We start from the raw sequence: 57,096 nt of genomic DNA, 5'->3' as shown, positions 1-57,096 counted from the left end.
CTGCCCGTCCGGCGCGTGGAGCAGAAAGGCAGACGGCCGGCTCAGCCACGACAAGGAAAAATGTACTCTCTGCGGTATATGCGCAGACACCTGTCCTCCGTCTGCGATCGAAATTGCCGGAAGAGAAATGACTCTAGGAGATGTTGTACAGGAAGCACAAAAGGACATTCCATTTTATGATGAATCAGGGGGAGGGGTCACCTTTTCCGGAGGAGAACCCCTCCTTCAGAGCCGTTTTCTTTTCGCCTGCCTCCTGAAGCTGCAGGATGAAGAGATACATACCGCCATAGACACTTCCGGATACTGCGAGGAAAAGAATATCCTCGAAGCGGCGGAAATTGCTGATCTTTTTCTTTTCGATATAAAGCACATTGACCCAAAGAAGCATGAATACTATACTGGCGTAAGTAATCGCATAATTTTGTCTAACCTGGGAAAGCTTGATGAAACCCTTGTCCGGAGAGGCAGGGGCCGAATTAACATCAGGATGCCGCTCATTCCCGGAATTAACGACGACACAGAGAATCTCGAAGCTGTCGCCGAGCTTTCAGCCTCTCTGAAAACTCTTTCCGGGGTCAACATACTCCCGTATCATTCCACAGGCGAAGGAAAATACAGGAACCTGGTAATGGAGTACAAAATGGGGAATTATCTTCCGCCAAGAGAAGACAAAATAGCGGAAGCTCTCGATATATTCCGAAGACAGGGCATTGAAGCGGTAAAAGGAGGGTAACGGCTTGTCATGAACGAGAGAATAGAGTGTCTGCGCAAAGAAAGTTTTGAAACCGCACCGAGCGTTTCCATCGAAAGGGCGGTGCTGACCACCGAGTTTTACCGGGAAAACGAGGGAAAGTATTCCGTTCCTGTTTTGAGGGCGAAAAATTTCTATAATCTCTGCGAGAAAAAAACGATATACATCGGTGACAGGGAGCTTATCGTCGGGGAAAGGGGTCCCCGCCCCAAGGCCGTTTCCACTTTTCCCGAGCTGAACTGCCATACGGCGGAGGATTTCGAGATACTGAACTCCCGGCCCATGACACGGTACACGGTGTCACAGGGGGATATTTCCGCATACAGCGAACACGTCGTTCCCTACTGGAAAGGGAGAACTCTCCGGGATCGGATTTTCTCAAATCTTCCCGCGGAATGGATTGCCCTCTACGAAGCCGGTTGTTTTACCGAATTCATGGAGCAGCGTGCACCGGGACACACAGCCCTCGACGGGACAATTTACCGCACAGGACTTCTTGACCTGAAGAGCAGGATTACCTGTGCAATGAAAAACCTGGACTGGATAAACGATCCTCATGCAACGGAAAAAAATGAGGAGCTGCAGGCGATGGACATTGCCTGCGACGCCGTCATCCTATTCGCGGAAAGGCATGCGGCACTGGCCGAGAGGATGGCGGAAGGAACGGAGGACTCCGAAAGGAGAGCCGAACTTCTCAAAATTGCTGATGTCTGCCGCCATGTTCCCGCCCATGCCCCCAGGGACTTCCACGAAGCGGTCCAGACCTACTGGTTCACCCACCTCGGAACAATCACGGAGCTGAACGGGTGGGATGCCATGTCTCCCGGCCATTTTGACCAGCACCTCGCCCCTTTCTATGAAAAAGAAATCCGGGATGGCACTCTGGACCGGGAAAAAGCAAAGGAGATCCTTTCCTGCTTCTGGATAAAGGTCAACAATACGCCTGCTCCTCCCAAGGTCGGCGTCACGGCTGCCGAAAGCGGGACCTACAATGATTTTACCCAGATCAATCTCGGAGGAGTGACTGAAGACGGCGCCGACGGGGTCAGCGAAGTCTCCTACCTCATGCTCGACGTCCTCGACGAACTTCAGCTTCTTCAGCCCCAGGCGAGCGTCCACATATCATCAAGAACGCCGGAAAGGTTCCTCCGGCATGCATGCCGGATCATGAGGCGCGGCTCGGGGTATCCTTCGGCCTTCAATTCCGATGCAGTGGTCATGGAGCAGCTCGGAATGGGAAAACGGGTTGAGGACGCCCGAACCGGAGGAACAAGCGGATGCGTGGAGACGGGATCCTTCGGGAAAGAAGCCTACATTCTCCACGGGTACCTGAATGTGCCGAAGATCCTTGAGCTTACGCTCAACAACGGCACCGACCCCCTCACCGGACAAAAAATAGGAATTGCTTCGGGAGATCCCCTGGAGTTTCGTGATTTCGACGACCTGTACCGGGCCTTCGAAAAACAGCTCGCCCATGTGGTGAATGTCAAAATCCGGACCGACAACTACATCCAGCGGATGTTCGCCCGCCATGCCCCGGCCCCGTACCTTTCCGTCCTCATCCACGACTGCATCGAGAACGGAAAAGACTACTACGACGGCGGAGCACGGTACAATACGGACTATATCCAGTGCTGCGGCATAGGAACCGTAACGGACAGCCTCTCCGTGCTCAAAAAGCATGTCTTTGAAGAGGGCTCCGTCGCTCTGAATTCTTTGCTGGATGCGCTGAAGGACAACTGGAAAGATCACGAAGAGCTCCGGCAGTTCGTCTGGAACCGGACACCCTTCTTCGGAAACGACGATGAATACGCAGATTCAATCATGCAAAAGGTCTACGGGTCCCTTCTCGATGCCATCGACGGGAAGCGGTCACCAAAGGGATCCACCTATCACGTAAACATGCTGTCCACCACATGCCACATATACTTCGGGAAAAAACTCGGGGCGACGCCGAACGGGCGATTCGCCCATGTTCCGGAATCGGACGGCACGTCTCCCTCCCACGGAGCCGACCGGAGGGGGCCGACGGCAGTGGTGAAATCCCTCAGCAAGATGAACCAGGTCAAATCGGGAGGGACTCTCCTGAACCAGCGGTTTCTTCCGTCTGTTCTGGACGGGGAGGGGGGCCTGGAGAAAATGGCCCGGCTCGTCAGAACCTATTTCAATCTCGGCGGTCATCATATCCAGTTCAATGTCGTTGACACGGAAACACTGAGAAAAGCCCAGAAAAATCCCGATGAATACCGCGGCCTTCTTGTTAGGGTAGCGGGCTACAGCGATTATTTTGTCGACCTGGACGATCACCACCAGGAAGAGATTATCGCCAGAACCGCACAGGAGAGTTTCTGAACACAAGTTCCAGAAAACATCTTTTTAAAGGGGGAATTGAAGGAGAAGCCGGCCTGACAGTGGAGGAAAGAGCGCTTCGGAGAGCAACTCTTGGTGATAGAAAACTGAAAGGAGTGCTGAAATAATGCATAAGAGAACAAAATTCGCCCTTCTTCTTCTCGCGGCTGTTTTTGCTGTATCTCTTGCCGTCCCGGCGATGTCCTCCGCGGCTCCCGAGATGACCCTTCGTTTTGCGGGACAGGTTCCCACTGAGCATACCGCCACAAAGCTCATGCACCAGATTGCCGAAGAAGTCAAGGAAAAGACGAACGGAAGAATCGAAATCGTCGTTTATCCCGCGAACCAGCTGGGCGACTATACCCTTGTCTATGAAGAGCTCATCCGGGGCACCATAGACATGGCGGCCATTTCCGTCCCCAGCCAGTTCGACCCCAGGCTGGAAGTAACCTACATCAACTGCTTCGTCAGGAATTTCGACGAAGCGAAGGAAGTCTTCGCCGCTGACGGATGGCTGTTCAAAAAAATGGACGAACTCAGCTCGCGACTTGGCGTGAAGCTCCTCGGCTTCCAGGTTGAAGGCTTTATCGGCATCGGAAGCACGAAACCGGTAAACGAGCCCCTGAATCCCGACGTGGACAAGGGAATTCTCGTGCGCATCCCCAACATGGACGTGTACAAACTCGGCGCGGAAGCCATGGGCTACAAGACCGTCACCGTTCCCTGGGCGGAAGTTTACACAGCCCTCCAGACAGGAGTCGCCGACGGCGTGGACGGGATGACCCCGACGGCTGCCTACACCATGCTGAAAGACGTTCTGAAGTATTGGTACGACCTGAATTACTCCGTTGAAAACTTCAATTACATGATCAGCCAGAAAACCTGGGATAAGCTCTCTCCTGCAGATCAGAAGGTCATCGCCGATGCATGCGCGAAGGTCACTGAAATGAGCATCGAACTTGCGAAGCAGGACCAGGAAAAACATCTCGAGCTTATGAGACAGGCCGGCATACAGGTATTTACCTATTCACCCGAAGAGCTGAAGCCCATTTTCGTGAAGGTTTCCGCCACATGGGACAAGCTTGCTGACAAGTTCTCCAAGGAACTGATAGAAGAATTCAAGCAGCAGTACGCCCCCAAATAATCTACACGGCAAGCCTGCGGAGCACGGCGGAGGAGTGCTTCCTCCGCCTGCTCCCTTGAGGCAGAAAGGAGAAATGCATGTCAGAACGCGAAGCCATGGGCTGCTTCCCTGAAAACAGGCCGGACAGAAAGTCCCCGATCGATCTTGTCCTTCTGTCCTTTTTCTCCATTGTCACCGTTGCCTGTTCCCTTTTGCTTTCAGTGGTGATATCGGCTGCGGCATTCACTCGCTACATCATCGGCGGCGACTTGTACGGCTTCGAGGAATGGGTGAAACTTTTCGCCTTCTGGCTTTATTTCATGGGAGGTGCTTACGGCGCCTACAATGACACTCATGTTTCCGCCGACGTAGTGGATTCCTATATGAAGGACGGAACTCTCAAGAGAACAGTCATCTTTCTTCGGAATCTCATCACCACCGGGATCAGCATTCTTTTTACGTGGTACGGATACGATTTTTTCATGTTCGGCTTCATGGGACCCCTCGGCACAGGCATCGCGATTCCCAAGACCACTGTCTGGCAGATTCCGCTCTGGACATCCTACCTGGCGGTCTTTCTCGGTCTCATTTTCATGTCCTACTATTTTTTCATGAGAATGCTACGCAGTTTCCGGGCTTTGATTAAAGGAGGAATTTTATGATATACATCGCCGTTCTGATCCTTCTTTTCTGTCTCATGCTCGGCGTCCCGGTTCCCATGAGCTTTATGGCCTCGACCGCGTGGCTGCTCTTCTTCGGCGGTCCGCAGGGCGCAGGGTACCAGACTTCCATGGTTCTTCCCTACGGATTCAGTTCGATGAACAGCATCGCGCTTATCTCCATCGCTCTCTTCATAATGGCGGGAGGCATCATGGAGAGGGGAAGGATCGGTGAAAAGCTGATCAACCTCGTCGACCTTCTCGTCGGAAGAGTTAAAGGCGGTCTCGGCGTTGTGGGGACGATCTCCTGTGCCGTTTTCGGATCCATTACCGGATCGGCATGCGCCACTCTTTCCTGCATCGGTTCCATCATGTTCCCGAGACTCAGGGAAGCAGGCTACCCCAGGGGCGTCGCGGCGGCGGTCATGTCAAACGCCTCCCTTCTCGGAATGCTGATTCCTCCCAATTCGACACTTATCATCTTTGCCTGGATCGGGGGCCAGTCAATTCTTGCCTGCTTCCTGTCGACAGTCATCCCGGGGCTCATTATGACAGCCCTCATCTGCGTAGTTAATTGCTGGCTTGTGCGCAATAATCCCGATGTCAAGGTAAACGAACCTGTCCACGGCAAGGAAAAAATGCGCCTCTTCAAGGAACGGGGGCTCTCGGCCCTTCCCGCCCTCATGCTTCCCGTTATAGTTCTCGGCGGTATCTACGGAGGCATTATGACTCCCACCGAAGCGGCCGCCGTTGCAGTGGTGTACGCAATCCCGACAGGCATGTTCATTTACAGGGGACTCACATGGAGAGGCCTATGGGACTCCCTTGTCGAGTCGGCGGTCACCACTGGTGTTGTCATGGTAATGCTTTATTCAGTCATGATGCTCAGCAGGCTCTATATCATGGAGGACCTCCCCGGGAAGATGCTGGGGCTCTTTCGTTCCGTCTCCGAAAATCGCTGGATCATTCTGTTCATGATCAATATTTTCCTGGTCATCATGGGAATGCTCATGGACGATATCAGCTCAGTCACACTGGGAACCCCCATACTCATGCCCATAATCATCGAACTCGGCTTCAATCCCATCCATTACGCGGCCATCGTGGGCGTCAATACGGGACTGGGATGCATCACACCGCCGGCGGCACCCGTCCTGTACCTTGGGGGTCGATTGGGTAACGCGCCAATAAACGAGATGATGGGGCCGACGCTCTGGATAATAGCCTTTGCATGGGTCCCGACGCTCCTCATAACAACCTATTTTCCCAGGCTTTCTCTGTTTCTGCCCCATTTTCTGCTTGGGACTCCGTGGTAAAAGAGCAGGGGTGAAAGGTTTTGACCTACAGAAATTTTTTTGGGCTTATCTGTCTCTCCTGTTTCGTCATAGGTTTGTGGACGAAATCGCCCTATGCCTATTGGGGAGCCTTGTTCAGCGGAGCCCTGTCCAGGGCGTCTGTCCGCAAAGGATGGGAAACTCCCGAATGGATGCGGAAGCTCTCGTTTTCCCGGATATGGGCGTTTTGTTCCGGGCGGCTTATTGACAAAAGGCCCTGAGGTATGTAGAATTCTTTCCTGTTGGGTGGTTAGTTCAGAGGAAGAACGCTTCCTTGACGCGGAAGAGGTCAGAGGTTCGAGTCCTCTACCACCCACCATTATTGAGGAAAAAAGGGTTCCGGTTTTGCCGGAGCCCTTTTTTTATGGTATAACCTTCGTAAAAATCAAATTTCGTGTGGAGGAAACAACGTGATTGTGGGACTGGGAGTCGATCTCTGCAACGTGGAAAGAATGCGTAAATCCATCCGGTCCGACCATTTCCTGAAGAGGGTCTTCCATCCTGACGAAGTCGCCTACGCCTTTTCAAAGGCTGACCCCGCACGGCATCTTGCCGGAAGCTTTGCCGCAAGGGAAGCCTTTTCAAAGGCTTCTTCGGTTTCCATGTATTCCATTGCCTTCTGCGGAGTCTGGGTGGAACGGACGGAAAGCGGACCGGTTCTCCGTGTGGGGGAATCCGTGGAAGACCTTATTCCGGGCGGAAAAAAAGGATACCCCTTTCTCTCCATTTCTCACGACGGAGAGTATGCCGTTGCCGTAGTCGCCATCGAGGCAAGCCATGAATTACTTCACATCCGCTGAAATCAGAAGATTAGAAAATGAGATTATGGAAAACCTTGCGGTTTCCGAATCTCTCCTCATGGAAAACGCGGGGGCGGCGGCTGCCGGCGTCATTATGAACCGGTTTCCGTTGGGCGAGATTCTCGTTCTCGCAGGCCCCGGGAAAAACGGAGGCGATGGGTACGTCGCGGCAAGGCATCTCGCTGCACAAGGGAGGAAGGTCCGGATTTTCTCAGCGGTTCCTATCGACAGCCTGAAGGGAATCACGGAAGAGAACTGCCGCCTTGCCGTTCAGTGCGGGATTCACGTCTCCTGTTCATCTGTCTCTTCAGACGAGGAGATTGTCTGGAACATCCGAAAGGCAGATATCCTGGTGGATTCACTTCTGGGTATCGGCTCGTCAGGCCCCCTGAGGGGAGAAATTGCCCGGCTTTGCTCCCTTTCAAAAGAGGCGGGAAGAATCGTTGCCCTGGATATCCCGACCGGAATTGATCCGGACTCGGGAGAAGCTGACGGGAATTGTGCAGGAGCCGCCATGACCATCACGATGATCGCTCCCAAAACAGGGATCGCCGCAGGCGACGGGAGAAAGCTTGCAGGGGAAGTCATTGTGGCGGGCATCGGTTTCCCGCTGCCCCGGAACGCCGTTCCCCGCATCCGTTCTTTCTCTCCGGAATACGGGAGGCTGCTCCCTCCCCATTTTCCTGAAGACATCCACAAGGGCATGAGAGGCGGAGCCATGGTGATAGGAGGAAGCGCACTCTACCGGGGAGCGCCTCTTCTTTCCGTCCGGTCTTTTCTGAGAGCGGGGGGCGGGCTTGGTATTCTCTTTTCCGATGAAACATCCTGTGCACCATGTTCCTCCTTCCTTCCCGAAGCGATCCTTGAAAGCGGCCTTTTCTCGAAGAGCGACGGAGAAATTGCCGAAACACTTTCCGCATGGTCGGAGAGGATTGAAACAGTCATTCTGGGACCTGGACTAGGCCGTTCCGATAGGGCTGGAGAACTCTGCCGCCTTGTGCTTTCCGCCTGGCAAGGCAACATCATCCTTGACGGCGACGGATTGTTCTGGCTATCGGAATCGGGAGACAGGTTCGACAGGGAAAGAGTCCTCCTCACACCTCATGAAGGAGAGGCGGCCCGGCTTCTTCGGGTCCGGCCGGAGGATGTCAGGAAAGACCGGATCTCGTCGGCACGACGTGTAGCGGAGGAGTGGGGGCCGGTTCTTCTTAAGGGAGCAGGAACACTCTGCGACGACGGACAGCAAACCTATCTCGTCACGGCAGGGAACAGGAGCCTTGCCGTTCCCGGCTCCGGTGATGTCCTCGCAGGGGTAATCGCCGCCTTTCTGTCCGCCGGGACCCCTCTCCTTGAAAGCGCCGCCCTGGGTGCATGCGTTCATGGAATGGCGGCAGAGTCCCTGGCCGCATCGAAGGGTTTTGACGGAGTCCTTGCAGGGGAAATCGCGGATGAAATCCCCGGAATACTCATGAGAATGAGGAATTGACCATTGTGAGAAGAAAAAGAATAGACTGGGATGAAGAACTGAAAAAGACAGAGAGAATCCGTATAAAAGGATTTCGTTATACGGCCGCAGGTTTTGCCCTGGCGCTCTTCTGGCTCCTTGGAGCACGGCACATGCAAAGAGAAATCTCCTTTGCTCCCATGCTGTTTTCCGTTTTTCTGGTCATTTTCGGTGCCCTTCTTTTTATCTTCATTCTCCGAAGAAAAAAATAGAGGAGTGGTGACCAGATAATGTTTTTTAAGCCGTCACGAACGGCGGTGACTGAATCCGAAGAGGAAACGGCACAGCTCGGTGCGTTGCTTGCGGGGCATATTTCCGGCGGGATTACTATTCTCCTTTCCGGAGATCTGGGAGCAGGAAAAACGACCCTGGTCCGGGGGTTCTGCGAGGCCCTCGGCTTCAGAAAAGTGCGAAGCCCTTCCTTCACTCTCGTCAACCATTACTCTGCCGGGAACAGGAAGATCGTTCATTCAGACCTCTACAGGCTGGAGTCCCGGGATGTCGATGATCTCGACCTCCAGGAAGACGACTCCGGCGAGACGGTTCTTTTCGTAGAATGGGCAGAAAAGGTCCCGTATTTTTCTGGGCGGCCCCTTTGGAAAGTACAAATTTCTTCCCCTGATTTTCTCAGGTTTCCGGAACGCCGCCAATTCGACTTTTTTGCTCTCAACCCCGAAGGGGAGGAACTTCTTTCCCTAATCTGGCAGATCATAGGGGAGGTCATTCCCGAATGAAACACCGAATTTTGTCGATCAACTGCTCCAACGCACGATGGACCGCTCTCGGACTTTCCGAGGGAGGAACCGTCTGCGGAGAAATGAATCTCGATCTAGGAAAAAGGCAATCCTCGTTCCTGCCGTCTCTTGTCGATTTTTTTCTCAGGTGTTTTTCCTTCAAGGTTCAGGATCTCGATTTTATCGCTGTAGTCAATGGTCCCGGCTCCTTCACCGGAATAAAGGTGGGGGTAGCTTTTTCCCAGTTCCTCGCCTGGGCAGCCGGCGAAAAGCCTGTAATTCCACTGTCTTCACTTGAATCGCTCGTCTTCGGAAGGCCCGGCAGTTCACAAAGCCACATCTGTCCTCTTCTCTGGGCCGGCGGAGGGAGGGTGTATTCAGCTCTCTACGCCCCTGCGGCGGCGGGGGAGCACCCGAAAGAGGCAATGCCTCCGAGAGCATACAGCCGTGACGAACTTCAGGCAGCTCTTTTCCCTTCAGAAGACCGAAAAAGAGAGGTTCTCTTTCTTTCGGATGCCCCCGAAAAATGCGCCGGTTTTTTTTCCGGCAGCATTCCCGGTCCTTTCGAACCTGCAGCCCCACGGGGTTCTGCAGATGTCCTTCTTGCGGGACTGTACAAAGAGAGGGCTATTCCGCCCCAGGCTGTCACGGCACAATATTTCCGTGAACCCGATATAGGCTGATTGGTTTTTATCTTTTTTATCTCATTATATAGACCTAGATAAAAAAGATAAATATGTTTTCACAGTTGAAGTCCCATCAGCTTAAAGATATTCTTTCACATATAAGATGAGATAGCTGGAAGATTTTACCAGTGCTGTTTTTGAACCCGTTTGGACAATCCCGTAGGAGGTGACTTTGTTGCCCAAAAAGTTCGAAGTCCAGGTGAACAATTCGTGGTGTAAGGGCTGTTCCTTGTGTATCCACATTTGCCCGAAAAAAGTGCTCGAGCTCGACGAAGTACGCGGAAAGTCTGTCCCGGCCCGTCAGGATGACTGCATAGGCTGCAGACAGTGCGAGAACATCTGCCCTGATATGGCAATTACCGTGAAAGAGAAGGAGGAAGAGAAGGATGCCTGATGTCGCCTTCTGGCAGGGAAACGAGGCAATCGCTTACGGTTCTCTCGCCGCCGGTTGCCGTTTTTTCGGAGGATATCCCATCACTCCTTCGTCGGAAATTGCCGAAATCATGGCTGAAGAGCTCCCGAAGCTGAACGGAAGATTTATCCAGATGGAGGACGAGATTGCCGGAATAGCCGCCACGATAGGGGGCTCCATCGCCGGGATGAAATCCCTGACTGCAACCTCCGGACCCGGATTCTCCCTCAAGCAGGAAAACCTCGGCCTCGCATACATGGCTGAGATCCCCATAGTTGTGGTGGATGTCATGCGCGGCGGTCCCTCCACAGGACTTCCCACGAAAACCGCTCAGCAGGATGTCATGCAGGCCCGCTGGGGAACCCACGGAGACCACGGTACCATCTGCTATGCTCCCGCTTCCGTCCAGGAATGCTATGAAATAGCCATTAAGGCGTTCAACGCAGCAGAAAGATACCGTCAGCCGGTTCTGATCATGAGCGATGAAATCATCGGCCACATGCGCGAAAAAGTCCTCGTGCCGAAAATTGACCCTTCCAAGCTCGTAGACCGGAAGCGCCCCACAGACATTCCTGAAAAGTTCGTTCCATACCGCCCGGATCCGAAAGACGACCTTCCCTGCATGGCATCCTTCGGTGACGGCTACACGTGGCATATTACCGGCCTGACCCACAACGACTGGGGATTTCCCACGAACAGCGCCGATGAAATCGAGAAAAAAATGAAACGCCTCATGAGAAAAATCGACCGCTTCCGCGACGACATCGTCGAATACGAAACAGTATACGCCGACGATGCCGAAGTGATTGTTCTTGCCTACGGAAGCGTGGCCCGGTCAAGCCTGAGGGCAGTTCACGAGGCGAGGAACCGGGGCATCAAGGCCGGGTTTTTCAGACCCATCACCCTCTGGCCTTTCCCCGACAAGGAACTTGAAAAGCTCGCACGGAAGGTGAAAACCATTATCGTCCCCGAGCTGAACTGCGGCCAGATGGTCCTCGAAGTCGAGCGGGCCGTCCACGGGAAGGCCAAGGTTGTGGCTCACAACCTTGTCAACGGCGAACTTTTCAAGCCTGAAGAAATTCTCGCTGTCATTGAGGAGGTGGCCTGATTATGCCTAATCAGGAAGTGTTCAGCTGGCTGCGCACACGGTTTTTCCCCCATATCTGGTGTCCGGGATGCGGGCACGGCATAATCATGCATGCTCTCCTCAGGGCTCTGGTTACCCTCAAGAAAAAGAAAAGCCAGACGGTCATAGCATCCGGCATCGGCTGTTCGAGCCGTATGGCAGGTTATATCGATGCATGCACGGTCCACACCACCCACGGAAGATCCCTCGGCTTCGCCACGGGCATCAAGCTCGCAAAGCCGGAACTTACCGTTATTGACGTCATGGGTGACGGAGACTGCACCGCCATCGGGGGCAACCACTTCATTCACGCCTGCAGGCGGAACATTGATATAACGGCCATCGTAATGAACAACAATATCTACGGAATGACCGGCGGTCAGGCTTCTCCCACCACGCCGGCGGGAAGCATGGCAACCACCACCCCCTACGGCGTCATCGATCCTTCCTTCGACATCTGCAAGCTTGCTGAGGGAGCAGGGGCAGCCTACGTCGCCCGTTCCACCATCGCCAACCCCAAGCAGACCGAACAGTTCATCCTGAACGGAATCCAGAAGAAGGGATTCTCCGTGGTGGAAATACTGACCCACTGCCATACCACGTTCGGAAGGAAAAACAACCGGAGGACCCCCATTGACAACGTTAACTACTTCAAGAACAACTCCGTTCCCCTCGCAAAGGCGAAAGATATGTCCCCGGAGGAGCTTGCCGGAAAGATCGTCACCGGAGAATTCGTCAACAAGGATGTCCCCGAATATACGGACCAGTACCTCGCCTTGATCGAAAACGTAAGGGGGAAGTGAAATGGCAGGAAGATATGAAATCCGATTTGCGGGTTCCGGCGGCCAGGGCGTAATCCTTGCCGCAGTCATTGCCGGAGAGGCAGCGTCCGTTTTCGAGGACGGCCTCCATGTGGTTCAGTCCCAGTCCTACGGGCCGGAAGCCCGGGGCGGGAAGTCCAAGGCCGAGGTGATCATCTCCACCGAGCCCATAGACTATCCCAAGGCGATCAAGCCGAATCTGCAGGTCATCCTGACCCAGCAGGCCGCGGAGGAATACGCCGGAGAAACACTTCCGGGAGGCAGAATCATCTACGATGATTTCTTCGTTACCAGCTTCCCCCAGGTGGACGCCAACGTATATTACCTTCCCATCGTGCGGACCGCCCGTGAAAAAATCGGCAAAGAACTCGTCACGAACATGGTTGCCCTCGGAGCGGTCGCCAGGGTTCTCGAACTTGAGAAGATCGCAAAGCCCGAATCGATCAAGAAGGCGATTCTCGGCAAAGTGCCTGAAGGAACGAAACAGCTCAACTCCCAGGCCTTCGATGAAGGGTACCTTCTTTTCAAAAACAGCGTTCACCTGTAAAATTCACAGGAACATCTTCCGTTAACAAGGAAGGCAGAGGTCATAAAAATGACCTTTGCCTTCTGTTTTTTGGCACACGGGATTGGGGGGCATGGCAGTGAAGCAGGGAGAAAGGGTTGTGCTGCGCACTGAAAAGATCAGCAGCGACGGAAGCTGTATCGCACGCACTTCCGAAGGGCTTGTGGTGTTTGTTCCCGGGGCTCTCCCCGGAGAAGAAATCAGGGGAAGGATCATCAGAAAAAAAAGAGAGTACGCCATAGCGGAACCGGAAGAAATACTTCTTCCTCACCCGGGCAGGAGCACTCCTTTCTGTCCTCTCTATGAACGGTGCGGAGGATGCCAGCTCCAGCACGCAGAGTATTCCCTCCAGTGCAGTTTGAAGAGGGATATTGTCAGGGATGCCTTTGAAAGGATTTACCGGGGGACTTTTCCCGATATCCCCTCCTGTGAGCCGAGTCCCAGGGAGCAAAATTATCGCAACAAAGGCTCTCTTCCCATAGGAAACGCAGGTGGGAAAACGGCAGCGGGGTATTATGCGAGAAGAAGCCATGACATTGTTCCTGTCACTTCGTGCCCCATACTCGCGAAGGAAATAGGAGATCTGCCGGGAACGGTTTCCGGAATTCTTTCAAGCCTTGGCTTTCCTCCCTACGACGAAAAGAGCGGAAAGGGGCTGTTCCGCCATCTTATTCTGAGATGCGGCACCGGTACAGGCAACGTCCTCATCTCGCTCGTCGCAGCCCGGAGGCTCTCTAAAGCCGAACATGAACGTGCCGAACACCGGCTCGTTCCCCTTCTGAGGTCCCAATGCCCGAACCTTCGGACCGTGACGTTGAACTACAATTTTTCCAGGAGCAACGTCATCGTCGGCGAATCAACAGAAACACTTTTCGGTGACGGACTGATCGAGGAAGAACTCTCCCCCTTCAGGTTCAGGTTCGATTCTACCGCCTTTTTTCAGGTCAATTCCGAGCAGGCCGCCAGGCTCTACGAAACTGCAGCGCAGATGGCCGGAGCCGGAGGTTCGGGGAAAGTGCTCGAACTCTACAGCGGTATCGGCACCCTTACCTGCTTCCTTGCGAGGGACGCCTCTTCGGTGACGGCTGTGGAGGAGTGGCTGCCGTCAGTGGAGAGAATGAAGGAAAACGTGGAAGCCAACGGCATGTCAGGAAAGATTAAGATCCTTCCGGGACCGGTTGAAGACAACATCCGTTCCCTTTCGGGGGATTTCGATACGGTAGTTGTCGATCCCCCCAGGACAGGGTGCAGCCGTGAGGCGGTCCGTTCCATTCTGGACATGGCACCCCGAGACATCGTCTACATTTCCTGCAACCCGGCGACCCTCGCCCGGGACGCCTCCATTTTCCGCCAGGAAGGATACAGCCCGGTGGAAATCAAGTGTTTCGACATGTTTCCCCATACGGTTCACGTGGAAACGGCGGTTCGCTTTTCCCCCGGAGGGGTGTCCGCCGGGGCTGGAAAGGGCGAAAATTGGGTTCACAGGCGATAGGGGGATAAAAAAAGATTCCATCAGTCTTGCCAAAAGAAAAAGTGGCAGATATAATATCCTTCGTCTGACACAAGGGCGGACATAGCTCAGCTGGTAGAGCATTAGCTTCCCAAGCTAAGGGTCGCGGGTTCGAATCCCGTTGTCCGCTCCATTTTTTTCTGCCCTTTATTTTCCCCACTTTGTTCCGCCTAATAGAACAAATATTTTTCGACAATTCCCCTATGCTCTGGACATATTGTTAAGTTTGACACGAATTTTATGTAGTAATAAAATACTCTATGTTTTTATGTTGAGACATTGTCCATGGAACAAACTTTTTTTCGGAAGGAGGTGGCACGTATGGCAGTGAATCTGGCTGAGGAGATCAAGGAAGTCGAAGCCCGTTCCAGGGAAACCGTCAAGGAAGCAAAGAACGGGGCAGCCCGCATGGTCAACGAAGTGAAAACCGAAGCCGAACGCAGGGTAAAAGAAGCCAAGCAGAAGGCTTTCCGCCAGTATAAGGAAAAAATAGCCTCGGTGGAAAAAGAAGCTGAAGAAAAAGCACAAAAAACCGTTGAAGCCGGAAGAAAAAACGCGGAAACCCTCGCTCAGCAGTTCGGAAAAGAAGTCCCGAGCACGGCGAAATGGATTGCGGAAGAGGTGATTTCTCGATATGGCCGTGGCTAAAATTGTAAAAGCCGAGTTTTACATCCACAAATCCGACGTGGATGGGGTTTTGTCTGCCCTTCAAAATACCGGATCGTTCGAGGTAATTCCCTTCAGCTCGGAAGATGGATCGGAAGGACCGGTCATTACCCATCCAGATTTTTCCAGGGTGGATTTTCTTCTTGGAGAAACACGGTTTCTTCTCCGCTTTCTGGAACCCCATTTCATTGATCCAGTGTCCGGAATGGCCCGCGCTATGGGGGAGAAAGAGGAGTTTTCGCTCCGGCAGACCAGGGAGCTGGATTCCCGGACAGATCTTCCTTCCCTTGCCGAAGAGATCCGCGGACTCGAGCGGAGGCTCATGGAAATCCGTTCCGAGTCTTCACAGCTGGATTCAACAGAATCGCTCCTTCTCTCCCTGAAGGATTTCCCATACCCGCTTGAACTTCTCTCCTCAGGCACAGAACACGTCAGGGGTCTCCTCGGGACCATGCCTGCAGATCAGGTGGAACCCTGGAAACGGGGAGCGGAATCCCTTCTCGGCACCATGGGAGAAGTCTATGTCGCTCCGGGGGCGGAGAAAGAAAAAGACCGGATCGTGGCTCTCTTTTTTGACGGAGCATTTTCCCAGAAAGCCATGGAACTCAACGCCCGGCACTCGTTCAACCGAATGGAAATTCCACCTGCGCTTCAATCCGGCGTTTCTGAGGAGCTTGCCCTTATCGGCGACAGAAGAAACGTCCTTGCAGCGGAGGAAAAGGAGATACTGGAGAAGGCCGCAGGGGCAGCTGCCCGATGGGTACCCACAATCCGTGCCCTGAGCGATTATTATTCCGTGCTTCGGGACAGATACGCGGCCCTTGCTTCAGGAAACGCAACAGATCAGGTTGTCATGCTCCGCGGATGGATCCCGGATTCCGATCTTCCTGATGTGAAAAAAGCGATTGCTTCCTTTGATTCCTCCATTGAGCTCGTTATCTCGGAACCGGGTCCGGAGGACAGCGTTCCGTCCCGCATTGTCAACCCGTTTTGGTGTCTCCCTTTCGAAAACCTCACACGGCTCTACGGAGCTCCTAAATACGGAGAAATCGATCCCACTCTGCTTCTCGCTCCCTTTTTCTTTGTTTTCTTCGGGATGTGCCTCGGCGATGCAGGATACGGGCTGATCATGATCGGGTTCTTCACCTGGTTCCTCAGAAAATTCCAGAGAATGCCCACCGGTTTCAGGGAGTTTTTCAAACTTTTCGTTCTTTCCGGTGTTTCCACGGTGGTTGTAGGAGCGCTTACGGGCAGCTGGTTCGGTGACCTGGTGGATGCTTTCGGCATTTTCTCCTTCCTCCGTCCTTTGAAAAATGCCCCGGTCGTCCTCAACCCCATGGAAAACCCCATGGTGTTTCTAGCCCTTTCCCTCGCCCTCGGAATCGTCCAGCTCATGTTCGGCCTTGGGATCGCGTTCTACGACGCGCTCCGCAAGAAAAACTACATGGGTGCTTTCGCGGACACCGGCGGCTGGATAGTCTTTCTTGTCGGCCTGCTTCTCTGGGGAGGAACCGCCGGCGGCTTTCTGTCCGCTGACACCGCGTCCCTCGCAAAGACTCTTGCTATCGCGGGAGCGGTTGTTCTCATAGCAACTCAGGGAAGGGAAAAGACAGGGTTCGTCTCAAAGGCAGTCTCGGGACTGCTGAGCCTCTACGGTGTCACGTCGTACCTCGGCGACGTTCTCAGCTACAGCAGGCTTCTCGCGCTGGGGCTCGCCACATCGGCAGTGGGGGTCATCATCAACATGCTGGCGGGGCTTGCCGGAAACGTTCCGTTTATCGGCTGGGTTCTTGCCCTTCTTCTGATTGTGGGAGGACACATTTTCAGCATCGCGGTGAATGTACTCGGGGCTTTCGTCCACTCCCTGAGGCTTCAGTACGTAGAGTTTTTCAGCAAATTCTACACAGGCGGAGGAAGGATTTTCGCTCCCCTGACGTACAACACCAGTTTCGTTTCCATAAAGAAAGACCCTGTCGAATAATTTCAATAGCTTGAAAGGAGCGTGTCAATACTATGGATCTTCTTGGAATCGCATTGGCAATACTTGGAGCAGCTATGGCCGCAGGGTGGGCAGGAGCCGGATCCGCTATCGGAGTCGGCATCGCCGGAGAATCCGGAGCCGGTGTCATGACTGAAGACCCGGGGAAGTTCGGCCTTGTCCTCCTTCTTCAGGCTCTTCCGGGAACTCAGGGAATTTACGGACTTCTTATCGCTTTCTTCGCAATTCTCAAAGTCGGCCTCCTCGGCGGAGGAGATGAAATCTCCGTCAATGTATGGCAGGGACTCGCCGTCTTTTTTGCCTGTCTCCCTATTGCTGTCGGTGGCTATTATTCTGCTATCGCCCAGGGAAAAACCTCGGCCGCATGCATTCAGATGATCGCAAAACGCCCTGAGGAGACAGGAAAAGCCGTCATTCTCCCTGCAATGGTCGAAACCTACGCCGTTCTTTCTCTCCTGATGAGCATCATTCTCCTCAACGGAATCAAGCTCTAAGCCTGTCAAGGAGGTTAAATCCATGTCCTTGGCGGAAATCAAGAAAAAAATAGACGCGGACGCACAGGAGGAAGCGGGAAAGATTCTCGAAAAAGCCCGCTCCGTAGTGGAGTCTATCAACAAGGAAGCCGACGGCGAGATCAGGAAAATCGAAGAAACCTACGGCGACAGATTCCGGAAAGAACAGCCGGAAATCCTCAGAAGAAGAGAGATTGTGGCAGGACTCGACGTGAAGAAGATCGAACTCGGCGTGAAACAGACGGCCATTTCGGACGCATTTTCACAGGCACTTGCCCAGCTTGCCGCCCTTCCGGGGGAGAAATACCTCGCCCTGGCAGGCCACCTTCTCCTGAAAGCGACGGAAACAGGAGACGAAGCCGTGATCGTATCAGGCAAGGAGAAGCATATCACCCAGGAATGGCTTGCAGGGTTCAATGAAAAACACGGGAAGAAATTCGTTCTGGACGAAGAGAAGCGCCCGATGTCCGGCGGATTCATCCTGAAAAAGGGCCAAATCGAGACGAACTGCTCATGGGATATGCTCACCCGCTGGGTTCGGGACGATATTGAGGCAGACGTTGTCAAACGGCTGTTTTCAGCCTAACCGGAGGTGATGCTCCATGGCTCCGGCAGAGCGGTACGGGTATGCGGTTGCGCGGCTCCGGGCAATGTCCGGACGCCTTCTTGAAGAGGCTCTTCTGCAGCGTATCCTGGAAAGCGAAGACCTCGACTCGGCGCTGAAAGTCCTCGGTGAAACGGTCTATTCAAGCTGGCTGATGGAGCTGAAGGGAAACGGCGAATTTGACAGGGCCATCGAAGCGGAACTTCTCCATGTTTACGGGGAAGTGCAGAAATTCGTTCCGGATCCCGCTCTGGTTCATCTGTGCCGTCTGCCCTATGATTTTCACAATGTAAAAGTTCTTTTGAAAAGCGCTCTTCTGGTCCGTGAAGGAGGAGAACGACGGTTCGACCTTCTGACCTCCCTCGGGAATATTCCCTCGGATGACCTTATCATGGCCATGGAAAGCGAAGATTTCCGCCTGCTGCCCTTCGGTCTTCATTTGCTGGTTCCCCATTGCTTCTCGGTCTGGGAGCAGACGAAAGACATTCTCGAAGTGGAGAAGCTCCTTGACGAAGGCCTTTTCGCAGCCATGAGAAAAACAGCGTCTGCAACAGGTATAGAAGCGGCTTCGCTGTGGGTGAGGGGCAAAATCGACGCGGAAAACGTCCGGAACCTTCTCAGAATGAAAAGAATGGATATGGAAACGGGTTCCGCCGCCGGATTTCTTCACGACGGGGGCCTTATTTCCAGGGAAAAGCTTCTCTCTCTCTACGCCGAACCGGTGGAGGGCTGGGGAAGAATTCTTTCTTTCTCCGATGTGTCGAAGACGTTTTCTCACGTTCAGGACGCCAATGATCTCAATTCTCTTGTCGTCGAGATGGAAAAGGTGCTCGACGAGTATACCGCGGCCATTGTCGAAAGCTCCAAATACCAGGCTTTCGCCCCGGAGAACGTCATTTCCTTCCTGTGGAAGAAGGAACTGGAAGCAAAAAATATACGGATAGCGCTGGTTTCCGTTTCCAACGATACGGACAGGACGCTGGCAAGGGGGTTGTTCCGTCATGTCGGGTAAAAACACAGGACATCCCATGGCAGCAGTCGGAGAATACGAGACGGTTCTTCCTTTCCAGGCGGTGGGGGTTCGTCCCTTTATCATAAAGGACAACACGCCTTCGGCCGTGGAAGAAACCCTCCTCGGACTGGCCCGCGAAAAGTACGCCGTCGTCTTCGTTCAGGAGAGTTGCTATGTAGCATCTTCACAGTTCATAGCCGACCTGAACAGCGACTACGAAACAAGCTTCATCCCCATTCCCGGTCTCAGGGGAAGCCAGGGGATAGGCCTCGAGTCCATACGGAGCAGCGTGGAACGTGCGGTCGGCATGGACATCTTTGCAGTGAAATAATGCAGAATACGGTTCGTCTGGAGGCGATAGACTGTGGCCACTGAAAAAACAATACGGGGGACCATAGAAAAGATTTCCGGACCGCTTGTGGTGGCGAAGGGAATGCTCGGTGCCAGCATGTTTGACGTGGTTCGGATCGGCGACATTGGTCTCGTTGGAGAAATAATCGAACTGAAGGGGGACACGGCCTCCATCCAGGCCTACGAGGAAACATCCGGTCTTATGCCCGGAGAGCCTGTAGTCAGTACGGGCGCACCTCTGAGCGTCGAGCTCGGCCCCGGCCTCATGGAGCAGTTTTACGACGGAGTTCAGCGTCCCCTGAACCTCATCGAAGAAGTGGCGAAAAGCCATTTCATCTCGAGAGGGATTGACGTCCCTGCCATCGACAGGAACACCAAGTGGCAGTTCACGCCGAAGGCCAAGGAAGGCGACTTCGTGGCGGAGGGCGATGTGCTCGGTGTCGTGCAGGAGACAGTCCTTGTAGAGCACAGGGTGATGGTGCCGGTCGGAGTTTCCGGCAAAGTCACAAAAATCAGGGAAGGCAGTTTCACGGTGGAAGAAACCATTGCAGTGGTGGAGAAGGACGGCGAAAAGAAGAACATCGCCATGCTCCAGCGGTGGCCGGTACGGAAAGCTCGCCCTGTTGCAAAGCGGCTGCCCCCCGTCATTCCTCTCACCACCGGACAGAGAGTGGTGGACGCATTCTTCCCCATCGCCATGGGAGGAACCGCCTGCGTACCCGGCCCCTTTGGATCGGGAAAGACGGTTATCCAGCACCAGCTCGCGAAGTGGGCAGAGGCAGAAATAGTGGTGTACGTGGGATGCGGAGAACGGGGAAACGAGATGACCGACGTGCTTCTCGAGTTTCCTGAACTTGAAGATCCGAGATCCGGACAGCCGCTCATGAAGCGGACCGTCCTCATCGCCAATACCTCCAATATGCCCGTGGCAGCGCGGGAAGCCAGCATCTACACGGCCATCACCATGGCGGAGTACTACAGGGACATGGGATACTCCGTCGCCCTCATGGCAGATTCCACAAGCAGGTGGGCTGAGGCTCTCCGCGAAATGTCGGGCCGTCTCGAAGAAATGCCCGGCGAGGAAGGTTATCCGGCCTACCTCGGAACAAGGCTCGCATCCTTCTATGAAAGGGCAGGCCGGGCAGTGGTGTTGGGCAGCCAGGGACGGGAAGGCTCCGTCACGGCCATCGGTGCGGTCTCCCCTCCGGGCGGCGACCTTTCGGAACCTGTCAGCCAGAATACTCTCCGGGTTACCAAGGTTTTCTGGGGCCTTGATGCAAATCTTGCCTACCAGAGGCATTTCCCGGCGATCAACTGGCTGCTGAGCTATTCCCTTTATACGGAAAAACTCGATGAATTCTGGGATGCCAAGTTCGATGACGAGTGGAGCAGCCTCCGTGTAGAAGGAATGACCCTTCTCGAGGAAGAGGACAAGCTCCGGGAAATCGTCCGTCTCGTCGGTATCGATGCTCTCTCCAAGGAAGAGCGCATGGTCCTCGAAACAGCAAAATCCCTGAGGGAAGACTTCCTTCACCAGAACGCCTTCCATGAAGTCGACACCTATGCCTCCATGGAAAAACAGTTCAAGATGCTGAAGACGATTATCAACTTCCACCATCAGGGAATGGAAGCCCTGAAAAAGGGAGCGTCCATGAACGAGGTCTTCAACCTTCCGGTCAGGGAGTCCATCGCCAGAATGCGGTATCTTGAGGAGAAGGACATCGGCAGGATAGACGAACTGGAAGAGACGATCCGGAAGGAAATCAACAGCGTCATTCCCGTGGGAGGTGAAAGCGATGCTGCCTAAGGAATATGGGACCATCAGCGAACTTTCCGGTCCCCTTCTCATGGTGGAAAAAACGCAGAATGTACGGTACGACGAACTTGTCGAAATTGAGCTGGCCTCCGGAGAACGCAGACGGGGCAGGGTTCTGGAAATCACGTCCGACAAGGCACTCGTCCAGGTTTTTGAAGGAACAGACGGCATAGACATCAAGAGCACGAAACTGCTTTTCCTCGGAAAGGTGCTCACCCTTCCCGTCGGCAGGGATATGCTGGGCCGGGTATTCAACGGCCGGGGAGAACCCATAGACGACGGGGCCCCCATCCTTGCCGAGAAGAAGCTCGACATCAACGGAATGCCCATGAATCCCTTCTCCCGGGATTTCCCTTCCGAGTTCATCCAGACGGGCATTTCCACCATCGACGGAATGAACCCCATGGTCCGCGGCCAGAAGCTTCCCATCTTCTCGGGAAGCGGCCTGCCCCACAACAGGATGGCAGCCCAGATTGCCAGGCAGGCGACGGTCATCAGCGGGCACGAGGATTTCGCCGTCGTGTTCGCCGCTATGGGAATCACCTTCGAAGAGGCTTCCTTTTTCATGGAAGACTTCCGTAAAACCGGCGCCATCCAGCGGACCGTCATGTTCGTCAACCTTGCCGACGACCCGGCAATCGAACGGATAACGACCCCCCGTATTGCGCTCACCGCTGCAGAATATCTTGCGTTCGAACATGACATGCACGTCGTGGTCATCCTGACGGACCTCACGAACTACTGTGAAGCCCTCCGGGAAATCTCCGCGGCACGAAAGGAAGTTCCCGGCCGGAGAGGCTACCCCGGCTACCTCTACACAGACCTCGCCACCATGTACGAGAGAGCGGGACGGCTCAAGGGAAAGAACGGCTCCATCACCCAGATTCCCATTCTTACCATGCCTGAGGACGACAAGACTCATCCCATACCGGACCTTACGGGGTACATCACCGAGGGACAGATCATCCTGAGCCGGACGCTTCACAGGAAAGGCATATATCCTCCCGTGGACGTCATGCCCTCTCTTTCACGGCTCAAGGATAAGGGAATAGGGAAAGGCAAGACAAGGGAAGATCACGCCGACCTTATGAACCAGCTTTTCGCCGCCTACGCCAGAGGCAAGGAAGCCAAGGAACTTGCGGTCATTCTCGGTGAGGGAGCTCTCTCTGAGGAGGACAAGGCCTTCGCGAAATTTGCCGATATGTTCGAAGACCAGTACGTCCGCCAGGGTGAATACCAGAACAGGACCTACGAGGAAACCCTTGAGCTCGGCTGGGATCTCCTTACCGTCATCCCGGTGAAGGAACTGAAGCGTGTACGGGATGCCTACATTGAGAAGTACCTCTCGCCGAGGCTGAACAACGGGGAAAGGGCCGAAGCAGTCCCTGGGAAAGTGTAAGGGAGCCGTGTCATGGCCCGGTTGAATGTAAACCCCAACAGGATGGAGCTTTCAAGGCTAAAAAAACGCCTTGTCGTGGCAAAACGGGGTCACAAGCTTCTCAAAGACAAGCAGGACGCCCTTATCAAGGCGTTTCTTGAACGTGCCCGGGAAGGTAAAGTTCTCCGGGAGGAGCTCGAAGGTGAACTTGCGGAGTGCTACAAGAGCTTTCTCCTTGCCCGTGCCCAGACCCTGCCTGCCATGCTCGAACAGGCCCTGATGATCTCCGGCGCGAAATGCAATCTCCAGGTCGGCCGGCAGAATGTCATGAGCGTGCTGGTTCCTGTTTATACGGTGGAGCAGGGGGGATCGCCGGTCAATTACGGTCTCGCCACGTCCCTCGGCAGCCTGGATGTCGCACTTGAGCGGTTCGCCGCTCTCATTCCCCGGCTGATCGCCCTGGCGGCAAAGGAAAAGGCGATCAACCTCATGGCTGTGGAAATTGAAAAGACCCGCCGGAGAGTAAATGCACTGGAGCACGTCCTGATACCGAGTTTCGTGGAAACAATACGCTACATTACGATGAAGCTCGATGAACAGGAACGCTCGACCCTGAGCCGGTTGATGAAAATCAAGGAAATCGTTCGCTCTCACTGACCGGAAAAGCGGGAGGAGGACCTGAAAAAGGTCCTCCTCCCGCTTTTTTTCTTCTCAAACCGGCTTCTGGTAAAGGAACGCTCCTGCCGATTCGAAACCGATCTTCCTGTACTCGAAAATTTGCTCGGTGGACCCCACGAGAAGAAATCCCCCCGGTCTGAGAGCCCTGAAAAATTTGTGATAAAGGGCCGTCTTAGTCTCAGCGGAAAAATAAATGACCACGTTTCTGCAGAGGATAAGGTCCAGATCGTCGGCAAAACTATCCTCTATGAGGTTCAGTCTCTGAAAGGTGACCCTTCCCTTGACTTCCTGCGTCACCGAATAGGTTTCCCCTCCGTCCTGGGTGGAAAAATACCTCGAGACAAGTTCCTGGGGGACGTTGAGGATCTGGCGCTTGAGATAGGTTCCTTTTTTCGCTATGGAAATTGCGCCCTGGTCAATGTCGCTTGCCAGCACCGGAGACTGGGCGGCCAGTTTCGCCTCGAGAGAGAGTATGGCAAGGGAGTAGGGTTCTTCGCCTGTGGCGCATCCCGCGCTCCACAGTTTCAGCTGTTTTTTTCCCCGGGACTGGACCAGCCGGGGTATAATCGTTTCTCGAAGCTCGGTCCACTTGGCAGGGTTGCGGAAAAACTCGGAAACGTTGATCGTGAGGTAGTCGAGAAATTCTCTCAGTTTCTGGTCGTTCTCCCTGATCGTCTTGAAATACAGGCCGTATTCTGCAATGTTCCATCGCTGCATCAGCATGTGGACTCTCCTGTGGATCTGGTTTTTATAAGAGTTCAGGTCGAGTCCCGTGAGTTTTTTGACGTTCGCCTTGAAGATATCGTATTCAGGTGAATCGTAGCTTGTTTTTTCGATCATGGGGGGAATCTCTTCTCCTTTAGATGGTGAAAAATGGTATAGGGGTATTCTATACTAAACTCCCCGTAAGATATACGTCCCGCATCATTTACGGTGGTATAATCTCTGCGGGAGTATTCTAGGTGGCCGCTCCCTTTTGGGAGAGGAAAGTCCGGGCTCCATAGGGCAGGACGCTGGGTAACCCCCAGTTGGTGCAAACCAAAGGAAAGTGCCACAGAAACAAACCGCCCCTTCAGGGCAAGGGTGAAAAGGTGGAGTAAGAGCCCACCGGGTGAAAAGCGATTTTCACGCCAGGCAAACCCCGTCCGGAGCAAGACCGAATAGGGGGGGAAGACGCTGCCCGCCGACCCCCGGGTACGGTCGCGCAAAGGCCGCCGTGAGGCGGTCTTCAGATAAATGGTCACCCTGAGACAGAACCCGGCTTATTGAATGCTCCCTTTTCCCGAATTAAATAGGTCTTTTGGCTCATATTCAGCGTTTTTTTGAGAGCCAAAAGACCTATTTATTTTTCTCTACGAGTGGTAGGGTGGGAGCAAGTGGGGGAAAATGTCGCAAAGTGGGAGGAATTCCCATGCTGGTGGGAACGTACGAACACAAAATCGATTCCAAAGCTCGGATCGTTCTTCCATCGAAGTTCAGGGAAGAGCTTGGCGACAGCGTTGTTTCCACCATCGGCATCGACAGATGCGTTTCCCTCTATTCCCGCTCCAGGTGGGAAAACGTCATGACCAAGCTCCAGGATCTCCCCTTCTCTAAAAGCAAGACCCGCGGACTCCTCAGGGTGATGCTCGCAAGCGCTCATGAACTGCCTGTTGACACGGCAGGAAGGGTTCTCCTTCCTCCTGTTCTTCGTCAGCATGGGGATCTTTCCCAGGATGTCGTTTTTGTCGGAGTGAACGATCATGTGGAGCTTTGGGACCGCGACAGGTGGAACGAATACCGGGAAGAGATGGTCGGGGAACTATCAGAAATAGCCGAGGGAGTTGAAGGATTTTGACGGAACATATCCCCGTTCTCCTTGCTGAAATCCTTTCTTTTTTACAATCCCGCCCGAAGGTCGGGAAAGTACTCGACTGCACTCTTGGGCTCGGAGGATATTCAGAGGCCGTCCTCGAAGCGTTTCCCAAAGTTCAGGTGTGGGGGCTCGACCAGGACGATGAAGCCATACGAATCGCCACTGACAGGCTCGGGGCTTTCGATAACAGGTTTCATCCGATTCACGGAAATTTTGCTGAAGCAGCTGAGTTGGCAGGAAATGCCGCTCCTTTCGACGCAATTCTTTTCGACCTCGGAGTGTCCAATCTCCAGATTACGGAAGGGTACCGGGGATTTTCTTTTCAGGCGGACGGACCTCTCGACATGAGGATGAACAGGAGATCCGCCCTGACGGCTGAATCTATTGTGAACAACTGGACTGAAAAGGAACTTTCCGACATTTTCTGGAAGTACGGCGAGGAACGCTATTCCAGGCAGATTGCCAGGGGGATTCTCCGGTACAGAGAAAACACCGGAAAGATAGAAACCACAGGAAACCTTGTGGCGGTTATCCGGGAAACCCTTCCGGCGCCGGTACAGAGAAAAATGGGTGGACATCCCGCACGGAAAATATTCCAGGCGCTCCGGATCGCCGTCAATGACGAACTCACAGCCCTGGAGCAGGGCCTGTCGGGAGCCTTTGAACTGGTCAGCCCCGGTGCAGCCGTTGCTGTAGTAAGTTATCACTCTCTTGAAGACCGTATTGTAAAACAGTATTTTCGGGAAATGCAAAAAGAAGGCCGTGGAATCATCACGACGAAGCGTCCTCTTATTCCTTCAGACGGGGAAATTGAAAGAAATTACAAGGCCAGAAGCGCAAAACTGCGGCTTTTCGTCGTCACCGAGCCGGGAAAGGAGGCAAAAAAGAAATGGTGAGTCAGAGAGAATGTCAGCCAATGGCGGTTTCTTCCCTGAGAAAATTTTGTCCTTATCTTATTTTTTCAGCCCTCGTCGTTTTCGGGTCTTTCATGGGACTCGGAGTGCTTCGCCTGTACAGCTTTCGCCTGGAATGCAGGCTCAATAACATCAATACCCAGATCGAGTCCTTTCAGGCACAGCAGATATCCCTGAAGCAGAGCCTGTCGGCTCTTCTTTCTCCGGGAAGGGTTTATGGCTATTCAAAAAAACAGCTTGGCATGACCTACGCTTCCAATGTCAGGACTCTGCGCCTGGAAGGCCCTCTTCTTGCGGGTTCCGGGCCCGCCGGAAACATGGGAGGAGAGGCCGCACAGAAGGAATCGGAAGGCTGGTTCTACTTTTTCCTGGAAAAAGCGATGGCGGGAGAATAATCACCTTGTGACACACCTCGGAGGGACTTGGCATGTTAAAACGCTTTGGGGGTTCCCCCTGGTTTCTCGTTTTTCTGTTTTTTGCCGTTCTTTTCTGGAGAGTAGCTTCCCTCCAGCTTTTTCCTGATCCCCGCGTGGAGAAGCAGTCACGGCGGCAATACTGGAGCCGTGTTCCGGTAAGCACCAACAGGGGTTTCATTTATGACGCCAACGGAAATGCCCTTGCCCTCTCAATCCCGTCTTCCAGCTTCTTTCTTGATCCCGCTTTCTGGAATCCCTCGGACGGACCGAAGCTCCGGGGTATTCTTCCTGAAAGTATCGTTGCCACCATCTCATCCCAAATGCCCGGACGATTTTTCTGGCTTGCGAGAAAAATCGACGAGGGAACGGCGGAAAAAATACGCGCACTGGACCTCAAAGGCATATATGAAATCAGCGAGAAGAAGCGTCTGTATCCCAACAAATCCCTTCTCTCCCATGTCCTCGGTTTCTGCGATGTGGACGACAAGGGGCTTGCCGGCATTGAACTGATGTGGGACAAGATCCTTTTCTCCCCTCCGGGCATGAAAGTTCTTGCCAGGGAATCGTCCGGAAGAACTCTGGATATCAGCCGGCACTCAAACGACGGGTTCTCCTCCGGGCCGGGATCGGTCAGTCTGTCAGTGGATTCGAGAATCCAGTTCATCGTGGAAAAGCGACTGGATGAAGGCATTGCCGAACACGGAGCCAAGTGGGGCAGCATCGTCTGCATCGCCCCTGACACCGGAGCCGTCGTTGCAATGGCCAGCTGGCCCTCCTTCGACCCAAACGTAAGGGAAAACCTGACAAACATGAAGAGGATAGCCAACAATTCCACGGGGCGCACCTACGAGCCCGGATCAACATTCAAGCCCATAGTCCTTGGCATTGCCATGGAAAAAGGGTCTGTCGGAGGTTCAGAAACTTTTAACTGCCCTTACAGGATTAAGGTTGCGGACGGACACATTTCGGAAGCAAGCAACAGAAGTTTCGGGCGGCTCTCCGTTCCAGAAATTCTCATAAAGTCTTCGAATACGGGCATGGCGCAGATCGGCATGCGGGTCAAACCCTTCGACATGTACCACGGAGTCCGGGAATGGGGATTCAGCAAACCTCCAGGAATCGAACTGAACGGTGTCGAAGACGGACTTCTCGCCACTCCGGAACAGTGGAGAGGAGTCGTTCCTTCGAATATCTCCATCGGCCAGGGACTTGCAGTCACTCCCCTCCATCTTGCAAATGCCATGGCGGCAATAGCCAACGGCGGATTTCTTCTCCGCCCCTATATTGTCTCCGAGGTCCGCGATGCCTCAGGACAAGTGATCTATAAGGGCGAACGCACGCTTGTCCGGGAAGTGCTCTCTCCGAGAACTGCCTCGTGGCTGTCGTCCGTTATGAAGGAATCGGTGAAAAACGGAACCGGAAAGCTGGCAGGGCTTCCTTACGTTTCCATAGCGGGAAAAACGGGAACAGCCCAGGTGGCAGAAAAAGGAGAATACAAAAAAGGGAAATGGGTTTCCTCATTTGCCGGCTTCTGGCCTGCGGAAAAACCCGACTATGTCATGCTTGTGGTTATCGGTGAACCGTCAAAGGGAAAATACTACGGCGGCGATGTCGCAGCTCCTGTATTCCGCCGGATAGTGGAGGACATGTTCCAGACCGGTCTTTTTGCCAACAACAGGCGGGGAGGGTAGTCATATGCCGTTCTTGACCGAGGTTCTGGATGAATTCGTAAATAAATATGGTTCGTCACCGATTGTCCGGAATTGTCCGAAAAATCCGCCTCTTCTGGAACAGGTCACGGGAGACAGCAGGGAAGTCGCTCCCGGCTCCGCATTCTGCTGCGTCAGGGGTGAAAGGAGGGACGGGCTGGATTTCGCGGCTGCCGCTGTGGAAAAGGGGGCCTGCGTTCTTCTGACGGACAGGGAAATTCCTCTCCCCGTTCCCCAGCTGCTGACGAGCGATGTCCGCCGGGATATGGGCAGGCTCGCGTCCATCGTCTATGGCTGTCCCTCTTTAAAGATGAAAATGTTCGCCGTTACCGGAACCAACGGAAAAAGCACCACCACCTGGATGATCAGGCATATCCTTCAGTCCGCGGGAATACGGACAGGCCTCTTCGGAACCATTGTCTACAATGACGGAGCGGTTGAAAGGGACGCAGGGAGAACGACCCCGGAAAGCTACGAACTCCAGCGCTCCCTGGCATCCATGGTGACGAATGGTTGCGGGGCCTGCGTCATGGAGGCGTCATCCCATGGTCTGTCCCTCGGTCGACTTGAAGGCTGCTCCTTCGACGGTGCCGTCTTTACAAATCTCAGCGAGGAACACCTGGATTACCACAAAACGCTGGAGGAGTATTTTCAGGCAAAAACCCGCCTTTTTTCAATGTATATGAAAGACGGCTGGCGCGGGGCCTCCAACAGGGATGACCCCCACGGCAGAATGCTTCTCTCCGCTTTTCCAGGAAATCTCACTCCTTTCGGCCTTGGAGAGAACGTCGCCGAAGGGGTCATGGGCAGTCTTCTATCCGCATCACCTTCAGGAAATGAATTTTCCGTCCGCCTGCCGGGCAGGAAGGAGGAACTGCAGGTTTTCCTTCCTCTTCCGGGCCGGTTCAATGTGTATAATGCACTGGGTTCTATAGCTCTTCTTCACTCTTTTGTGGAGGATACCAAAAAAATAGCCTCCGCGCTCAAAACCATGCCCCAGGTTCCTGGAAGGCTTGAGCGGTATTATCTTTCCAGCGGGGTTTGCGTGATCATTGACTTCGCCCATACGCCTACAGCCCTGGGGAATGTTCTTTCGGAACTCCGGCACATGTGTTCCGGAAAACTGTGCGCCGTTTTCGGCCACGGGGGAGAGCGATTCCAGCCGAACCGCCATTCTCTCGGCCTCACCGCCGCCCGCTTCTGCGATAAAATCATCGTCACCATGGACAATCCGAGGAGCGAGGACCCGGGCAAAATTGCGGACCAGATTTGCGAAGGCGTCCATGCTTCCGATAGGAGGCCTGAAACGGAAATAGTCCTCGACAGGAAGGCGGCGGTCAGAAAAGCTCTTGACGGTGCACGGGAGGGAGATGTCGTTGCCGTCACAGGAAAGGGGCCGGAGAAATATCTTGTCATCGGAAATCAGACTATCCCCTATTCCGACAGGGAGACTGTCCTTGACTGGGCACAGGAAAGAGGCTTGACATGGAAATGAACACGTTCTCTTTTATCGCTGATCTCGCAGGTTCCGAACTTCGCGGTCCCGACGGCACCTTTTCCGGCAGGCTCCTTGCCGACAGCAGACTGGTCCGGAAAGGGGACGTCTTTGTGGCATTCCGGGGTGAAAACACGGACGGCCACGCTTTTATACATGATGCCATCGCGCACGGGGCATCCCTGATCATTTGTGAGAATGACCGGGACATCCCTTCTTCAGTCCCCTCGGTAAAGGTCAGCGACACGTACAAAGCTCTTCCTGCCATGGCGGAAAAACGTCTTGCCCTTCAGGGAAAAAAACTGCACGTCATAGCAATTACCGGAAGCGTCGGCAAAACAACCACAAGAGACTATCTTGTCAGGTGTCTGAAGACCTCTTTCAGGGTCCATTCGGCGGAACACAGCTACAATACCCTCATCGGGTGCTCCATGACCATTCTTTCCCTTCCGGAGGACGCCGAGGTCCTCGTGCTCGAAATGGGCACCAACCACCCGGGAGAAATAGCGGAAATGGTCCGCTTCTTTCCCCCGACCATTTCTGTGATCACGGAAGTGGCCCCGGCTCACCTTGAGGGTTTCGGATCAGTGGAGGGAGTACTCGAGGCAAAGATGGAGATCGCAGAATCGCCTTCTCTAACGTCCTTTTTCTTCAACGGGGACAATCCCCTCCTGGCAAGGGCAGCATCACGGATCCCGGCAGGAATTGCCAGGCTTTCCGCAGGAACGGGGGAGTGCGACTACCGCATTCTCAGTCCGGATTTCAGCATCGAAAAGGGAGTTCCTGAACTGTCCTTTTCCCTTGCGATCCCCGGGGATGTCATCGCTGTAAGAGCCCGGGCTTTCGGGAAACACGCAGCCTATCCGCTGGCATTTGCCGTGGGGATAAGCACTTTCCTCGGTGTTCCCGGGAAGACGGCCGCTGCTGCCCTCGAAGAGGCCCATTCTCTTGAAGGCAGGGGGCTCATCAGAACCCTCGATTCAGGAGCCTGCCTCATCGACGATTCCTATAATGCAAATCCTGCTTCCATGTCGGCCGTGCTGCGGGCGGCAGGTGAAATCAGAAAGCACCGGAAGTTTGCGGTCGTCGGTGAAATGCTTGAACTCGGGGAGCGAGGCGATGATTTTCACATAAATCTGCTTCCCCTTCTCCGTTCCTTTGACACTGTCTGGCTTGTGGGAAAAACCTGGGAACGGCTTGCACCTTTCGCCGGACATGAAGAAGCCGACCTTGTACTCTGGACCGGCAGTCTCCGTATGCTGGGAGAGCACCTCGTGAAGGTACTGGCGGAAGGCGACACAATCGTAATCAAGGGATCGCATGGCAACCGGCTTGACCGGCTTGTGGAAATTCTTTGCGGAGAGGGCTCATCATGAAGTTTATTTTCATCTTTTCAGTCGTCATGATTCTTGAAATTTTTCTCCAGTCCAGGTGGATTCGTATTCTGAACCGCCGGCAGGTCACCCTCGCCCAGAAGGCGTACGGCATCCAGAGCCACATGGAAACCAAGTCAGCCACCCCTTCCATGGGAGGTATCGTGTTCATCGGCGCAGCCCTTGCATCCATCCCCCTGGCCGGAGGGTTTGCGGACACTCTTCCGGGAGAACTGGCCCTTTTCTGGTTTTTCCCCATTCTTTCCGCTGCGGTGGGATTTGCGGACGACTGGATCAAATTCAGCAAAAAGTCGAGTGAAGGATTTCCGAGCCCGTTCAAGCTTGCCGTCCAGATTCTCATCGTTCTCCCCTGGGTGTTATGGATTGCCCTTTCCAGGGGGATAAATATCTGGCCGGGAATCAGTCTTTCCCCCTGGCTTGCCGTTCCCCTCGCGGCCTTCCTTGCCATAGGGATGCTCAATGCAGTCAATGTGACCGACGGTCTTGACGGCCTTGCAGCCGGAGCATGCGTCATCTCCATGGCGGGAGCGCTTCTCTGGCTTCCGCTCAGAGGATCAGCATTTTACGGCGCCGTCACCGGACTCGCCCTCTGCGCCGCTTTCCTCTGGCACAATGCCTATCCGGCGAAAGTTTTCATGGGGGATGTGGGATCCCACTTCATCGCCGGCCTTATCGTCAGCACGGCCATACACGGCGACTGCCTTGTCGCCCTCATCCCACTCGGATTTCTCTACGGGCTTGAGATCCTCTCTGTCTGCGCGCAGCTGACGGCGATTTACGGATTCAAAAAAAAGATTTTCCTCATGAGCCCCGTGCACCATCATTTTGAACTGCTGGGCTGGAGAGAAAACCATATCGTCACGAGGTTCTGGCTGGTTCACGGATCCGGGCTGGCCATCACGGCGGTCCTTTTTTCGTCATTTTTCGGGAACTGACGTTCCCAGATCTTTCGAGGTGGATAGCCATGGGATCGGCGAATGATCTTCAGGGAAAAAGAATCACCGTCATAGGATCAGGAGTCAGCGGCAAAGGGTTGGCCTCTCTTGCAGCCGGACTGGGGGCGTCGGTTTTCGTCACAGAGAGAAAGCATCTGGATGAAGATGCCCGGGCAATTTTCAGGGAAAAGGGCATCGAATGGGAAGAAAACGGCCATTCAGGCCGGGCCTGTGATGCCGACCTTGTCGTGGCAGGTTCCGGCATTCCTCCTTCAGCTCCCGTGATCGTCGAAGCCAGGAAAAGGGGAATTCCGGTTACGGGAGAACTTGACTTTCTTGCCCCGTTTCTTCGGGGACGGATTATCGGTGTTACGGGAAGCAACGGAAAAAGCACCACCACAGCTCTCCTCGGTCATATGCTCACCAGGAAAGGATATTCGGTTTCCGTCACCGGAAACATCGGGACCTCCCTCGCAGACTCGGCCCTCCGGAACTGGGATTTTCTCGTGGTAGAGCTGAGCAGTTTCCAGCTTTACTGGAATTCCTGCCTGTCCTGCAGTGTGGCGGTCGTGACCAACCTTGCTCCGGACCATATTGACTGGCATGGAAGCTACGAGGAGTATGTCCGGTCAAAGGCCAGGATAATCACCACCCAGGGAGAGGGCGGGGTGGCGGTCATCCAGGAGAGAGACCGGACTGCTCTTGGTTCGGACCTTGCTGATGAACGTTTCGTGTGCTTCTCGTGGAAAAACGGCTTTTCCGGCCGGTGCGAAAAGGCAATCCTTGCCGACGAAAAGAGCCGGTCCGTGTATTTCCGAAACGGGAATGACGAAGAGAGACTTTTCGGGTTTGATGATCTGCCTCTCATCGGAAGGCACAACATCGAAAACGGTTCCATGGCGGCTGGTGTTCTTCACCTCCTCGGAGAGAAAAACGGAATACCTTCCCTTTTCCCTGGATTCGGCGGACTGCCCCACAGATGCGAAAAGGTCGCCGAAATCGACGGCATACTCTACATAGACGACTCCAAGGGAACCAACGTGGCCTCCACCTGCACCGCACTGACCTCCATTGACGGGCCGAAAGCAATCATCCTCGGGGGGCAGGGAAAAGGCGAGGATTACGCCCCCCTGGCTGAAACGGTCCGAAATGAGGCGGTCGCAGCCGTGGTGATGGGTGAGGAGCGGGACAAAATAACGGCGGCGCTCCGGCAGGCCGGGTATGAGCAAATTTTTGAAGCGGAGGGAATGGAAGATGCCGTAAAAACGGCCGCCTCAGCCCTGCCGGGAAAAGGCGTGGTTCTTCTTTCTCCTGCATGCACCAGCTGGGACATGTACCCGAACTACAAAAAAAGAGGAGAACATTTCAAGAGCATCGTTCTTTCCCTGGAGAAACGGCCATGATGGAAGAAACGGCACTTATGAGGAAATCACCTGCAAGGCGCCCGCAGGTGGATCCCTTTCTCTGGATCATCCCCCTGGTCCTGGCCATTTTCGGGATACTGATGATCTTTTCCCTGACATCCCATACGTCCCTGGAAGAGTACGGTTCCCCCTTCACCCTCGGGATGAAGCAGGTGGAATGGCTCCTTGTCGGTATCACAGGCATGCTGGTGATGTACATGATTCCCCTGTCTTTCTGGAAAAAACACAGTGGTGTCATCTGGCTTCTTTCTCTCTTCCTTCTCGTTCTCACCCTCATCCCCGGGATAGGCATCAAGGCCGGCGGCGCAAGGCGATGGATAGGCTTTGCCGGGCTCCGGTTCCAGCCGATTGAATTCCTCAACCTGGCCCTTGCCGTCCATCTTTCGAGGCTCCTGAACACGTCCGAAAAAAGGGGACTGTCGGTGTTTGTCTCAATAACGGTACCGGTTCTCTTTCTTTCGGTTATTCCCCTTCTTTTCCAGCCGAATATGGGCGGAACAATCCTTATCTTCGCCCTTTCCATGGCAATTCATGTCCAGTGCAGAGGATGGAGCTGGCCTTTCATCGCCGGCGCTGCGGGGTTTCCTTTTTTCTTTATGTTCATCATCAGGGAAGGCTACCGCCTCAGAAGGTACATTGCCTTTCTTGATCCCTGGGAACAGCCCATGGACAGTGGTTTCCAGGTTATCCAGGGTCTCGTTGCCTTTTCCAACGGGGGCCTCTTCGGTGTAGGTGTGGGAAAGGGACTGCAGAAATTGAATTACCTTCCCGCCGCACACACTGACTACATTTTCGCCACCGTGGGAGAGGAATTCGGCTTTATCGGCACTTTTTTCATACTTTTCTTCTTCCTGATGTGGACAATGCGGGCCTGTTCCGTCTACAAAAACGCCGAAGGATTCCGGGCAACCCTTATCTGGGCTCTAACGGTCTCTGTACTTATTCCGCTGTTCATCAACCTCGGAGGAGTGCTCAAGCTGATGCCCCTTACGGGGATACCTCTTCCCTTCATCAGCTACGGAGGAAGCTCCCTTCTCTTTATGTGGGTGAAAATAGGCATCCTTATGAGGGTCTGCAGGGAGGTGTCCCTGCCATGACAAAATTATGCCTTGTCGCCGGAGGAACGGGGGGACACATCTTCCCCGCCCTGGCTTTTTCGGAATGGCTCCTGGCCTCCGGGACCGATGTGACTCTTTCCTTCGTCTGCGGGTCCCGGCCCCTGGAAAAGGAAATATACGCATCACGGGGGATCGTTCCGCTGCGCCTCCCTCTTTCAGGTTCTCCCTTCGGCGTCCCGGGCATCGGCTCCCGTATCTTCAGGTGGAAGGAAACCCTTTCATCGTTCTTTGTCTTCAGAGATTTTTTACGAAAGGAGGAATGCGATTGCTGTCTTCTTTTCGGCGGATACATCTCCTTTGTGCCGCTTCTCGCATGCCATCTTGGAGGAATCCCCATCATCATGCATGAGCAGAATGCCGTGGCAGGGAAAGTAACCCGCCTCGCCTTCCGGCTTAAGAAGAGAATTGCCTCCGGCTGGAATGAATGCCTTCCCTTCGCTGCCGGTACTTTCACACCCACGGGAGTTCCCGTACGATCCTTTTCTCCCCGGGATCCGAAGGAATCGTGGTCAAGGCTCGGCACAGGACGGGATTTTCCGGAAAACCAAATAATCGGAGTTCTGGGCGGTTCACTTATGAGCGAACGGCTGATACAATTATTGAGTTGTGTGATAAGAGATGAGGTATTACAAAAATGTACCTTTCTTTTTCTTGGAGCATCGCAGCAGGTTCAATCCGGTCTTTTTTCCGGGGATCACCCGGAAAACGTACTTTTTGTTGAGAAACAGTGGGACATGACCGATTTTTTCTCCGTCATTGACGGAGCCGTAGCTCGGGGAGGGGCATCGACGCTTTCCGAGCTGATGCTTTGGGGAATACCTGCAGTTGTTGTTCCCTGGAAACAGGCTGCCGATAACCACCAGGAAAAAAATGCCGAATGTTTTGAAAGGCTTGCCTCCGGAGAAATCTGGAGAGAAGACGAACCTCTGGAATTCTTGAAAGAAAAGATACTGCACGTCCTTCGAAAGGCACAAAACGTCAGGAAAGAATTTTCGGAGGGAGATGAGTCTGAACGTTTATGGCGGCTGATCTCGTCCAGTATTGGAAGGGAGATTACGAATTTTGGATAATTACATTGCAAGCTTGAAGGGTATACGCCGGATTCATCTTATGGGCATCGGCGGCGCAGGGATGAGCGGACTTGCTCTTCTTCTCGCCGAACTTGGCTACGAGGTGAGCGGCTGCGACATGAGCCACACATCCTATGTCGACAAGGTTCTCAAAGAAGAAATCGCGGTTGTTCTCGGCCACGGAAAGGCCCACATGGATAAATTCCTTCCGGAGCTTCTTGTGTACAGCAGTGCCATCCCCGAGGAAAACGAAGAGATCGCCGCGGCAAAGGAACGAGGAATTGCCGTGGCGAAAAGAGGAGAGGTCCTGAGCTGGATTTTCGATTCCCGGTTCGGCATAGGGGTTGCAGGAACCCACGGCAAGACGACCACCTCCTCCATGATAGCCCTCATCCTGGAACAGGCTGGTCTTCATCCGACTCTCGCCATCGGCGGAGAGCTCTGCGACATCGGCGTAAATGCGAAGCTCGGAGACGGCCCCTACATGGTCGCCGAACTCGACGAGAGCGACGGCTCCTTCGAAAAATTCCATCCCAACATTGCCGTAGTCACCAATGCCGACTGGGACCACGTCAATCATTACCCCACCTTTGAAAGTGTTCTCGAGGCCTTCGGCCGCTTTACATCCAACCCCAAGGACGGCGGGCTTCTTGTACTCTGCGGAGAAGACGCGGGTTTAGGGAAAATCATGGCGTCCGGGCCACTTCCAAGGGAAGCGGTCACCTACGGATGGGGGATGGGATGGACCTGGGGAGCATTCAACGTCAGGCACAACCACGGCGGGGGAGCCAGTTTCTCCATTGCTCACAGGGGTGTTCACATCGACGACATGGAACTCTCCGTTTCGGGAGATCACAATATTCTCAATGCCCTGGCCGCCTGTGCGGTTGCCCACACTCTGGGAATTCCCTTCACTATGATCAGGAAAACCCTGAAGGAATTCAAGGGAGCGAAAAGACGCCTTCAGCATCTGGGACAGATCAACGGCGTTGAAGTGTATGACGATTATGGGCATCATCCAAGGGAAATCGCGGCAACCCTGAGTGCCATCGGCAGAATGTTCCCGGAAAAACGGCTTCTTGTGGCCTTCCAGCCCCACCGGTTTACCAGAACGCAGGCCCTGTACAGGGATTTCGCCTCCGTTCTCTCCACGGCGGACACGGTATTCCTGCTCCCCGTCTACCAGGCGGACGAGGAGCCGATTGAAGGTGTTTCCTCCGCCCTTATCAATACTATTTTGAACGAAAAGGGATACTTGAAGAGCGTTATGTGCGGCTCCCTTGAGGAAGCTGCCTTCGAGCTCGAAAAACAGTGCCTGCCCGGTGACATCATACTGACCATCGGAGCCGGAGATATTTCTAACGTCGGCGAAATGTTCATGGAGAAGGCAAGAGCGGAGGTCGTCCACGCCTGATCGGCATGCAGAGCGCCTCCGGAAGGCTGTCTTTTTCTCCTCTGCCGGGATAGCGATTTCATGGGAAAATTTCTTTTTATCCTTCTTTTGTGTTCCCTGCTCCTCGGCGCAGCCCTCTCCTACGAGGAATATATTCAGTTTCTGAGCCTTGACAGTGTCTCGGTTCAGACAGGAGATACCGAGGCGGAGGTGTTGTTCTGGAAAAATCTGGGGCCCTGGGAACTTCGATACTGGCCGGTGTTTTTCTTCAGATCCGCCGACCTGAAGAAAAAAATCGAATCTGAAGCTCCTCTGGTATTTTCTCTGCGCAGAGAGAATGTATCGGATTTCTTTATCGAAATCGAACCTTTACAGCCCTGGCTCAGGCTCCGGTGGAAGGAGAAAGATTTTTTTCTTACCCGTGACGGGCGCATCTGGGAAACCGGTCATCCCCTGAATAAAAAGTTCTCGGGAATCAGGCCGCCTACCATGCCTCCCTTTCTTCTTTCGGAGGCCCTTCCTTCTCCGGCGGGCATTTCGGGAGAGGGAATCGTGGTGACCTCAACCGTTCTTCCCGTCGCTTTCTTTGCCGAATGGGTCAGCGGTCTTGAAACAAGCGGCTGGATGCCTCATACTCGTGAAGTGGAAATTTCCAGAAGAGAAGGAAACTACCTTCTCCGTCTGAATCTGAATATCAGGGACAGGACCGTGCGGATCCTCATTCGGGGCGACCAGGCACGGTGGAAAGAAATATCCTCCGCCGTCTCGCAGATTCTTCACCAGTTACAATTTTCTGGTGGAGACCTTATAATAGATACCACTTACACTGACAGAATCATTGTCCGTAATGTGGCCGGCGGCGGTCAGGAAGGGAGCGGGAGATAAGTGTACAAAGAGCCGGAAATTCTCGTCGGGCTGGATCTCGGCACGAGCAAAATCGCCGTTGTTGTGGCGGAAAGAGATTCCCGTTTCCAGGAAGCTCAGATAATCGGTGTCGGGTTCGCTCCGTCCCAGGGAATACGAAAAGGCCTGATCATTAACCTGGAGCAGGCGGTCCGCTCTGTACGCCAAGCGGTAAAGGACGCGGAAAACATGGTGGGCTTCGAAATTTCGGAAGCCACAGTCTCGTTCAGCGGCATTGACGTGGCCTCCGTGACATCCCGGGGTATGATCTCCCTGGGCAGAACTCCCCGCCAGGTATCCATATCGGACGTGGAAAGAGTCATCGAAGCCGCCCAGAGCGAACTTTCCATTCCTTCAAACAGGGTTACCCTTCATACCATTCCGGTAAAATATTCCATTGACGGCAACTCCGGAATTGACGACCCTCTCGGCATGACGGGCATACGTCTTGAAATGGAACTGCAGTCGGTAATAATCCCCACCACGGTGGTCCAGAATATCATCAATTGCGTCGAGACCGCCGGAGTGGAGGTCAACGGGCTGGTCATCAAATCTCTTGCCAGTGCCCTCGGCGCACTGACCGACGAAGAAACGAGGGCTGGGGTCATTTCCCTCTGCATCGGCGGCGGGACCACGGGTGTGGCACTCTACACCGACGGCCGTCCCGTAAAATTGTCCATCATTCCCATCGGCGGGGATCACATAACCAACGACCTGGCCTACGTGATGAAGATTCCCATCAGCAAGGCGGAGGAGATCAAGAAAATGGTGTCTCTCTCCCCCGATGACGACGAAGAACAGGAACTGGACGTCGATGTGAGGGGAAGAACGAAAACCTTCAACGTTCATGAAGCTTCCGAAGTGGTAAACTGCAGGCTGGAGGAACTTTTCGGAGAACATGTCCGCCACCAGCTTTCTGAGTACACGCTGCATATGTTCCCCGCAGGCATCGTTCTTTCGGGGGGCGTTGCCAAGACGCCGGGTATCGAACTTTTCGCCTCCGAGCTTCTGAACCTTCCCGTCCGGATTGCCGAGCCCCTTGACATGTACCAGATGCCTCCGGGAAGAAATGACTGCGAATACACTACCGCCGCGGGAATCGTGCGGTATATGACCAGCAAGGAAAGAAATCCGTACCGTTTCATCGAGACCCCCGTGTCCCAGCTCCGCTCAGGTTCGGCCATAATCTCTCCTGGGCTTTCAGGCACAAAACCTCCCAGGAAACAGGGCAGTTCCCAGGGAGAAGGATTTCGTGGTCTCATGGAATACCTGAAAAAATCCGTCAAGGAGCTTTTCTAGAGCCGCATTCCGCAATTGGGGAGGATAAGAAAATGGAGCACGTATTTCAGGTTAATGACACTCCGAGGCCCCACCGGGAGGAAATCAAGGTCATCGGCGTCGGCGGCGGAGGCGGAAACGCCCTGAATCATATCATCAGGAGCGGAGTGTCAGGAGTCCACTTTATCACCGCCAATACGGACGTGGGAGCTCTTCAGCTCTCCCAGGCCACGACGAAGATAACTCTCGGAGAAAAGCTGACCAAGGGACTGGGAGCCGGCTCCGACCCCGAAGTGGGCATGAACAGCGCAAAGGAATCTATTGACAAGATACGGGAAGTGGTCACGGGAGCCGACATGGTCTTTCTCACCGCAGGCATGGGTGGTGGAACGGGAACGGGAGCATCGCCCATCATCGCAGAAGTTGCCAAGGAAGCGGGGGCCCTTGTTGTGGCTGTTGTCACCTTTCCGTTCTCCTTTGAGATGAACCGGCGCAGAAAACAAGCCATGACCGGTATCGCTACCCTCAAGGAAAAAGTGGACGCCCTTCTCGTGGTCGAGAACGATCGCCTTCTTGAACTGACCGACGAAAAAACAAAACATGCAGACGCCTACCGTCTCGCGGACGAAGTCCTCCGCCAGGCAGTTCAGGGAGTGACAGACCTCATTCTGAAACCCAGCCTGATAAACGTGGACTTTGCCGACGTGAGAACGGTGATGCAGAACGCCGGGTCCGCTATCATGGGAATCGGCTCGGGAGAAGGGGAGAACCGGGCGGAGGCTGCGGCAAAGACGGCAATCAAGTCGCCCCTCATGTCCATTCCCATGAAGGGCGCCAAGGGGATTCTCTTTAATATTACGGGAGGGTCGGATCTCGGTATTCACGAAATCCGAAAAGCCGCACAGATCATCACTGAAACTGCGGATGAAGACGCCATCGTCATTTGGGGTCACACGGTCTCCGAGGAAATGTCCGACAAAATACAGATAACAGTTATCGCCACAGGTTTTTCCTCGGAAAAGGAAAAAAAGACTGTCACCAATTTTCCCAAGGCAGCCCCGAAGACGAAAACGGCCGGAGTTGTTCTCGAGGAAACTGAAGTGCTCCCGGCCCAGGATGAAGACCTGTTTACCATGAGCGGAGTGCCGAAGAACCCTTACGACATTCCTTCCATTCTCCGCAAAAGCCAGAAGAACGGGAAATAACCGCGTTTCCTGTACAATCCTTTCAATAGATTCCTCTGACCGGAATATCCTGTTCGGTCAAACGTGCTGAAGGCAGGAGTCTTGAAAAGGATTCCTGCCTTTTGTTGCGGAGTTGTTGTTTTCGGGAACAGAAGGAGTTCCGGCTAATTCTGTTCCAGCCGCTCTACAGGCAAAGGAGGGATTTGAATGTCCACGAGAGAGAGCAGAAGACTCAAGGAAAAACGCTCCATGATTCCTTTCGGGGATATCATGCTCCCGGTCATCGGCCTGGTGGCTGTCGGGCTTCTGATAGTAGGAGTGAAGCTTTTTTTCCTGTCGGGACCGAAAAACCCCGGGTATTCACCCATTTCTCCCACGGTTCCGGCAGCGTCGCGGCAGGAAACACCACAACCAGCACCTGTGAGCAGTAAGCCGGCAGCGCCTTCCCGGCCTCCTGTCCCTGACAATCACGCCGTCCTCGCAGCTCCTGTAGGGGCCAGCCAGCCTGTCACCGTCGTTTCGTCTCCTTCGGGAACGAAAAGTTCCCCGGTGGCTTCACCACCTGCGGCCCAGCCCGGGCAGAAGACTCCTGCCCCCTCTCCGTCCAAACCTGCCGCCAGGCAGCCCGCACCTCCAAGCCCCCCACCTTCGGCTGCCAACAGCAGATGGGGTGTCCAGATCGGCTCATTCACAGCCAGGGATGGTGCGGAAACAGTCAGGCAGCAGGCCGCCAGGGCGGGCTTTTCTTCTTTCATCACGTCGGCTCTGGTCAATGGAAAAACTTACTTCAGGGTTACTGTACCTGCTGGAAACGACAGGCAGCAGGCCGACAACCTGGCCGGGAAACTGACAAAAGCCGGATTTCCGGTCTTCGTCGTCGGCATGCGCTGACCTGATCGTCCAAGGATCTTACTCCATCGTGGCCGGTTTCGTCGAAACCCTCACCCCCAGAGAAAAAGCTCTCGCGCATGTCTCGGACGTCCTTCGTTTTCCATGGCGGGGGATGGAACTCTCAGTCCCTGCTGAATCCTGTTCCGGTCGGATTCTACGGCCTGTGACCGCCGGCGAGAACTTCCCCCCCTTCCCGAGAAGCACCAGGGACGGGTATGCAGCAGCCAGCGCCGACTGCATCGGTGCAACTCCCGGCAGTCCTGCCTTCCTGACTCTAGCGGGAGAAGTCCCCATGGGCTCCGCTCCTTCCTTTTCAATCCGCCGCGGAGAGTGCGCCCTTATCCATACCGGAGGTATTCTGCCCGACGGGGCGGATGCCGTTGTGATGGCGGAGGATACGGAAAGCGCGGGAAACTGGATAGAAGTGAAAAAGGCCGTTCAGAAGGCAGAAAATACTGTCCAGCCGGGTGAAGAATTTTCCGTGGGAGATATCCTTCTGAAGGCCGGGCAGAAGATCGGTTTCAGAACTGCCGGGCTTCTTGCGATGGCAGGTATCAGGGAGACTGCCGCGGCAAGCCTGACGGTGGGCATAATCAGTACGGGGGATGAAATTGCGCCCCCCGGCACGGTCCTGTTGCCTGTGGGCAAGGTAAGGGATGTCAACGCCTCCATGCTTTCGGCCCTCCTCACCGGAGAAGGCTATTCAGTGAAGAATTACGGAATAGCGGAAGACACGAGAGAGTCTCTCGCCTCCTTCCTCCGGGAAGCGCTCCGTGAATGCAGCGTTGTTGCGATAAGCGGAGGATCGTCGGTCAGCATGAGAGACCACTGTTCCTCCATACTCGAAGACCTCCCCCCCCCGGGACTCCTGGTGAGGGGAATTCTCATGTCCCCCGGCAAACCGACCCTGATCGCAGGCACGAAGGAGGAGAACAAACTCGTCCTTGGCCTTCCGGGGCATCCTTTTTCGTGTTTCATTTCGGCCTACACAGTCCTTCTCCCTCTTCTGAACGGTCTTCTCTGGGGAGAACCGGCAGGGCCGTGGAAACAGGTCCGCGTACCGGTGCAGGAACCAGTATTCGGCCACACAGGCATCGAAGAATTTATCCCCTGCGTTCTGAGAAACGGCAGAGCCTTCCCCTTTCCCGTCAAATCCTCCTTTTCGAAAGCTCTGGCAGAGGCGGACGGGCTGTTCAGGCTTTCCGCATCCCATGAAACCATCAGGCAGGGTGAGGAGGCGGAAATATGGCTCTGGTAGAAAAAGAAACAATGCACATCAGCCTTTCGAAAGCATGGGGAATTCTCAGGGAAAAATGCCGTCAACTCCCTGCGGAGGCCGTTCCCGTTCAGAATTCCCTGGGACGAACCCTCGCGGAGGACGTGATCGCCGGCAGAAACGTACCCCACTACAATGCGTCGGCCATGGACGGCTACTCCCTTTTATCGGCCCTGACGGCCGGAGCGACCCCTTCCTCTCCCGTGTCCTTCGCCGCCGGCGAATACGAATGGGTCAATACAGGCGGAGAGATTTCCGCCCGGTTCGACAGCGTCGTTATGATAGAAGATACTTCTCTTGACAGGAAAACAGGGACTCTGTCGGTCGTCTCCTCCCTCGTGGCTGGAGAAAACGTCCGTCCCCTCGGGGAGGACGTTTTCCTCGGACAGGTCATCGCCAGGGAAGGCGACAGGGTGACGCCCGCTCTCTGTTCCCTCCTGGCCACGGCGGGAGTGAAAAACCTCCGGACCCTGGCCCTGCCGAAAACTCTCTACATTCCGACGGGTGATGAAATTATTCCCCTGGAAGAATGGCTCGAGCTGGAAACCCCTCCTCCCGGAAGGGTGGGGGAGAGCAATTCTCTTCTCGTAAAGGGCTATTTCCGGAACTGGGCTTTTCCTGTGGATATAGCCCCGTGCATCCCCGACGACCCGAACATTTTAAAGTCCTTTCTTGAAGAAAACAGGAAGAAGTACGATCTTATCCTTATCGGGGCGGGTTCCGCGAAAGGAGAGCGGGATCACACATTTTCCGTTCTTGAAGACCTCGGACATCCTCTCTTCAGGTGGCTTCTCATGAAGCCCGGCCGGCCGGCCTCCGCGGCCGATCTCGGGGGATGCTTCGCGGTCAACCTTCCGGGCTTTCCCATGTCCAACGCCGTCATCCTCTGGTCCGTTGTTTTCCCCATCCTTCAGCTGCTTCACTTCGGGGACTTCGACGAAGAGACGGTCCTTCCCCTGGCGATCGGGGCGGCAGGAACAGAGGAGGTTACCCTGCTTTCATCCTATTCCTCGACCTACGGGAAAGAAGAATGGGTACGGTTCAAGTGTGTTGAAATCGGCGGCGGGAAAAAAGCCTACGCTCTTCCGTCAGGAGCGAGCGCCCTGTGGTCTCTTTCCGAAACCGACGGGCTGTCTCTTCTGCCACTGGAAACAGCGGAAAGGACAAAGGGAACGACGGTGAACCTCTGGCTCCTCAGGGATATCCGCTGGAAGGAGAGAATCCTGTTCCAGGGTTCAAACGACCCGGCGTTCGAGCGTATCGCCACCTTCGCCAAAAAAAAAGGCGGGGAGGTGATCTTCCGGTCGGTGGGCAGCCTCGGAGGCCTCGCCGCTCTCTCAAGGGGAGAATGTCACGCGGCAGCCTGTCATTTGCTCGACACGGAAACGGGCGACTACAACACCTCTTATATTGAAAGAATGTTTGGACCGCAGGCTGACGCTCTCCTTGCCCGCCGTATCGTGTTCTTCCGGCAGCAGGGTATCATGGTCCGGAAGGGGAACCCCAGGGGAATCCGCTCCGTCTCAGACCTCCGCAGAGAGGACGTGGTGATTGTGAACCGCCAGCCCGGGGCAGGCACAAGAGTCCTGCTGGATTTTCTTTTCCGGGGTGAGAATATCGACCCCGGGAATGTGCGGGGTTACGAAAACTGCAGCACCACTCACTTCGACGCCGGAAACAAGGTCCTGAGAGGATTCGCCGACGCAGCAGCGGGAATTAAATCTGTCGCTGACGCCCTCGGCCTTGATTTTCTTCCCCTGGCGGAAGAACCTTACGAACTCGTCTATTTCAAGAGCATGGAGGATCACCCGGGAATAGCCGCTCTTCTTGAATCGCTCAACGATGAAGGGTGGAGATCCTTGGTGGACCGCATGGGAGGTTACAGATGGACGGAATAATTCAGGATTCTTTCGGACGGGTGCTGGATTACGTCCGCATTTCAGTGACGGACAGGTGCAATTTCCGTTGTGTTTACTGCATGCCTGCCGATGGCATTGAATGGATTCCCCACGATAAAATCCTCACCTACGAGGATTTGCTTTTCCTGTGCCGCACGCTGACGGACCTCGGAGTCAGAAAAATACGGTTCACCGGGGGAGAACCTTTCGTGAGAAAGGGTTTTGTTCCCTTCCTTGAATCGGTGAAGGAAGCACATCCCCGCCTCAGGATAGCGGTCACAACAAACGGTTCCCTTCTGGAGAAATGGGCAGAGAGAATCGCCCGCCTGGGCCTCGATTCGCTGAACGTGAGCCTCGATTCGCTCGATCCGGGCAAATTCGCCGAAACCACGAGAACCGGAGAGCTGGAAAGAGTCCTCCGGGGTATCGATGCCGTCAGAGAGACCGGCGGGGTGCCTGTCAAGCTGAATTCGGTTGTCATGCGGAACTTCAACTTCGACGAAATTCCGGCCCTGGTCGGATTCGCCGCTGAAAAAGGGGTAACCCTCAGGTTTATCGAATTCATGCCCCTAGACAAGGATGTGTGGTCCCAGTCCCGGTTTGTCCCCGCGGAGGAGATTCTTTCCCTTCTTCCGGACCCGTCTCTGTGGAGGAGCTGCCCGTCGAAGGACAACAGGTCCGAGATCTGCGGCCCCTCACGGTATTTTCGGAACAGTGCCACCGGTCAGATGGTGGGAATCATCTCCGCTGTTTCGGATCATTTCTGCCATCTCTGCAACCGTCTCCGGGTGACGTCCACCGGCGTCATGCGTCCCTGTCTTTTCGGCAACTTCGGCGTTCCCCTGCTTGAAGCTCTTCGAAGCAAAGATGCAGGAGCCCTGCAGAAGGGAATTCTGCAGGCCGTTTCCAGAAAGCCCCGAAGAGGGGAGACAGGCATTCCTTCACCGGAAGAAGGAACGGATTCTCTTGAGGAACGGCACATGTCTCAGATCGGAGGATAATCCATGGCAAATACCGAATCTTTCAGACAGGATAAAACATCGTTTTCTCACCTTGACGGAGAAGGAAGGCCCCGGATGGTCGATGTGAGCGGAAAGCCGGAAACTCTTCGTACCGCTTTGGCTGAAGGTTGGGTAATTCTTGACCGGGCAGTGTGTGAACAGCTGGCGGCCGACGGCTATTCAAAAAAGGGAGACGTACTGAAAATTGCAGAGACCGCAGGCATCATGGCGGTCAAAAAAACACCGGAACTCATCCCTCTGTGCCATGGCATCCGGATAGAGAGAGCGGAAGTGAAGTGTGTCTTCCTGGAAGAAACGGGCAGGATCAGGATTACCTGTACCGTGGCCGCGAGAGACGTCACTGGCGTCGAGATGGAAGCCCTCACAGGCGTGTCCGTTGCCGCCCTCACGGTGTATGATATGTGCAAGGGCATCTCCAAGAACATGATAATTGAAGGAATCCGTCTCGTGAAAAAAACGGGCGGCAAGAGCGGCACCTATATCGCGGAGGGGATGAACGGCAATGCGGATTCTTGAAATACTGGAAAAGGAACGGGGAGAACTCTTCGTCCACACTCTCTGCTACACCGGCATCAATGCGGCAGGGAAAGCGTCATTCAACGGAACGGAGAAAGAGCTCTTCCTTCTTCCTCCCGGCGGTTTTTCCTCTCTTCCCGACAGTGCGGCCGGCTTCGTTCTGCCTGTCTGCGAATTCCCCGGAGATTTTTTCTTTTCCGCCGGCGAGGCGCTTTTTCGGACTGTTCCATCCTCGCTGCCCTTTCCAAAGCTAAGGGCAGAAATGGGCGGCTTTCTTACAGTATCATCCCGGGCCTCTTTTCTCCGGCCCCTCAGAGCCGGCGTTCTGACGGTGAGTGACAAGGGAAGCAGGGGAGAAAGGGAGGACACGTCAGGTCCCGCCCTGGCCGAACGGCTGAGAGGAATCGGCTGTGACACGGCCGAAACGGCTGTCGTCCCCGATGAAAATGAAGCTATTGCAGCGATCCTGAAGAACTGGACCGACTTAAAAGATCTCCACCTGATCCTGTGCACCGGGGGAACCGGTTTCTCCCCCAGGGACATCACCCCTGAAGTCCTGGAATCCATTGCCGGAAGAAAGGTTCCCGGAATCGGCGAGGCGATGCGCCAGGCTTCACTCAGGATCACCCCGAAAGCCATGCTGAGCAGAAGCAACGCCGTCATCCGTGGGGAGACCCTCATAATATCTCTCCCGGGAAGCGCCAAGGGCGCAACGGAGTGTTTCGACGCCATCGCCGGGCCGCTGAGGCACGGCATCGAAATTCTCAGGGGCTGGGACGGGGAATGCGGCTCTCCTTCATAAGAAAACGGACCTTCAGGTTTCCGGAAGAAGGGGAGGGGAGGCAGGTTTATGGACAGTGAATTCCAGGGCGTGAAAAAATGCGTCATTCTCACCGGCATGTCGGGCGCAGGAAAATCGACAGCCCTGAAGGTGCTTGAAGACCAGGGGATGTTCGCCATTGACAATATTCCCCCGGCACTGCTTTCCCAGCTGATGGTCATCCTCGGGAAACACCGGGCGGCAGTGAGAAACGGAGTGGCAGCCGTGGTGGACGTACGGGGAGACACCCTTCTCGACGATTTTCCCGCGGCGATCTCGGCACTGAAGAACCAGATCCAAGAGGTCAGCGTTCTTTTTCTCGATGCTTCCGACAGGGCTCTGCTTGCCCGTTTCGAAGCGACCCGCAGACGGCACCCTCTGCACGACGAGGGCAGCTTTCTTGACGGTATTTCCAGGGAACGGATCCGCCTGAAACCGATTCTCGAACTCTCCGACACGGTGCTGGACACGTCCGGTCTTTCCCTTCCCCACATCAGAAAGAAGCTCCTTTCCGAAGTGAGCGGCACATCTTCCCAGGACTTTCTCATCTTTACTTCCTTCGGCTTCAAATACGGGCCTCCAGCGGACTGTGACTTCCTCTTCGATGTCCGTTTTCTCTCCAACCCCTACTATGTCCCGGAGCTTCAAAACCTCTCCGGGCAGGACAGGGAAGTCCAGGATCATATCTGGAATTCCGGTGAAGCGGAAGAATTCTGGAAAAGACTGGTTTCCTTTCTCGAACACGTCATTCCGCTGTACCTGGGTACGGGGAAATCCCACCTTCATATCGGGATAGGCTGTACGGGAGGCCGACACAGGTCGGTGGCCGTTGCAGAGAGACTTGCGGCCCATTTCAGGCCTTTCGGCGGCATGTGCTCCCTCAGGCACAGGGATATCTCAAGAGAACAGGGCTGGTGATCATGGACAGCATTCTGGCCTATATCCTCGGTTTATTGACAGCCCTGATAATGGCCGTCCTGCTTCGCTTCAGGGAACGGTCGGAGTTCTCTTCTTTCTACGGCTCTTCGAGGAAAAAGATGGCTGCCATTTCCAGGGCCGTGGAATACAGGCTCTCCATGGGACCCTATGTGGCGGCCCTGGGCGGCGGAACAGGCCTTTCAACCCTCCTGCGCGGACTCAAGAGCTTCACCAGGAATATCGTCGCTGTCGTCACCGTCACCGACGAAGGCGGAAGTTCCGGGAGACTCCGGGAAGAATGGGGAGTCCTTCCTCCTGGAGATGTAAGAAACTGCATTGTCGCCCTGGCGGAAAACGACAGCGCCCTGAGGCGTCTTCTTGATTTCCGCTTCGACAGGGGAGTCCTTGCGGGGCACAGCCTCGGGAACCTCATGCTTCTGGCCATTTCGGAGCAGTTCGGCGACTTCCGCCGGGCGGTCGAAGAGATGAACAATCTCCTCGCCATCCGGGGAAGAGTCCTCCCGGTGACCACGGAAGCCGTGTCTCTCGTGGCCGAAACAGCGGCCGGGGAGAGGATCAAGGGGGAGCTTTCCATTTCCGAACACGGGAGCGAAATCAGGAAGATCTGGCTTGAGCCCCTGGATGCCCGTCCCGTCGTCGACGTCCTGCGGGCCATCGATGAGGCGGAAATTATCGTCCTTGGACCGGGAAGCCTTTTCACCAGCGTCATACCCAACCTTCTCGTTTCAAAGGTTGCGGAGCGCCTGAGAAAAGCTGCCGTTCCGAAGGTGTACATCTGCAATCTCATGACCCAGCCGGGAGAGACGGACGGATTTTCCCTCGCCGGTCACGTGAAGTGGATCGCCTCCGCCATGGGCATGCCCCCTGATTATGTCATCGCCAATGCCGGTGAAATTCCTCCCCATCTCATGGAAAAGTACGGAAAGGAGGGAGCCCTTCCCCTTGTGGCGACTGACAGGGACAGGGAAGAACTGGAAGAGATGGGCTGCCTCCTTCTGGAAGGCAATTTCGTGCAGATCATCGACAGTGCCCTTCTCAGGCATGACGGGCAGGCTCTCTCCCATCTTCTGATCCGGCTTTGCCGTGAACTGAAAGAGGATTGATCCCCTTGCCGAACCCGGATACCGCAAAGACTCTTTCTTCTTTCATGTGGGATGAATGGCTGACAGCATCTCCGAAGAACAGGGCTGAGGCCGTCAGGGAAATCCGCGGCATTCTCCAGGGGATGGCCGCCTCCGGAGACAGCGGAAGCGAACTGCAGCTCTCAAGCGGAAGGCTGTGGATATTCAGAAGACTGATCAGGCTCTGGGGAGAAGCGGAGCTTACTTATATCCATGATTTTCCTTCCCTCCTGAGCATTCCCAGATCACTCAAGGGAAAGGTTTTTCTGCGCATTCCGGAGAGGCTCGCCTTTCTTCGCCTCGACCTGGCGGAGGACATGGCCCGCTTCGAAAAGAAACGGCCCGACTGGCTTCGCGGCCTGTGGGGAAGCTGCGGGGCACTCTACATTCCCAGAAGCGGCTATTACATGAGTTTCCGGGTTTCTTCCAGGGAAACGGAGCACACTGCGGCCGCCATGCTGAAAAAAAGCGGATTCTCCTTCGGCCGGAGACACATACAGGGAAAGCATGAAATCACTCTCCGCAACCAGGAAGAAATCGTCACGCTGCTCGCGGGCTTCGGTCTTGTGAAAACGTCCCTCCGGATGGAAGAGAAGGCTATCGTCCGCTCCATGAGAAACAGGGCAAATATGCTGGTTAACTGCGACTCGTCGAATATCCGAAAATCCCTCGATGCCGCCACGCGGCAGCTTGAGCTCGCCCGGGCGGCTGTTTCGGCACCGGGTTTCGAATCTCTGCCGGATGTTCTCAAGAACCTGGTGAAATCACGGGTCGACAATCCAAGCGTGACCCTCGAGGAACTCGGCAAGCTTCAGTCGCCTCCCATCAGCAAAAGTACTGTACAATATCGCTGGAAAAAACTCGAACATGCAATGGGTCCGGCAGCCGGGAGCGGCGAAAGGAACCAGATTCGGAAGGAGGAGGATATTCCATGAAACTGCGTCTTTTTTCCCATCAGGACGTTGCAGGAAAAAATGTATTGCTCCGGGTTGACTTCAACGTACCCGTCAAGAACGGCGAAGTGGGGGACCTCACCAGGATCCTGGCCCACAGGGACACCATCTCAACCCTGCTGAAGGCAGATGCCAGGGTTGCGCTCTGCTCTCACCTCGGCAGGCCAAAGGGGAAAAAAGTGCCGGAAATGTCCCTTGCCCTCGTTGCGGCCGCAGCGGAAAAGGCCCTGGGCCATCCCGTATCCTTTTGCGGCGAGTGCATCGGGCCGGAAGTGGAAGCAGCCCTTGCATCCCTCACGCCGGGAACGCTCCTGCTGCTTGAAAATCTCCGGTTCCACCCCGAGGAGCAGGAAAACGACGCCGGATTCGCCAGGTCTCTGGCTTCGCCCTTCGACGTCTTTGTCATGGATGCCTTCAGCGCGGCCCACAGGGCCGACGCATCCACGAGCGCCGTCATGGACATACTTCCCTCCTTCTCCGGTTTTCTCCTGGAAAGGGAGGTCAACATGCTCTCGGCCGTCAGCGAAATCCCTGAAAAACCCTTCGTTCTCATCCTCGGAGGAGCGAAAGTCTCCGACAAAATCGGGGTGGTGGAACATCTCATGGACAAGGCCACGTCGATCCTCATCGGCGGCGGCATGGCCTTCACGTTCCTTAAGGCCCGCGGCGCCAATATCGGGCGGTCTCTCTTCGAATCGGAAAAAGCCGGTTTTGCTCTTGAAATGATGGAAAAAGCCGCCCAAAAAGGCGTCGAAATACTCCTTCCCGTGGACGTGGTCGCCGGCGCTTCGCTTGACATGACTCAGGGAGAGCAGATCGTGCCTGCCGATGATATTCCTGAGGACCTCATGGGCCTCGACATAGGTCCGAAAACGGCGCAGCTCTTCGCTTCAAGGGCTGCTGCAGCCAAAACAGTCCTCTGGAACGGTCCCATGGGAGTATTTGAAAATCCGGTCTTTGCAAAGGGAACCAGGGCAGTCGCCGAGGGCGTTGCCCTGTCCACGAAAAACGGAGGACTTACGGTTGTCGGCGGCGGCGATACGGCCTCCGCGGCGAAACAGCTCGGGTTCGACCGGGAGGTATCTCATGTTTCCACCGGCGGGGGAGCGAGCCTTGAATTCTGCGAAGGCAGACAGCTCCCCGGAATAATGCCCCTGGTGGCTGAGTAGGAAGAAAATATCCCGTGAGGAGGCCGGACATGAAAAAAATATACCTTTACGGAAACTGGAAAATGAACATGCTCCCGGAAGAGGGAGAAGCGTTTTGCCGCTCCCTGGCGGACCGGATTACCGGAAGCCTGTATGGAAGCGACCTCGTGGACATCTGCCTTTTCCCTCCTTTCCTGACGGTTCCCTCGGTACTGAAAGCCCTTCCGGGATCTCCCGTATCGGCAGGAGCCCAGGACGGCTATTTCGAGGACAGGGGAGCATACACGGGGGCTGTGTCCATGGACATGGTCCGGTCCGCGGGCTGTACCCACGTTCTGGCAGGACATAGTGAACGTCGTCACATTTTTGGTGAAACCGATGAAATAGTGGCCAAAAAGCTTCGTAAAGCCCTGGACGTGGGCCTGAAGGCTGTTCTTTGTTTTGGGGAAACCCTCGAGGAACGGGAAAGCGGAAAAACGATCCAGGTCGTGCAGAATCAGCTCCTTTCAGCCTTCCAGTCCGTGCCGGGAGAACATGCCCAGGACCTCATCCTTGCTTACGAACCGGTTTGGGCTATCGGGACAGGGAAAAACGCAAGCCCCGATGACGCCCAGGAGGTCTGTGCCTTTGCGGCAAAACTGGCCTCCGGGACTTTCGGCGGCCAATCCCGGATTCCGGTGCTGTACGGAGGAAGCGTCAAGGATTCGAATGCGGGAGAACTTCTATCAAGGCCGGATATTCACGGCGCGCTGGTGGGCGGGGCATCGCTGAAAGTGGACTCCTTTCTGGCCATTTACGAAAACTACAGAAAACTCTCTGCGGGGTAAAACTCCAGCCTGAAACCGGCAAAACGTAACATAAGATATATTATAGGACATTTATTTCTTCTAAAAAACGCAGCTGCCGGCTAATGCTGGCAGCTGCGTTTATCATTGTCGTTTCAGTCTTCGTAGGTAAAATGAAACGTCGGGGCGTCGCCCCAGAGCTTTTCCAGCTTGTAATGGTCCCTTCCGGCCCTGCTGAAGACATGCACCACCACTTCGCCCGCATCTATGAGACGCCACTGGGAACTGTCATATCCCTCGACCATGGACTGTAGGCCTTGTGAATGCAGTGCCTCGAGGGCCGCATCCCTGAGGGTGCTCATATGAATTTCCGAATTGGCCGTGACAAGTACGAATGTATCTGAAATGGCGGCCGAACCCTCCATATCCATGGCGACGATATCGAGACCCCTTTTGTCAGCAAGGGCGTTGTACAGGTATTCAAAGTCCCTGAGGCGGTTTGCCTTTTTCACTCCTTCACCTTCTCCTTTTCCGGTTATGCAGGCTGCTCTCCTGCCTCATCATTGACGGACAAGGCCGCCAAGCCGTTGCAGCACCTTTTCGCTGTCTTTTCCGATGATGATTGTAACATGAGGCACGGCCGGGCTTCTCGAAATAAGGTTCTTGCCCACACCGGCAATTTCTCCGAGTGCCTGGGCCGTTTTCTGGACCGCCTCCGCCCCTTTTTCAGGTACCTGGATGCTGGTCGTCCGGTAGTCGAAATGTTTTGCGTTTCCGATATGCACCACGTCGATGCCGATTTTCTGGAGCGCCGTGGCGGCCTCTTTGCCGAGCCCTGACGATCCGGCGCCATTGAGCACGGAAACAGGAGTGGTCACCGAGGCTATCAGGGATTCGACATCAATGCTCCTGTCCGGCGAGGGCTCCGGCTGCTCCTTCAGTACCTGGTCGCCTGAAACGGTTTCCCCTGCCTGTTTTTCGGGAAGGCCCGTAAGCATGGCGGAAGCCTCGGTGGTATCGCCTATCCAGTAGCTGAGGTTTGAAATATAGGCGGCTTTTCCCGGAAGAGTAAAGAAATGGAGATTCTCTCCCGATAGGTCGGCCAGGTAGGAGGCAAGCTGCAGAGCCTGGGCCGGAGTCATGTCGGAGTTCACCATTTCAATTGCTTTCTGGGCAAGCTCGGGAATCTTGGGTATCATGGCCGGTGTCTGAAGTTTTTTCAGGACCGCCTTAATGAATTCCTGCTGCCGTTTCACCCGTCCGATATCCCCCAGGGCGTCATGGCGGAAGCGCACGTAGTGAAGGGCTGTTTTCCCGTCGAGCTTCTGGAATCCTTTCGGGATGTTGATGAAAAGCTTTCCCGCATAATCGTTATAGACCATTCGGCGCTCCACGTCCACTTCCACGCCGCCGATGAGATCGATGATGGAGGGAAAGGTGTCGTAGTTCACCAGCACATAATAGTTGACTGGAAGGCCAAGAAAGTTGACCACGGTTTCCCGGAGCTTTTCCACCCCGCCGTAGGCATAGGCGTGGTTGATCTTGTCCCAGCCCTTGCCGGGTATCTGGACCCTGGTATCCCTCGGGATCGACATCACCCTGACGATCTTGTGGTCGATGTCGATGGTGGCAAAGGCGATGGCGTCGGCCCTCCTGCCACCGTCCACATCATCGATCCCGATAAGAAGGATGTTGGCCGTTCCTGAAGCCTCCGTGAATGAGATGGATTCCTTGATGGTCTGCGGTTTAGGGTCGACGAAGGTCCGGACGCGCATGGCCGCGCCCGCGAAGGCGGATGAAACGGCAAGTAGAAGAATGGCGGCGATTTTCAGTATTTTCATTGAGTCAAACCTCCAGCTTTCTCCTGTAGAGCCCCTTTTTGAAGATGTACTGCTCCACTGCCTCGGGAAGAAGATACTTGATGCTTCTCCCCTGCTCTATCCTCTGGCGGATTTCGGTACTGGAGATTGAAAGAAGGGGTATCTCCAGGGGTATGATGGCGCTCCTCATTTCCGCCGGCAGTGCTTCAAGCTTCTGGGGGACATATCCCGGCCTGTTGACTGCAACGATTCTGCAAAGGCCGGGAAGAGCCTCGTGCTCTTTCCATGTGGTGATTCCAAGTACCGCGTCCAGCCCCGTGATGAAGTAAAAGCCGACCTTCTCCGGAGCATACCAGTGCCTCATTTCCCTCAGGGTGTCCACTGTATGGCTCGGCTCCTTGCGGTCGATCTCGATTCTCGAAGGGGTAAATTTCGGATTCCCAAGGGTCGTCAGGAGCGTCATCACATACCTGTCTTCCGGGGATGCGGTTTTCCGTTCCCTTTTATGGGCGGGGTCCCCCGCGGGTATGAAAATCACTTCGTCCAGGTCAAGGGCTGTCCTGCTTTCCTCTGCAGCGAGAAGATGACCGAAATGGATCGGGTCGAAGGTCCCCCCCATGATCCCGATTTTTCTCTGTGCTTTCCGGGCTCTTCCGTCCAAGACCGTCATTCCCTCCCGTGGTCAGCCGTCACTCCATGACCCTGTCAGGTTCGAAATCGAATTCAAGGTCTCCGATATACACTTTATCACCTTTTTGTGCGCCGTTTTCTTCAAGGCGCTCCTCGATACGGAATTTCCGTACCAGCCGTGCAAACTTCAAAATGGCGTCCTCATGCTCAAAGTCATAGCGCTGCAATATCTTCTCGAGCCCTTCGTGGACCACCCTGAAGCCGGCGCCGTCCTGAAGCTTTATGATGGAAACGGGTTCCTTTCTCCTTCTCTGCCGCACCGGAACCGGCGTTTCAGCGGAAACCAGCCTGGTCGCCCCGGCGGGACGCTCATTTTCCCTCGCCAGCGAAACGATGGCCGGAATAATTTCTTCGATGCCTTCTCCCGTCATGGCACTGACAGTGAAGTACGGAACACCTCTCTGCTTCATGAAGGCCCGAACGTCACGATCCGCTTCGGCGGCCCCGGGCAGGTCTATCTTGTTTCCCACGACGATGCAGGGACGTGACAGGAGGTCTTCCCTTTCTTCACCGGGAAGGCGGTCTCCCGCCATGGCATTGTAGGCACGGAACTCTTCCCTGACGATCCTCCAGTGGTCAAGAACTTCCGCGGGGGATCCGGAGGCGAGATCAAGGACGTGAACGAGAAACCGGGTTCTTTCTATATGCCGGAGGAAATACACCCCCAGCCCCTTGTTCTCGTGGGCCCCCTCGATGAGTCCGGGAACGTCGGCAATCACTATTTTCTGGTCGTCCACGGAAAGCACCCCGAGGTTGGGTGACAGAGTCGTGAAGGGGTAACCTGCGATCTTGGGCTTCGCCGTGGAAATAGCCGCCAGGAGACTCGATTTTCCCGCGTTCGGAAAACCTACGAGCCCCACGTCGGCAATGAGCTTCAATTCAAGGAGGAGCCTTTTCTCTTCTCCTTCGTCTCCCTTTTCAGCGAACCGGGGGGTTTTTCTCACCGAGTTGGCGAAATGGGCATTCCCTCTCCCCGGCCTTCCGCCCTTTGCTATTACGACCCTCTCACCGGGTTCAACCAGGTCGGCAAGGATTTCTCCCGTGCCGTCATCATAGACAATCGTCCCGCAGGGAACGGAAATAATCCTGTCCTCTCCCGCAGCCCCTGATTTCAGGCCTCCCCTGCCGGGCTGGCCGTGTCCGGCCTTAAATTTCTTCTCATATTCGAAGTCGGCAAGGGTAAGGGTTCCAGGAGCAGCTTCGAGAATGACGTCTCCGCCCTTTCCACCGTCTGCCCCGTCAGGTCCGCCCTTCGGTATAAATTTTTCTCTCCGGAAACTCAGGCAGCCGTTTCCTCCCCGTCCTCCGGATACCTCTATTTTCACGAAATCAACAAATTTCATATCATCACCGGGTGAAACCCCACTATTCCCTTCTGATTTTACAATTAAAAAAGGGCCCAGGAAATCTTTCCGCACTCCGGAAAACAGGCGATGTCTCCCGGCAGCACGGAAAGAAGCAAAGGCCCTCTGATGCTGTTCTTCTTTCGGTGTTCAAAAGACGGGCCTATTCGGCCAGATCAAGCACTACGGAAACGAACTTCCGGCTTCCCTTCGTCTCGAAGTTGACGACACCGGCGCTCGTGGCGAAAATGGTGTCATCCTTCCCGATTCCGACATTTTTTCCGGGGTGAATCTTCGTTCCCCGCTGCCGGACGATAATGTTTCCGGCCTTAACCGGCTGCCCCGCGTATTTTTTGATGCCGAGGCGCTTGCCTTCACTGTCTCTGCCGTTTGTACTGCTTCCCTGGCCCTTTTTGTGGGCAAAGAACTGCAGGTCAAAAATCCAATTCATTTACGTGCACCTCCAAAATTCGGACATGATCGGGATAAACCCGGGCAATTTCTTTCAGCGAGCCTATAACGGTCTCCGCTATGACGTCTCCGGCCTGAGAGGGGCATGCACTCCAGTCAAGGGACATTTTCGTCTTTTCTCCGTCAATGGCGGACCGCAGGCCTTTTTCCTTCAGTACTTCCTGAAACCCGTAAAACAGAGCCTGAACGAGGGCTGATACTCCTGCGCAGACAACATCGGAACCTCTCCCGGAAAACCCCGTATGCCCGGCCGCCACAAGAGCGACTTTTTTTCCATCCTTCAGGCCGACGGAGATTTCCGTCATATCTCAGGCTCCCGGATTGATGGAATCGATACGAATCTCCGTGAAGTGCTGCCTGTGACCTCTCATGCGGCGGTAATTCTTCTTGCTCTTGAACTTGAATACGAGCACCTTGCGGTCTTTTCCGTTGGTGACCACGGAGGCACTGACAGATGCTCCCTCGACATAGGGAGTGCCGACGGAAATTCCATCGTCCCTGCCCACGAAAAGAACCTTGTCAAGGACCAGGGATTCACCCTCCGCAATCCCGAGGGATTCAACCTTCAGCAGGTCGCCCTCCTGGATACGATACTGCTTGCCGCCTGTTTCAACGATAGCGTACATTCTCTTCCTCCTCCCGCCGGGGTTCAGGCACCTGTGAAGGTTTACGACCTGCCCCGTGCGATATATACACCGAACCGTAGCATTATACGAAGTTCTTCAGATAATGTCAATTTTTCGCTTTACCCTAAATCCGCACCCTGAAAAATAAAAAACCTCTCTGGACTGTTCGGAGAACAGTGTTAAGGTAGTGTTTGCGACGACACGACCCTTCACCAGAGAGGTGCGTTCATTATGACGGAAAAGGCGAAGAAAATCCACATCGAACTGAAGAGCGGTGAAAGCGGCATAACATCCTTCGC

Annotated in this window: 57 protein-coding genes, 2 tRNA genes and 1 other RNA gene (1 of these 60 only partly in view); 51 read left to right on the top strand and 9 right to left on the bottom strand. The window is 54.7% G+C overall.

Going from position 1 to position 57,096, the window contains the following annotated elements:
• The 25 genes from C8D99_RS12315 to C8D99_RS12195 all read left to right on the top strand — a co-directional run.
• Window positions 1-733, top strand: the 3' portion of a protein-coding gene (locus C8D99_RS12315; protein WP_243833926.1) for a glycyl-radical enzyme activating protein. 233 nt of this gene lie to the left of the window's left edge; the window shows 733 of its 966 coding nt (coding positions 234-966); its start codon lies beyond the left edge, outside the window; the stop codon is at window positions 731-733.
• 9 nt (window positions 734-742) lie between these two features.
• On the top strand, window positions 743-3,103 hold the full coding sequence (gene hypD, locus C8D99_RS12310; protein WP_133958731.1) for a trans-4-hydroxy-L-proline dehydratase: 2,361 nt from the start codon (window positions 743-745) through the stop codon (window positions 3,101-3,103).
• Between the two features lie 124 nt (window positions 3,104-3,227).
• A complete protein-coding gene (gene dctP, locus C8D99_RS12305; protein WP_133958729.1) occupies window positions 3,228-4,244 on the top strand; it encodes a TRAP transporter substrate-binding protein DctP in 1,017 nt (338 codons plus the stop codon).
• A 77-nt stretch (window positions 4,245-4,321) separates the two neighbouring features.
• Window positions 4,322-4,885: a TRAP transporter small permease gene (locus C8D99_RS12300; protein WP_133958727.1), complete on the top strand. Its 564-nt coding sequence runs from the start codon at window positions 4,322-4,324 to the stop codon at window positions 4,883-4,885.
• Window positions 4,882-6,198, top strand: a complete 1,317-nt coding sequence (locus C8D99_RS12295; RefSeq protein ID WP_133958725.1) for a TRAP transporter large permease — start codon at window positions 4,882-4,884, stop codon at window positions 6,196-6,198. The genes C8D99_RS12300 and C8D99_RS12295 overlap by 4 nt, the downstream gene beginning before the upstream one ends.
• A 262-nt stretch (window positions 6,199-6,460) precedes the next feature.
• Window positions 6,461-6,535 (top strand) — tRNA-Val (locus C8D99_RS12290).
• Window positions 6,536-6,626: 91 nt separating this feature from the next.
• The gene (locus tag C8D99_RS12285; RefSeq protein WP_133958723.1) at window positions 6,627-7,016 is read left to right on the top strand and encodes a holo-ACP synthase; all 390 of its coding nucleotides are present in this window, start codon (window positions 6,627-6,629) and stop codon (window positions 7,014-7,016) included.
• A 25-nt stretch (window positions 7,017-7,041) separates the two neighbouring features.
• Complete coding sequence (locus tag C8D99_RS12280; protein WP_166670169.1) at window positions 7,042-8,502, top strand: NAD(P)H-hydrate dehydratase; 1,461 nt, start codon at window positions 7,042-7,044, stop codon at window positions 8,500-8,502.
• Between the two features lie 248 nt (window positions 8,503-8,750).
• Window positions 8,751-9,254 (top strand): tRNA (adenosine(37)-N6)-threonylcarbamoyltransferase complex ATPase subunit type 1 TsaE, encoded by a 504-nt coding sequence (gene tsaE / locus C8D99_RS12275; protein ID WP_133958719.1) that lies wholly within the window; start codon window positions 8,751-8,753, stop codon window positions 9,252-9,254.
• Window positions 9,251-9,937 carry a tRNA (adenosine(37)-N6)-threonylcarbamoyltransferase complex dimerization subunit type 1 TsaB gene (tsaB, locus tag C8D99_RS12270; RefSeq protein WP_133958717.1) on the top strand — a complete coding sequence of 229 codons (687 nt, stop codon included), beginning with the start codon at window positions 9,251-9,253 and terminating at the stop codon, window positions 9,935-9,937. The genes tsaE and tsaB overlap by 4 nt, the downstream gene beginning before the upstream one ends.
• A 178-nt stretch (window positions 9,938-10,115) precedes the next feature.
• A complete protein-coding gene (locus tag C8D99_RS12265; protein WP_133958715.1) occupies window positions 10,116-10,334 on the top strand; it encodes a 4Fe-4S dicluster domain-containing protein in 219 nt (72 codons plus the stop codon).
• A complete protein-coding gene (locus tag C8D99_RS12260) occupies window positions 10,327-11,460 on the top strand; it encodes a 2-oxoacid:acceptor oxidoreductase subunit alpha (protein ID WP_133958713.1) in 1,134 nt (377 codons plus the stop codon). Before C8D99_RS12265 ends, C8D99_RS12260 begins: the two co-directional genes overlap by 8 nt.
• Before the next feature lie 2 nt (window positions 11,461-11,462).
• Window positions 11,463-12,281, top strand: coding sequence for a 2-oxoacid:ferredoxin oxidoreductase subunit beta (locus C8D99_RS12255; RefSeq protein ID WP_133958711.1), 819 nt, complete (start codon window positions 11,463-11,465; stop codon window positions 12,279-12,281).
• A 1-nt stretch (window position 12,282) separates the two neighbouring features.
• Complete coding sequence (locus tag C8D99_RS12250) at window positions 12,283-12,846, top strand: 2-oxoacid:acceptor oxidoreductase family protein (protein ID WP_133958709.1); 564 nt, start codon at window positions 12,283-12,285, stop codon at window positions 12,844-12,846.
• 97 nt (window positions 12,847-12,943) lie between these two features.
• Entirely contained in the window at window positions 12,944-14,356 is a 1,413-nt protein-coding gene (gene rlmD / locus C8D99_RS12245) for a 23S rRNA (uracil(1939)-C(5))-methyltransferase RlmD (protein WP_166670168.1), read from the top strand.
• Between the two features lie 75 nt (window positions 14,357-14,431).
• A tRNA-Gly gene (locus C8D99_RS12240) sits at window positions 14,432-14,507 on the top strand.
• 188 nt (window positions 14,508-14,695) lie between these two features.
• Complete coding sequence (locus C8D99_RS12235) at window positions 14,696-15,022, top strand: ATP synthase subunit B family protein (RefSeq protein ID WP_133958705.1); 327 nt, start codon at window positions 14,696-14,698, stop codon at window positions 15,020-15,022.
• A gap of 148 nt (window positions 15,023-15,170) precedes the next feature.
• Window positions 15,171-17,021, top strand: a complete 1,851-nt coding sequence (locus C8D99_RS12230) for a V-type ATP synthase subunit I (RefSeq protein WP_243833925.1) — start codon at window positions 15,171-15,173, stop codon at window positions 17,019-17,021.
• Between the two features lie 32 nt (window positions 17,022-17,053).
• Window positions 17,054-17,533, top strand: a complete 480-nt coding sequence (locus C8D99_RS12225) for a V-type ATP synthase subunit K (protein ID WP_133958701.1) — start codon at window positions 17,054-17,056, stop codon at window positions 17,531-17,533.
• A gap of 22 nt (window positions 17,534-17,555) precedes the next feature.
• Complete coding sequence (locus C8D99_RS12220) at window positions 17,556-18,137, top strand: V-type ATP synthase subunit E (protein WP_133958699.1); 582 nt, start codon at window positions 17,556-17,558, stop codon at window positions 18,135-18,137.
• Window positions 18,138-18,153: 16 nt separating this feature from the next.
• A complete protein-coding gene (locus tag C8D99_RS12215) occupies window positions 18,154-19,167 on the top strand; it encodes a V-type ATPase subunit (RefSeq protein WP_133958697.1) in 1,014 nt (337 codons plus the stop codon).
• Complete coding sequence (locus C8D99_RS12210) at window positions 19,157-19,498, top strand: V-type ATP synthase subunit F (RefSeq protein WP_243833924.1); 342 nt, start codon at window positions 19,157-19,159, stop codon at window positions 19,496-19,498. The genes C8D99_RS12215 and C8D99_RS12210 overlap by 11 nt, the downstream gene beginning before the upstream one ends.
• Window positions 19,499-19,531: 33 nt before the next feature.
• Window positions 19,532-21,325, top strand: a complete 1,794-nt coding sequence (locus C8D99_RS12205; RefSeq protein ID WP_133958695.1) for a V-type ATP synthase subunit A — start codon at window positions 19,532-19,534, stop codon at window positions 21,323-21,325.
• Window positions 21,315-22,733: a V-type ATP synthase subunit B gene (locus C8D99_RS12200; RefSeq protein WP_133958693.1), complete on the top strand. Its 1,419-nt coding sequence runs from the start codon at window positions 21,315-21,317 to the stop codon at window positions 22,731-22,733. Before C8D99_RS12205 ends, C8D99_RS12200 begins: the two co-directional genes overlap by 11 nt.
• A 12-nt stretch (window positions 22,734-22,745) precedes the next feature.
• Window positions 22,746-23,369 carry a V-type ATP synthase subunit D gene (locus tag C8D99_RS12195; protein ID WP_133958691.1) on the top strand — a complete coding sequence of 208 codons (624 nt, stop codon included), beginning with the start codon at window positions 22,746-22,748 and terminating at the stop codon, window positions 23,367-23,369.
• 54 nt (window positions 23,370-23,423) lie between these two features.
• Here the strand turns inward: C8D99_RS12195 and C8D99_RS12190 are convergent, their stop codons facing one another.
• Window positions 23,424-24,230: a CheR family methyltransferase gene (locus tag C8D99_RS12190; protein ID WP_133958689.1), complete on the bottom strand. Its 807-nt coding sequence runs from the start codon at window positions 24,228-24,230 to the stop codon at window positions 23,424-23,426.
• 110 nt (window positions 24,231-24,340) lie between these two features.
• On the opposite strand from C8D99_RS12190, the gene rnpB reads away from it, so the two are divergent.
• The 15 genes from rnpB to ftsZ all read left to right on the top strand — a co-directional run bounded on the left by rnpB (window position 24,341) and on the right by ftsZ (window position 40,499).
• Window positions 24,341-24,670: RNase P RNA component class A (gene rnpB, locus C8D99_RS12185), an RNA gene on the top strand.
• Window positions 24,671-24,801: 131 nt separating this feature from the next.
• Window positions 24,802-25,227 (top strand): division/cell wall cluster transcriptional repressor MraZ, encoded by a 426-nt coding sequence (gene mraZ / locus C8D99_RS12180; RefSeq protein WP_133958687.1) that lies wholly within the window; start codon window positions 24,802-24,804, stop codon window positions 25,225-25,227.
• Window positions 25,224-26,141, top strand: coding sequence for a 16S rRNA (cytosine(1402)-N(4))-methyltransferase RsmH (gene rsmH, locus C8D99_RS12175; RefSeq protein WP_133958685.1), 918 nt, complete (start codon window positions 25,224-25,226; stop codon window positions 26,139-26,141). The genes mraZ and rsmH overlap by 4 nt, the downstream gene beginning before the upstream one ends.
• Window positions 26,135-26,554, top strand: coding sequence for an FtsB/FtsL family cell division protein (locus C8D99_RS12170; RefSeq protein WP_133958683.1), 420 nt, complete (start codon window positions 26,135-26,137; stop codon window positions 26,552-26,554). The genes rsmH and C8D99_RS12170 overlap by 7 nt, the downstream gene beginning before the upstream one ends.
• A gap of 32 nt (window positions 26,555-26,586) precedes the next feature.
• On the top strand, window positions 26,587-28,266 hold the full coding sequence (locus C8D99_RS12165) for a peptidoglycan D,D-transpeptidase FtsI family protein (protein ID WP_133958681.1): 1,680 nt from the start codon (window positions 26,587-26,589) through the stop codon (window positions 28,264-28,266).
• 4 nt (window positions 28,267-28,270) lie between these two features.
• Window positions 28,271-29,779 carry a UDP-N-acetylmuramoyl-L-alanyl-D-glutamate--2,6-diaminopimelate ligase gene (locus C8D99_RS12160; RefSeq protein ID WP_133958680.1) on the top strand — a complete coding sequence of 503 codons (1,509 nt, stop codon included), beginning with the start codon at window positions 28,271-28,273 and terminating at the stop codon, window positions 29,777-29,779.
• A complete protein-coding gene (locus tag C8D99_RS12155) occupies window positions 29,776-31,155 on the top strand; it encodes a UDP-N-acetylmuramoyl-tripeptide--D-alanyl-D-alanine ligase (RefSeq protein ID WP_208321180.1) in 1,380 nt (459 codons plus the stop codon). Before C8D99_RS12160 ends, C8D99_RS12155 begins: the two co-directional genes overlap by 4 nt.
• Entirely contained in the window at window positions 31,152-32,108 is a 957-nt protein-coding gene (locus tag C8D99_RS12150; RefSeq protein WP_133958676.1) for a phospho-N-acetylmuramoyl-pentapeptide-transferase, read from the top strand. Before C8D99_RS12155 ends, C8D99_RS12150 begins: the two co-directional genes overlap by 4 nt.
• A 29-nt stretch (window positions 32,109-32,137) precedes the next feature.
• Window positions 32,138-33,511: a UDP-N-acetylmuramoyl-L-alanine--D-glutamate ligase gene (gene murD, locus C8D99_RS12145; protein WP_133958674.1), complete on the top strand. Its 1,374-nt coding sequence runs from the start codon at window positions 32,138-32,140 to the stop codon at window positions 33,509-33,511.
• Window positions 33,508-34,629, top strand: coding sequence for an FtsW/RodA/SpoVE family cell cycle protein (locus C8D99_RS12140; protein WP_243833923.1), 1,122 nt, complete (start codon window positions 33,508-33,510; stop codon window positions 34,627-34,629). Before murD ends, C8D99_RS12140 begins: the two co-directional genes overlap by 4 nt.
• Complete coding sequence (locus C8D99_RS12135) at window positions 34,626-35,720, top strand: UDP-N-acetylglucosamine--N-acetylmuramyl-(pentapeptide) pyrophosphoryl-undecaprenol N-acetylglucosamine transferase (RefSeq protein WP_133958672.1); 1,095 nt, start codon at window positions 34,626-34,628, stop codon at window positions 35,718-35,720. Before C8D99_RS12140 ends, C8D99_RS12135 begins: the two co-directional genes overlap by 4 nt.
• A 13-nt stretch (window positions 35,721-35,733) precedes the next feature.
• A complete protein-coding gene (murC, locus tag C8D99_RS12130) occupies window positions 35,734-37,134 on the top strand; it encodes a UDP-N-acetylmuramate--L-alanine ligase (RefSeq protein ID WP_243833922.1) in 1,401 nt (466 codons plus the stop codon).
• 60 nt (window positions 37,135-37,194) lie between these two features.
• Window positions 37,195-37,998: a hypothetical protein gene (locus C8D99_RS12125; RefSeq protein ID WP_133958668.1), complete on the top strand. Its 804-nt coding sequence runs from the start codon at window positions 37,195-37,197 to the stop codon at window positions 37,996-37,998.
• Window positions 37,999-39,315, top strand: a complete 1,317-nt coding sequence (gene ftsA, locus C8D99_RS12120) for a cell division protein FtsA (RefSeq protein WP_133958666.1) — start codon at window positions 37,999-38,001, stop codon at window positions 39,313-39,315.
• Window positions 39,316-39,347: 32 nt separating this feature from the next.
• On the top strand, window positions 39,348-40,499 hold the full coding sequence (ftsZ, locus tag C8D99_RS12115; RefSeq protein WP_133958664.1) for a cell division protein FtsZ: 1,152 nt from the start codon (window positions 39,348-39,350) through the stop codon (window positions 40,497-40,499).
• A 446-nt stretch (window positions 40,500-40,945) separates the two neighbouring features.
• Here ftsZ and C8D99_RS15570 read toward each other — a convergent pair whose 3' ends face one another.
• Window positions 40,946-41,236, bottom strand: a complete 291-nt coding sequence (locus C8D99_RS15570; protein ID WP_243833921.1) for a hypothetical protein — start codon at window positions 41,234-41,236, stop codon at window positions 40,946-40,948.
• Here C8D99_RS15570 and C8D99_RS15795 point away from each other — a divergent pair.
• From C8D99_RS15795 to tpiA, 11 genes are read left to right on the top strand one after another with little or no spacing between them, the layout of a single operon-like run.
• Window positions 41,157-41,369: an SPOR domain-containing protein gene (locus C8D99_RS15795; protein ID WP_420808818.1), complete on the top strand. Its 213-nt coding sequence runs from the start codon at window positions 41,157-41,159 to the stop codon at window positions 41,367-41,369. The genes C8D99_RS15570 and C8D99_RS15795 overlap by 80 nt on opposite strands.
• A gap of 28 nt (window positions 41,370-41,397) precedes the next feature.
• Window positions 41,398-42,627, top strand: a complete 1,230-nt coding sequence (locus C8D99_RS12105) for a molybdopterin molybdotransferase MoeA (RefSeq protein ID WP_166670167.1) — start codon at window positions 41,398-41,400, stop codon at window positions 42,625-42,627.
• On the top strand, window positions 42,615-44,543 hold the full coding sequence (locus tag C8D99_RS12100) for a substrate-binding domain-containing protein (RefSeq protein WP_243833919.1): 1,929 nt from the start codon (window positions 42,615-42,617) through the stop codon (window positions 44,541-44,543). Before C8D99_RS12105 ends, C8D99_RS12100 begins: the two co-directional genes overlap by 13 nt.
• Complete coding sequence (moaA, locus tag C8D99_RS12095; RefSeq protein WP_133958658.1) at window positions 44,531-45,544, top strand: GTP 3',8-cyclase MoaA; 1,014 nt, start codon at window positions 44,531-44,533, stop codon at window positions 45,542-45,544. Before C8D99_RS12100 ends, moaA begins: the two co-directional genes overlap by 13 nt.
• A gap of 3 nt (window positions 45,545-45,547) precedes the next feature.
• Window positions 45,548-46,081, top strand: coding sequence for a cyclic pyranopterin monophosphate synthase MoaC (moaC, locus tag C8D99_RS12090; RefSeq protein ID WP_133958656.1), 534 nt, complete (start codon window positions 45,548-45,550; stop codon window positions 46,079-46,081).
• The gene (locus tag C8D99_RS12085) at window positions 46,068-46,883 is read left to right on the top strand and encodes a MogA/MoaB family molybdenum cofactor biosynthesis protein (RefSeq protein ID WP_208321179.1); all 816 of its coding nucleotides are present in this window, start codon (window positions 46,068-46,070) and stop codon (window positions 46,881-46,883) included. The genes moaC and C8D99_RS12085 overlap by 14 nt, the downstream gene beginning before the upstream one ends.
• Window positions 46,884-46,931: 48 nt before the next feature.
• Window positions 46,932-47,819, top strand: coding sequence for an RNase adapter RapZ (rapZ, locus tag C8D99_RS12080; protein ID WP_133958654.1), 888 nt, complete (start codon window positions 46,932-46,934; stop codon window positions 47,817-47,819).
• Entirely contained in the window at window positions 47,774-48,943 is a 1,170-nt protein-coding gene (locus C8D99_RS12075) for a gluconeogenesis factor YvcK family protein (protein WP_338024477.1), read from the top strand. Before rapZ ends, C8D99_RS12075 begins: the two co-directional genes overlap by 46 nt.
• 44 nt (window positions 48,944-48,987) lie before the next feature.
• A complete protein-coding gene (gene whiA / locus C8D99_RS12070) occupies window positions 48,988-49,896 on the top strand; it encodes a DNA-binding protein WhiA (RefSeq protein ID WP_208321178.1) in 909 nt (302 codons plus the stop codon).
• A complete protein-coding gene (locus tag C8D99_RS12065) occupies window positions 49,893-51,083 on the top strand; it encodes a phosphoglycerate kinase (RefSeq protein ID WP_133958650.1) in 1,191 nt (396 codons plus the stop codon). The genes whiA and C8D99_RS12065 overlap by 4 nt, the downstream gene beginning before the upstream one ends.
• Window positions 51,084-51,112: 29 nt before the next feature.
• On the top strand, window positions 51,113-51,889 hold the full coding sequence (gene tpiA, locus C8D99_RS12060) for a triose-phosphate isomerase (RefSeq protein ID WP_133958648.1): 777 nt from the start codon (window positions 51,113-51,115) through the stop codon (window positions 51,887-51,889).
• A 113-nt stretch (window positions 51,890-52,002) separates the two neighbouring features.
• Here tpiA and rsfS read toward each other — a convergent pair whose 3' ends face one another.
• The 7 genes from rsfS to rplU form a co-directional block, all read right to left on the bottom strand.
• Window positions 52,003-52,359: a ribosome silencing factor gene (gene rsfS, locus C8D99_RS12055; RefSeq protein ID WP_133958646.1), complete on the bottom strand. Its 357-nt coding sequence runs from the start codon at window positions 52,357-52,359 to the stop codon at window positions 52,003-52,005.
• A gap of 48 nt (window positions 52,360-52,407) precedes the next feature.
• Entirely contained in the window at window positions 52,408-53,688 is a 1,281-nt protein-coding gene (locus C8D99_RS12050; protein ID WP_133958644.1) for an LCP family protein, read from the bottom strand.
• Between the two features lie 4 nt (window positions 53,689-53,692).
• Window positions 53,693-54,337 (bottom strand): nicotinate-nucleotide adenylyltransferase, encoded by a 645-nt coding sequence (nadD, locus tag C8D99_RS12045; RefSeq protein WP_133958642.1) that lies wholly within the window; start codon window positions 54,335-54,337, stop codon window positions 53,693-53,695.
• Window positions 54,338-54,356: 19 nt separating this feature from the next.
• On the bottom strand, window positions 54,357-55,700 hold the full coding sequence (obgE, locus tag C8D99_RS12040) for a GTPase ObgE (RefSeq protein ID WP_133958640.1): 1,344 nt from the start codon (window positions 55,698-55,700) through the stop codon (window positions 54,357-54,359).
• A 163-nt stretch (window positions 55,701-55,863) separates the two neighbouring features.
• Complete coding sequence (gene rpmA / locus C8D99_RS12035; RefSeq protein ID WP_133958638.1) at window positions 55,864-56,151, bottom strand: 50S ribosomal protein L27; 288 nt, start codon at window positions 56,149-56,151, stop codon at window positions 55,864-55,866.
• On the bottom strand, window positions 56,135-56,476 hold the full coding sequence (locus C8D99_RS12030) for a ribosomal-processing cysteine protease Prp (RefSeq protein WP_133958636.1): 342 nt from the start codon (window positions 56,474-56,476) through the stop codon (window positions 56,135-56,137). Before C8D99_RS12030 ends, rpmA begins: the two co-directional genes overlap by 17 nt.
• A gap of 3 nt (window positions 56,477-56,479) precedes the next feature.
• Window positions 56,480-56,797: a 50S ribosomal protein L21 gene (gene rplU, locus C8D99_RS12025; RefSeq protein ID WP_133958634.1), complete on the bottom strand. Its 318-nt coding sequence runs from the start codon at window positions 56,795-56,797 to the stop codon at window positions 56,480-56,482.
• Window positions 56,798-57,096: the final 299 nt, after the last annotated feature.

This window comes from Aminivibrio pyruvatiphilus, assembly GCF_004366815.1.
In the GTDB taxonomy this organism is placed as follows: Bacteria; Synergistota; Synergistia; order Synergistales; family Aminobacteriaceae; genus Aminivibrio; species Aminivibrio pyruvatiphilus.
The sequence above is the reverse complement of the archived record's forward strand: the minus strand, read 5'-3'. Positions and strand labels throughout refer to the sequence as shown.

Excerpts from the sequence above, each read along its gene's own strand:
- hypD (WP_133958731.1), top strand. The coding sequence starts at position 743 with ATGAACGAGAGAATAGAGTGTCTGCGCAAAGAAAGTTTTGAAACCGCA.
- dctP (WP_133958729.1), top strand. The coding sequence starts at position 3,228 with ATGCATAAGAGAACAAAATTCGCCCTTCTTCTTCTCGCGGCTGTTTTT.
- C8D99_RS12300 (WP_133958727.1), top strand. The coding sequence starts at position 4,322 with ATGTCAGAACGCGAAGCCATGGGCTGCTTCCCTGAAAACAGGCCGGAC.
- C8D99_RS12295 (WP_133958725.1), top strand. The coding sequence starts at position 4,882 with ATGATATACATCGCCGTTCTGATCCTTCTTTTCTGTCTCATGCTCGGC.
- C8D99_RS12280 (WP_166670169.1), top strand. The coding sequence starts at position 7,042 with ATGGAAAACCTTGCGGTTTCCGAATCTCTCCTCATGGAAAACGCGGGG.
- tsaE (WP_133958719.1), top strand. The coding sequence starts at position 8,751 with ATGTTTTTTAAGCCGTCACGAACGGCGGTGACTGAATCCGAAGAGGAA.
- tsaB (WP_133958717.1), top strand. The coding sequence starts at position 9,251 with ATGAAACACCGAATTTTGTCGATCAACTGCTCCAACGCACGATGGACC.
- C8D99_RS12260 (WP_133958713.1), top strand. The coding sequence starts at position 10,327 with ATGCCTGATGTCGCCTTCTGGCAGGGAAACGAGGCAATCGCTTACGGT.
- C8D99_RS12255 (WP_133958711.1), top strand. The coding sequence starts at position 11,463 with ATGCCTAATCAGGAAGTGTTCAGCTGGCTGCGCACACGGTTTTTCCCC.
- C8D99_RS12250 (WP_133958709.1), top strand. The coding sequence starts at position 12,283 with ATGGCAGGAAGATATGAAATCCGATTTGCGGGTTCCGGCGGCCAGGGC.
- C8D99_RS12235 (WP_133958705.1), top strand. The coding sequence starts at position 14,696 with ATGGCAGTGAATCTGGCTGAGGAGATCAAGGAAGTCGAAGCCCGTTCC.
- C8D99_RS12225 (WP_133958701.1), top strand. The coding sequence starts at position 17,054 with ATGGATCTTCTTGGAATCGCATTGGCAATACTTGGAGCAGCTATGGCC.
- C8D99_RS12220 (WP_133958699.1), top strand. The coding sequence starts at position 17,556 with ATGTCCTTGGCGGAAATCAAGAAAAAAATAGACGCGGACGCACAGGAG.
- C8D99_RS12215 (WP_133958697.1), top strand. The coding sequence starts at position 18,154 with ATGGCTCCGGCAGAGCGGTACGGGTATGCGGTTGCGCGGCTCCGGGCA.
- C8D99_RS12210 (WP_243833924.1), top strand. The coding sequence starts at position 19,157 with ATGTCGGGTAAAAACACAGGACATCCCATGGCAGCAGTCGGAGAATAC.
- C8D99_RS12200 (WP_133958693.1), top strand. The coding sequence starts at position 21,315 with ATGCTGCCTAAGGAATATGGGACCATCAGCGAACTTTCCGGTCCCCTT.
- C8D99_RS12195 (WP_133958691.1), top strand. The coding sequence starts at position 22,746 with ATGGCCCGGTTGAATGTAAACCCCAACAGGATGGAGCTTTCAAGGCTA.
- C8D99_RS12190 (WP_133958689.1), bottom strand. The coding sequence starts at position 24,230 with ATGATCGAAAAAACAAGCTACGATTCACCTGAATACGATATCTTCAAG.
- mraZ (WP_133958687.1), top strand. The coding sequence starts at position 24,802 with ATGCTGGTGGGAACGTACGAACACAAAATCGATTCCAAAGCTCGGATC.
- C8D99_RS12170 (WP_133958683.1), top strand. The coding sequence starts at position 26,135 with ATGGTGAGTCAGAGAGAATGTCAGCCAATGGCGGTTTCTTCCCTGAGA.
- C8D99_RS12165 (WP_133958681.1), top strand. The coding sequence starts at position 26,587 with ATGTTAAAACGCTTTGGGGGTTCCCCCTGGTTTCTCGTTTTTCTGTTT.
- C8D99_RS12160 (WP_133958680.1), top strand. The coding sequence starts at position 28,271 with ATGCCGTTCTTGACCGAGGTTCTGGATGAATTCGTAAATAAATATGGT.
- C8D99_RS12155 (WP_208321180.1), top strand. The coding sequence starts at position 29,776 with ATGAACACGTTCTCTTTTATCGCTGATCTCGCAGGTTCCGAACTTCGC.
- C8D99_RS12150 (WP_133958676.1), top strand. The coding sequence starts at position 31,152 with ATGAAGTTTATTTTCATCTTTTCAGTCGTCATGATTCTTGAAATTTTT.
- murD (WP_133958674.1), top strand. The coding sequence starts at position 32,138 with ATGGGATCGGCGAATGATCTTCAGGGAAAAAGAATCACCGTCATAGGA.
- C8D99_RS12140 (WP_243833923.1), top strand. The coding sequence starts at position 33,508 with ATGATGGAAGAAACGGCACTTATGAGGAAATCACCTGCAAGGCGCCCG.
- C8D99_RS12135 (WP_133958672.1), top strand. The coding sequence starts at position 34,626 with ATGACAAAATTATGCCTTGTCGCCGGAGGAACGGGGGGACACATCTTC.
- C8D99_RS12125 (WP_133958668.1), top strand. The coding sequence starts at position 37,195 with ATGGGAAAATTTCTTTTTATCCTTCTTTTGTGTTCCCTGCTCCTCGGC.
- ftsZ (WP_133958664.1), top strand. The coding sequence starts at position 39,348 with ATGGAGCACGTATTTCAGGTTAATGACACTCCGAGGCCCCACCGGGAG.
- C8D99_RS12100 (WP_243833919.1), top strand. The coding sequence starts at position 42,615 with ATGGCTCTGGTAGAAAAAGAAACAATGCACATCAGCCTTTCGAAAGCA.
- moaA (WP_133958658.1), top strand. The coding sequence starts at position 44,531 with ATGGACGGAATAATTCAGGATTCTTTCGGACGGGTGCTGGATTACGTC.
- moaC (WP_133958656.1), top strand. The coding sequence starts at position 45,548 with ATGGCAAATACCGAATCTTTCAGACAGGATAAAACATCGTTTTCTCAC.
- C8D99_RS12085 (WP_208321179.1), top strand. The coding sequence starts at position 46,068 with ATGCGGATTCTTGAAATACTGGAAAAGGAACGGGGAGAACTCTTCGTC.
- rapZ (WP_133958654.1), top strand. The coding sequence starts at position 46,932 with ATGGACAGTGAATTCCAGGGCGTGAAAAAATGCGTCATTCTCACCGGC.
- whiA (WP_208321178.1), top strand. The coding sequence starts at position 48,988 with ATGTGGGATGAATGGCTGACAGCATCTCCGAAGAACAGGGCTGAGGCC.
- C8D99_RS12065 (WP_133958650.1), top strand. The coding sequence starts at position 49,893 with ATGAAACTGCGTCTTTTTTCCCATCAGGACGTTGCAGGAAAAAATGTA.
- tpiA (WP_133958648.1), top strand. The coding sequence starts at position 51,113 with ATGAAAAAAATATACCTTTACGGAAACTGGAAAATGAACATGCTCCCG.
- C8D99_RS12050 (WP_133958644.1), bottom strand. The coding sequence starts at position 53,688 with ATGAAAATACTGAAAATCGCCGCCATTCTTCTACTTGCCGTTTCATCC.
- nadD (WP_133958642.1), bottom strand. The coding sequence starts at position 54,337 with ATGACGGTCTTGGACGGAAGAGCCCGGAAAGCACAGAGAAAAATCGGG.
- obgE (WP_133958640.1), bottom strand. The coding sequence starts at position 55,700 with ATGAAATTTGTTGATTTCGTGAAAATAGAGGTATCCGGAGGACGGGGA.
- rpmA (WP_133958638.1), bottom strand. The coding sequence starts at position 56,151 with ATGAATTGGATTTTTGACCTGCAGTTCTTTGCCCACAAAAAGGGCCAG.
- C8D99_RS12030 (WP_133958636.1), bottom strand. The coding sequence starts at position 56,476 with ATGACGGAAATCTCCGTCGGCCTGAAGGATGGAAAAAAAGTCGCTCTT.
- rplU (WP_133958634.1), bottom strand. The coding sequence starts at position 56,797 with ATGTACGCTATCGTTGAAACAGGCGGCAAGCAGTATCGTATCCAGGAG.